The following is a 57,671-nucleotide window of genomic DNA, read 5'->3' on the forward strand; positions in this document are numbered from 1 at the left end:
GAAGAGATGCGCGTGCTGGACGTGGTCATGATGGGCCATGGTGAGTTGTGGGCCGCCATCGCCGAGCGCGATGCCATCTACGCCAATCTGGAAGCCACCGACGACGACTACATGAAGGCCGCCGAGCTGGAAGGTCTGGTCGCCGAGTATGACGGTTACACCGCCGAGGCCCGTGCGGGCGAGCTGCTGCTGGGTGCCGGCATCCCCATCGAGCTGCACAACGGCCCCATGAGCGAAGTGGCGCCGGGCTGGAAACTGCGGGTGCTGCTGGCACAGGCGCTGTTCTCCAACCCCGACATCCTGTTGCTGGACGAACCGACCAACAACCTGGACATCAACACCATTCGCTGGCTGGAGCAGGTGCTCAACGATCGTGAAAGTACCATGATCATCATCTCTCACGACCGTCACTTCCTGAACTCCGTCTGCACCCACATGGCGGATCTGGACTACGGCGAGCTGCGGGTCTACCCGGGCAACTACGACGAGTACATGACGGCGGCCACCCAGGCCCGCGAGCGTCTGATCTCCGACAACGCCAAGAAGAAGGCCCAGATTGCCGACCTGCAATCCTTCGTCTCCCGATTCAGTGCCAACGCCTCCAAATCCAGCCAGGCGACCTCCCGCCTCAAGCAGATCGACAAGATCAAGATTGAGGAAGTGAAGGTCTCCAGCCGTCAGAACCCCTTCATCCGCTTCGAGCAGGAGAAGAAGCTGTACCGCAACATTCTGGAAGTGGAAGGGGTTGCCAAAGGCTATGGTGAGGCGCCGCTGTTCAAGGATCTCAGCATGATGCTGGAAGTGGGCGAAAAGGTCGCCATCCTGGGTACCAACGGCATCGGTAAATCCACCCTGATCAAGACCCTGATGGGCGAGCTGGCGCCGGACAGCGGCACCATCAAGTGGTCCGAGAACGCCCAGATCGGCTACTACGCCCAGGATCACGCAGACGATTTCGACACCGATCTCAACGTGTTCGACTGGATGGCACAGTGGAAACAGGCCAACGAAGACGAGCAGGCGGTACGCTCCATTCTGGGTCGTCTGCTGTTCACCCAGGACGACATCAAGAAGCCAGTCAAGGTGCTCTCCGGTGGCGAACAGGGCCGCATGCTGTTCGGCAAGCTGATGATGCAGCGTCCCAACATCCTCATCATGGATGAGCCGACCAACCACCTGGACATGGAATCTATCGAATCCTTGAACCTGGCGTTGGAAATGTATCAAGGGACCCTCATCTTCGTCTCCCATGACCGTGAGTTCGTCTCGTCGCTCGCGACCCGCATCATGGAACTGACTGAAAACGGCATTCGCGACTTCGGCGGCACCTACGAAGATTACCTGCGTACCCAAGGCGTGGTGTAACCTCACCCCGCTTTGCGATACACAAAATCCGGCGCCCAGTGCGCCGGATTTTTTTATGGCCTTTTGTCGCGGTGCGGCAACTGCGCAGCTCGAAACCGCCCCCCTCCCTCTCGCGGCTCATCGGCCCCACAGACCCGCCATCTGCGAGACTTTAGAATCGTGCCTCTCCCTGTCTGTCGCTGTCGTCTTCACCTCGACGCGCTCCCGCCCCATTAAACCTGGGACTTGATCAGCTCCATCAGAATGCTGTCGTCATGAGATCTTGTCCGGATCCGTGAGGAGAGCAACCCGCGCCCTGTGGGCGCTATGTAGCACCGAACAGGATAGTTGTCATATGTAACCGGTCTACTCTCGGCTATACTGGGTTTTCGCGCAGGATCCCATGATAAAAACCAACAGAAATCACCTCTTTAGGGGGATCCTGAAGGCCGTACTGAAAATGGGGACAGAGGCAAACGGCATAGCCAGGCTCATCCGAATTGTAATTTTATAACCTGACTAAAATCATTTAGTTATAAAAACATAATTTATATATCAGTTGAAACTACCAACCACCAGTGAAGGCCAGAGTAGCCATTAAAACTGTAGTAAAATTACATTCACAATCAGCCAATCTTGATCGGCATCAATTTTGGGGATCAACCCCTTTGTTATGATTTCCACAGGCAAAATTTGCAGGACAATGACAATTGAAAGCAGAATCCCCCTTTGACTGTCTCAAGCCCGAAGCTATAGCCGCACTGGCTGAAGACATCACCTATGCCAAGGCCACCAAGCCCGCATATAAAGTCATTCCCCTCGCCATCACCGCTGGCGCCTTCATCGCTCTCGCCTTCATCTTCTATATCACCGTCACCACAGGGGCAGGTGACATGGCCTGGGGCATGAGCAAGCTGATTGGCGGCCTCTGCTTCTCCATGGGGCTCATTCTCTGCGTCTTGCTTGGCGCCGAATTGTTCACCTCCACCACCCTGACCCTGGTGGCCAAGGCGGCCGGACGCATCAGCTGGGCGCAGCTGTTCAAGAACTGGGGCCTGGTGTACTTTGGCAACCTCATCGGCGGTCTGCTCATGGTGGCGCTCATCGTCATCTCGGCACAGTACACGGCCGACAATGGCCAGTGGGGGCTCAATGCCCTGAATGTGGCACAGCACAAGCTTCATCACAGCTTCTTCGAGGCAGTGGCGCTGGGCATCCTCTGCAACTTGATGGTCTGTCTGGCGGTGTGGATGTCGTTCGGTGCCCGCAGTGCCACCGACAAAGTCATGGTGATGTTGCTCCCGGTGGCCATGTTCGTCGCCTCAGGGTTTGAGCACAGTATCGCAAACATGTTTATGATCCCGGTTGGCATCGCTATCCACGCCATCGCCAGCCCGGAGTTTTGGCAGGCCATCGGCCAGAACCCGGCGCAATATGCCGACCTGACCGTTTCGAACTTCGTCTTTCACAATCTGATCCCCGTGACCATTGGCAACATCATTGGTGGCGGCGTCATGGTTGGTCTGACTTACTGGTTTATCTTCCGTCGCCATCATTAAGGACGGCGACAGACACATAAATACCTTGTGAGGTAATGAAAATGGCAGAACGTAACGAGCAGTTCCAAGCAGCATGGGAAGGCTTCGCTCCTGGTGAGTGGCAGAACAGTGTCAACACCCGCGACTTCATCCAGAAGAACTACACCCCCTATGAAGGTGACGAGTCCTTCCTGGCTGGCGCGACTGAGGCGACCTCCAAGCTGTGGGACAAGGTCATGGAAGGCATCAAGATCGAGAACCGCACCCATGCGCCGGTCGATTTTGATACTGACCTGCCCTCCACCATTACCGCTCACGATGCCGGTTACATCGACCAGGGCCTGGAGCAGATCGTTGGTCTGCAGACCGACAAGCCGCTCAAGCGCGCCATCATCGCCAATGGCGGTATCAAGATGGTTGAAACTTCTTGCAAGGTGTATGGCCGCGAGCTGGACCCCATGGTCAAGAAGATCTTCACCGAATACCGCAAGACTCACAACCAGGGCGTGTTCGATGTCTACACCAAGGACATCCTGAACTGCCGTAAATCCGGCGTCATCACCGGTCTGCCCGATGCCTACGGCCGTGGCCGCATCATCGGTGACTACCGTCGTGTCGCCCTGTACGGCATCGACTTCCTGATGGCCGACAAACTGGCTCAGTTCAAGTCTCTGCAAGACGACCTGGAAAATGGCGTCAACCTGGAAGCCACCATCCGCCTGCGCGAAGAGATCTCCGATCAATACCGCGCCCTGGATCAGATGAAAGAGATGGCTGCCAAATATGGCTGCGACATCTCTGTACCGGCCAAAAACGCCAAAGAAGCGGTGCAGTGGACCTACTTCGCCTACCTGGCGGCAGTCAAGTCCCAGAACGGTGCCGCCATGTCCTTCGGTCGTACCTCCAGCTTCCTGGATGTCTACATCGAGCGTGACCTGAAGAAAGGCCTGATCACCGAGCAAGAAGCCCAGGAGCTGATGGACCACATGGTCATGAAGCTGCGCATGGTTCGCTTCCTGCGTACCCCTGAATACGATTCACTCTTCTCCGGCGACCCGATGTGGGCCACCGAGACCCTGGCGGGCATGGGCGTGGATGGCCGCACCCTGGTCACCAAAAACAGCTTCCGTATGCTGAACACCCTGTACACCATGGGCCCCTCCCCCGAGCCGAACCTGACCATACTCTGGTCCGAGAAGCTGCCGGTGGCGTTCAAGAAGTACTGTGCCAAGGTCTCCATCGAGACGTCTTCCGTCCAGTACGAGAACGACGACCTGATGCGTGCCGACTTTGACAACGATGACTATGCCATCGCCTGCTGCGTCTCCCCGATGATCGTCGGCAAGCAGATGCAGTTCTTCGGTGCCCGTGCCAACCTGGCCAAGACCATGCTCTATGCAATCAACGGCGGCATGGACGAGAAACTCAAGATCCAGATCGGCCCCAAAACCGAGATGGTGACCTCCGAGTACCTCGACTACAACGACGTGATGGACAGACTGGATCACTTCATGGACTGGCTGGCCAAGCAGTATGTCGCCGCCCTGAACATCATCCATTACATGCACGACAAGTACAGCTACGAAGCCTCCCTGATGGCGCTGCACGACCGTGACGTCTATCGCACCATGGCGTGCGGCATCGCCGGTCTGTCCGTAGCCGCCGACTCCCTGTCTGCCATCAAGTACGCCAAGGTCAAGCCGGTGCGTGACGAAGATGGCGTGGCCATCGACTTCGAGATCGACGGTGAGTACCCGCAGTTCGGTAACAACGACGCCCGCGTCGATGACATCGCCTGTGACCTGGTCGAGCGCTTCATGAAGAAGATTCAGAAGCTCAACACCTACCGCAACGCCGTGGCGACCCAGTCCGTGCTGACCATCACCTCCAACGTGGTGTACGGCAAGAAGACAGGTAACACCCCGGATGGCCGTCGCTCCGGTGCGCCGTTTGGCCCAGGTGCCAACCCGATGCACGGTCGTGACCAGAAGGGTGCCGTTGCCTCGCTGACTTCCGTGGCCAAACTGCCGTTCGCCTACGCCAAAGATGGTATCTCCTACACCTTCTCCATCGTGCCGAACGCACTGGGCAAGGACATGGAGTCCCAGAAAGCCAACCTGGCGGGCCTGATGGATGGTTACTTCCACCATGAAGCCAACCTGGAAGGCGGTCAGCACCTGAACGTCAACGTAATGAACCGCGAGATGCTGCTCGATGCCATGGAAAACCCGGAGAAATATCCGCAGTTGACCATCCGCGTCTCCGGTTATGCCGTGCGCTTCAACTCTTTGACCAAAGAGCAGCAGCAAGACGTCATCACCCGTACCTTCACCGCCTCTCTGTAACAGAGTCGATGTGAACAAAAACCGGCGCCCAGGCGCCGGTTTTTTTATCTGTCGCTATCCAGCCGTCTCCCCTTCCATCTTTGACGCCCCAGTGCCTGTGCCCTGTTCACCCATCCAGCCCCCATCCTTGCCATGGCGTGACTCGGTCGTTGCCGGGCCAGTCAGCGAGTCCAAGACCCTGGTTGATCCCGCTAGCATGGCCCCGTCACACACTGAAAACAGAATGAACAAAATAGCCACAAGAGCCTAAATAGCCATTTCGGTCACAATCTTTTCCAATGCACCACCCACCGTTAACCTTCCTGCAACAATCACAAGGAGAGCACCATGTTGCAAGGAACCTTCAAACGCACCCTGATCGGTAGCCTGCTCGCACTGAGCTTCGGCGCCCATGCCCAGATTGATGAACTTCACATCCTGATCCCGGGTGGTGCAGGTGGTGGCTGGGATACCACGGCCCGCGGCACCGGTGAGGCACTCACCAAGTCCGGCCTGGTGGAGACAGTCTCTTACCAGAATATGTCTGCCGGTGGCGGTGCCAAGGCGATCGCCCACCTCATCGAGACCTCGGCCCAGTCAGACAAGACCCTGATGGTCAACTCCACCCCCATCATCGTCAAATCCCTCTCCAAGGAGCTGCCGCAATCTTTCCGGGATCTGACCCCGGTTGCCGCCATCATCGCCGACTACCAGGCCCTGGCCGTCAAGGCGGACTCCCCCTACCAAAACTGGCCGCAGCTGCTGGCTGCCTATAACGAAAATCCCGCCAAGGTAAAAATTGCCGGTGGCTCGGCCCGTGGCAGCCTGGACCATCTGGTGGCGGCCCTGACCTTCAAGAATGCTGGCGCCGATGCCAGCCAGCTGCGCTACGTGGCCTATGATGCGGGCGGCAGCGCCATGGCCGCCGTGTTGGCCGGGGAAACTCAAGCCATCTCCACCGGATTTGGCGAGGCGATGGAGGCAGTCAAATCTGGCCAGATGCGTATCCTGGGAGTCACCTCGGACAAGCGTCTGCCAGGGGCTGATCAGGTGCCGACCTTCAGCGAGCAGGGCAACCCCACCGTCTTTGCCAACTGGCGTGGCTTCTTTGCCTCCCCCAGCATCAAGCCGGAGAAGTCGGCCGAATACGCCACCCTGCTCAAGCAGATGTATGACAAACCGGAGTGGGAAGCCGTCAGGACCCGTAACAGCTGGACCAACCTCTACAAGGCTGGCCCCGAGTTCACCGCCTTCCTCAATGCGCAGGAGCAGCAGATTGGTGGTTTGATGACAGAACTCGGTTTCATCAAGCAGTAAGTGCTGGTCAAGGTGGCGAATCATCATGGTCGCCACCTTTGTAGGAGAAGAAGAAGATGAATATCACCAAGGAGCGGTTCGGGGGATTGCTGTTTTTGCTGATCTCCCTGATCTATGGATTTTATGCCACCCAGATCCCAAGTTCCCCGGGAGATGAGTTCGAACCCTTTACCGCCAGCACCCTGCCCTATGCACTCGCGGCTATCGGCGTAGTGCTGTCCATCGTGTTGCTTGCCTTTCCCGGTGGCGAACGCCTGGGTAAAGAGGAGGGTAACTGGCGGCTGGTCTTTTCCCTGTTGCTGCTGATGGTGGCCTATGGGTTTGCACTGACCTGGCTGGGCTTCCTCATCTCCACCATCTTGTTCGTGATGGTCGGGATCCGTTTGATGGGCGAGCCACGCTGGAGTTATGCCATAAAAATCAGTCTGCCGTTCACCCTGTGCTTCTGGGCCTTGCTGACCAAGGGTCTGCATGTCTATCTCGAGCCGGGCCGGCTGTTTACCCAATTGATGGGTTAAAGGAAACATTATGTTAGACGGAATCTTACAAGGTTTTGGCACCGCCATGATGCCCATCAACCTCTTCATGGTGGTATTGGGTTGCTTCGTCGGCACCTTTATCGGCATGTTGCCGGGCCTGGGCCCGGTCACCGCTATCGCCCTGATGATCCCCCTCACCTATGGGCTGGATCCCTCCTCCGGCATCATCCTGATGGCGGGGGTCTATTACGGCTCCATGTTTGGTGGTTCGACAGCCTCCATCCTGATCAACACCCCCGGCTGTGCGGCCAGCATGATCACCGCCATCGATGGCTATCCCCTGGCTCGCAAGGGTCATGCGGGCAAGGCACTGGCCATTGCCGCCTACGCCTCCTTCGTCGGCGGTACCCTGTCTGCCATCATATTGATGGTGGCGGCCCCCTTGTTGGCACAGGTCTCACTCTCCTTCCAATCGGCGGACTACTTCGCGCTCATGGTATTGGGCCTCTCCGCCGTGGCGGCCTTTGCCGGCAAGGGCCAGGTGCTCAAGGGGCTGATCATGGCGCTGTTTGGCATCATGATCTCCACCATCGGCATAGACCGCAGCGTCGGCGTGGACAGATTCACCTTCGGGCTGCCAGATTTGCGCGATGGTTTCTCCTTCCTGCTGCTGGCCATGGCCACCTTCGCCCTGGCCGAAATCCTGATGGCGGTACTGCGTCCTGGCAAGGACAGCAGCGCTGAAGAAGCCAAACAGATGCAGCAACTTGGCTCCCTCAAACTCAGCAAGAGTGAAGTCAAAGAGATAGCCACTCCGACCATTCGCTCCTCAGTGCTTGGCTTCTTCATTGGTGTGCTGCCGGGCGCCGGTGCCACCATTGCCTCCTTCATGGCCTATGGTGCTGAACGTAACTTTGCCAGCAAGAAAAAGCGGGCCGAATTTGGCCATGGCAGTCTTACCGGTATTGCGGCCCCGGAAGCGGCCAACAATGCCGCCTCCAGTGGCGCCTTCGTGCCCTTGTTGACCCTCGGCATCCCGGGTTCTGGCACCACGGCCCTGATCCTCGGCGCCCTGATAGCCTATGGCATACAGCCGGGTCCGCGTCTGTTCATGGAGCATCCGGAAGTGTTCTGGTCGGTGATCATCTCCATGTATCTGGGTAACGTGGTGCTCTTGATCCTCAACCTGCCGCTGATCCCTTACCTGGCCAAGATCCTGCAAGTGCCACGCCCCGTGCTGATCCCCATGGTGCTGCTCTTCTCCCTGATCGGGGTCTATCTGGTGTCATTCAACACCATAGATATCTATGTCATGGTCATCGTGGCCCTGGCGGCCATCGGCCTGCGCCTGCTCAACTTCCCGATGGCACCCATGCTGCTCGGTTTCATCCTGGGCGGCATGCTGGAGGACAACCTGCGCCGCGCCCTGCTGATCAATGACGGCTCCATGAGCTTTATGTGGGAGCGCCCCATCACCCTCGGCTTCACGGTCATCACTGTCGCCATGCTGATGATCCCGCTCTGGCAATGGTGGCAAGGCCGCAAGGAGCCCAAAGGTGAGCCGGTGACTCATTCCTGAATCGATGGCACTCTGCCGCCTCAGTACCCTACCCATAACGAGCAGAGACCTTGATAAACCAGAGTGATAACAGGCAGTAATAAAAAGAGCGCCATGATGGCGCTCTTTTTTTCTGCTAGCGATGAGTATGAGATTAGCGGCGACGATAACGGCGCTCGGGTCGCCCGACGGTGCCATATTCGAGCTCGGGGAACGCCAGCTGCTGACCCACCAGAAACTCCAGGTAGCGGCGGGCCGTGGTACGGCTCACCCCCACTCTCGCCCCTATCTCTTCGGCATTGGCCCCCTCGCCGGCCAGGGCGCTCAGGATCCGCTCAAGGGTCAGGGCATCGATGCCCTTGGGCAGGGTCAGCGGGTTGGCACTGCCTGCGCTGCTGCCAAACAGGGCATCCACATCCTGCTGGCTGATATCGGCCAGACTGGCCAGGGCCTGGCTGCTCTGCCGGTATTTCTCCAGAGTGCCCTTGAGCCGCTCGAACACCACGGGTTTCAAGATGAAATCCACCACCCCCAGCCGCATCGCCTCCTGCAAGGTAGCCGCTTCCCGCGCGGCAGTGAGCAGGATGACATCCACTTCGGCCCCCTCCTGGCGCAACTGCTTGAGCAGACCCAGCCCCTCGCCATCGGGCAGCCAGACATCGAGCAGCACCAGATCGGGTTTGAGCACGGCTATCTGTTCGCGGGCATCCGTGAGGGTGAGCGCCAGACCGCACAGGACGAAGCCGGGCAGCCGTTCGACGAAGCGGCGGTGGATCTCGGCGATGGCCGGGTCATCCTCCACTATCAATACCTTGATCATTCACACATCCTTGGGAATGTAACAGACAAAACAACTGCCCTGTTCGGTCGCCTCGATGACGATATCGCCCTTGAGCGCATCCAGGGTCTTGCGCACCAGGGCCAGACCTATGCCATGACCCTGTTCGGCCTTGCTGCTGACGCCGGGTTCAAATAGCCGATCCTGCAGCTCGGGGGCCACACCGCCAGCGCCATCCTCGACCTCCAGAATAAGGTCCTGACCGAGATCCGTCATCGACACCCGAATAGGGGCATAGGGCGCACCATGGCGACGGGTCGCCTCGAAGGCGTTGTCGATGAGGTTGCCAAGCAGGGTCACCAGCTGGGAGCCCGACACCCTGGCGGGAATATCGTGCAGGCGAGAATCCGGCTCGACGATGAGCTCCAGTCCCAGCTCGTGGGCCCGGTGATACTTGCCGAGCAGCAGCCCTGCCACCTTGGGTTTGGCGATCGCCGCCATCAGGAAGCTGAGCAGAGTCTGCTCTGTGCCCGCCTCACGGCCGATGAAGGCGAGCGCCTCCTCATGGGCACCGAGTTCGATAAGCCCGGCGATGGTGCCCAGCTGATTGTTGTGTTCGTGGGTCTGCACCCGCAGCAGGTCGCTGTAAGCCTGCACCTGGCTGAGCTGGGCACTCAGTTCGGCCAGCTCATCCTTGCGCCTGAAACTCGACACGGCCCCGATGAGTTCGCCATCGCGCACCAGCGGCAGACGGTTGACGATCAGATGCTGGCCGTTGAGCCAGATCTCCTCATCATATTGCGGCTTGGGATCATGGATGAGCGACAGCATGCGAGTCTCTGGCAGCAGATCGTTGATGGGGCGGCCTATGGCTCCCCTGGCCTGCTGTTCATCGAGGTGCAACAGCTTGATGCCATTGGGGTTGATGGAGGTGAGTCGCCCCTCGCCATCGATGGTGAGTATCCCCTCGCGCACGGTGCGCAGGGTACAGTCGAGTTCGGCATAGAGGCGCCCTATCTGTTCGGGCTCAAAGCCAAAGATGGCTTTCTTGTAGCGCCGCGCCAGCCAGCCAGCGGCCAGGCTGTTGAGCAACACGATAAGCAGGGTGATAAGGAGGCCAAAGCGCAGGAAACCACGCAAGTCCGCGTCTATGTCACGCACCAGATAACCGACCGAGACCACGCCGATGATCTGGCCCAGCTCATCCCGGATTGGCGTCTTGCCGCGCACCGATACCCCGAGGGATCCCTTGGCATGGGAGACATAGGACTCCCCGTTGACCAGGGCCCGGGTCGGATCGTCCCCCACCATCGGTTTGCCGATCCGATCGCGCTGCGGATGCACCAGCCGCAGGGCATTGCGGTCGCCGATCACGATGAAACTGGCGCCAACATCGACCCGGGTCTTTTCAACCAGCTGATTGAGGCGCGCCGTGTCGGCCCGGCGCACCCCGGTGATCACGGCGGGATCCCGCGCCACCAATTGAGCCACGTCCAGAGCCTGATCGCCGACCTCACGATAACGCTGCTCCGAGACATAGTAATAGCTGGCGGTGCTGAGCAAGATCAGCTGCAACAGACTGATACAACACAGAATAAGAAGGAAGCGTCCCTGCAGTCCCAGTTTCATGAGGGGCGCCCTGCGCCGCGCCCTCTGACCAGCATCCCCGCCATCATGACTCGTTGCCACCGCCCCGCAGCAGATCCAGCAGCAGGCTGCCGTCGCGCAGCGCCTTGTGTACCTGCACCGAGGTCGGCTTGGTGGGATCTTCGTAGAAGTGGGTCGACTCTATCTGCAAGCGCACCAGGTATTCTGAGGGCAACTGACTCGCCAGCGCCTGATGCAGCATGGGGAACAGCAGACGGTCGGCGCGGGTGATCTCGCCACCGAGCAGCAATTTACCCGGGTTGAGCAGGCAGATGAGATTGGAGAGCACCCGGGCGAGGCGGCCTGCGGCCTGATGCAAGATGTCCTGACACAGGCCATTGCCCGCCAGGGCCAGCTCGCACAGCTCACGAATGGTGACACTCTCGGGCAAGTCGGAGTTCGACCCGCCTATCCGCTCGCGCAGCTCACGGTATTGAGCCTCCAGCGCCTGATTGGTGACCAGGGTGCAGGCACAGCCAAAACCACCGCAATAGCAGCGCTGGCCATAGGGTTCGAGTTGCAGGTGGCTGAGATCCCCCAGCATGGCGGATTCGCTCTCCATCAGCTGACCATTGACCACCATGCCCACCCCGATGTCGTTATGGACGAACACCAGCACGGCATCGGCGCAATTTTTGGCCGCCCCCCACTCGCGCTCGGCCTGGATCCAGGTGCGCACATCGCCGCTGACCAGCACGGGCACCGCGAATGCCTGCTGCAGGGTCGGCCCCAGGGGCCAGTTGCGCAGATCATAGAAGGGGAAGTGACGTACCATGCCGGAATGGCGCTCCACCTGACCCGGCAGGCAGAGGGCGATGCAGGCCAGACGCAGGGCCCGCTTGGGCAGGAAGCTCTCTATCGCCTTGATGAGGCTGGCCAGCAGATCCCCCCGCTCGGTTTCGCTGAATTGGTGACGATGGCGCGCCAAAGAGCGGCCCGCCAGATCGAACAGCGCCATGTCCACATAGCCACGGCCCAGACGCATGGAGAGAAACTGGAAGCGACGCTCATTGATGCGCAGCAGGATCTGGCGCCGACCCCGACCGACGGAACTTTCGCCACAGGTCACCACCAGGCCGCCATCGAGCAGCTCCCGGGTGATCTTGGTGATGCTGGCGGGGGAGAGTCCGGTCAGGCGGGAGAGATCGGTGCGTGACAGCTCCTTGTGCTCCTCCAGACTGGCGTAGACCAGCCCATAGTTGAGCTGCCGGATCAAATCGATACTGCCTTTCACGATCTCATTCATAGGGTCTTTTAACGAAACGGCGAACAATGGTTAATTGTTCCATATTCTCGGCCAATCCCCAAACTGCACTGTCAGATCCCCGGCCCCGATCACTGATTATGCTGCGGTACTGGTCTGTGGCCCCCTCGCTTGGCTACAATCCCCGCACATTTGACTCAAAGACGGCCTATGCCATGACCCCTTGCCCTTGCGGTTCCCCCCTCTCCTACCAGACCTGCTGCGCGCCCCTGCATCAGGGCCAATCCGCCGCGAGCTGCGAACAGCTGATGCGCTCGCGCTACAGCGCCTTCGTATTGGGACTGGGTGACTATCTGGTACAGAGCTGGCACCCGGACTTTCTGGGGGGGCTGACTGCCCACGAGCTGAGTCGTATGGATACCCGCTGGGCGGGGCTTGAAATAGTGACCACCCAAGCTGGCACCCCGGATGATGAGGAGGGCCAGGTCGAGTTCAAGGCCTGGTTTATTCAAGGGGGGCAGCGTCACTGTCTCCATGAGCGCTCCCGCTTCACGCGCCTGGCAGGGCGCTGGGTCTATACCGAGGGTGTCCAGTTTCCCCATGACGCGTGCCCTCTGCCCGGACGCAACGATCCCTGCCCCTGTGGCAGTGGCAAGAAACACAAGAAATGCTGTGGCTGATGGGTCTGCCCAATCCCGATAAAGAACAAGGCCGCCCGAGGGCGGCCTTGTTGCATCATGACTGGGCCAGGATGAGGTGCTGGTTATCGATGAGCGAGGTGAGGATCTCGCTCTGACTGCCGCCCCCCATGTCGAGGCTGGAGAGATCCACGCTCTTGACATCGATGGACTGGGTTACCTGACCATCCCCGGCAGGAGAGATATCCAGATGCAAATCACTCACCCCGTTGGCACCCGCCGTCACCGATACCTGGATATGGGAGAGCAGGCTGTTGATGTCATCCCCGCTCACCCCACCCAGCATGTCGCTGAGATCCAGCTTGTCCCCTTGCTGCAGGTTGAAATCGGTGATGGTATCGACCGCTGGCTGACTGGCTGATCCCGCATCCGGCAAGGTCCAGGCGAAGGTATCGCTGCCCAGCCCCCCGGTGAGAATGTCACTGCCTGCGCCGCCATAGAGGATGTCATCCCCCAGGCCACCGATCAGATGGTCATCACTGCCGCTGCCATGGAGCTCATTGCCCGCCACCGTATGGACTTCCAGAATATCCGGGGTTGAGCTGATGATGCTCCCCCCGGCGCTGGACTCGGCCTGCACGGCGATACTGTGGTCACCCACACCAAAGCCATCCAGGAACAGCGGCAAGCTGTTATCCCCGGGCAGCAGCCAGTCGCCATTGCCCAGATCCTGCCCCACCTGCTGGCCATGCTGATCCAGGACCTGGGCGCCATCCAGACCACTCAACCGGATGCTCAGCTCACCCGGCTCGGGGTTGGCGACCCAGGCACTCAGGCTGAGCGGAACCCAACCCCCCACCAGGGCCGTCACCCCATGCGTGTCGAGCTGCAAATTGGGCATATCGGCCTGGGCGGCCACGTTGATACCGAGCTGGCCGCTCTCTTCCAGGGCGCCACCGGAGCCCGTGTTACCGAGATCCGAGATAACCAGACTCAGGTTGTCGTCCCCCCAGTAGTCAGGACTCGGTTGATAGTGGACGGCGCCAGCCAGGAAGGCGTTGAGGGCATCCTGAGCCCCGGTCAGGATCAGGGTATTGCTGTTGCTACCCAGCACAGTGACCCCGGCCCCGGCCGCCGCGACCAGCAGGCCATGCTCGACCTTGAGGGTCAGCTGCATGGGCGCGGTGCCCGCATCGACATCCTTGACGCTGATGCCGCCGAGGATGATGTCGCCATCTTCATCCACGCTAACACCGCTGCCAGGCAGGGTCAGCTCGGGTGCGTCATTGGCCGGCTGCACGGCGATGTCCAGGGTGCTGCTGACATCCTGCCCGCCACCGCTGCCGGTGTTGCCCAGATCGTTGGTCACCATCATCAGCTGATCGGTGCCAGTGAAGTTGGCGTCCCCCAGATAGTTGATGCCACTGCTTAGCAGGGCATTGATCGCATCCTGGGAGCCCAGCAGCGTCAGGTTGCCGCTGCCATCCCCCGTCACGGTGACCCCTGTGCCATCAACCACGGTCAGGCTGCCGTTGCCCACGCTCAGGCTAACCCGGATATCAGCGCCAGCGGCGTCCAGGTCCTGCACCTGCAAGCCCTGGATCAGGTGGACGCTATCCTCCTCTGCCACCTGGGCCGGTGGCAGGATATTGACAGGATCATCGTTGATCGGCTGTATCTCGATGGGCAGTACATCGGTATCACTCAGGGCGCCGCCACTGCCGGTATTGCCAAGGTCATTGGTGACCATGGTCAAGGCGTCACTGCCATTGAAGTTGCTATTGCCCAGGTAGTCGATGCCGCCACTGAGCAAGGCATTGATCTGCGCCAGGGTGCCGCTGAGCAACAGGGAACCGCTGCCGTCGCCGGTCACCGTCACTCCAGCGGCATTGAGCACAGTCAGGGAGCCGTGAGTCACCGACAGACGCACCTCTATGTTGCCACTGCCTGCGTCCACATCCTTGACCTGTAAACCCTGGATGGTGAAGGGCTTGTCCTCTTGGGCCACCTGAGGATCCACGGGCAGCACGTTGATGGGGGCATCGTTGACCGCATCCACCACCACCTGAATGGTGCCGTTGACCTCGGGGCCGAGGGCGCCGTTGTCCAGGCTCTGGGCCGTCACCTTGAGATCCAGGGTGCCATTGGCATCGTTGGTCACCAGCTCCACGGCAGCCAGCTTGCCGCCCGTCGTGGTCACTTGCCAGACGCCTCCGCCCAGATCCACGACGCTACCATTCACACCATTTGGCAGACGGATCTCGGCGCCATCGGGTACCCCTGCTATGGTGACCCGCACCTGCTCCGGGCCGTTCTCGTGAACGTTGCTGGCGCTGCCGCCGGTGGCCTGGGTGTCCTTGGTCTCCAGTCCCAGGTTGAGGGTGACCACGTCCCCCTCGGTGCCGCTCGCCTTGTCCTGAATGTCGGCGATGATGACATCCCCCACCGGCTTGACGGTGACGGTGAAGCTGTCGCTGGTCTCGAGGGGGATGGTGATCCCCTTGTCAAGGGTGAAGGCGCTCAGGGTGAGCTCCAGGTTGCCGCTGAAGTTGGCGGGCGGGATCAGGGTCAGCTTGGAGAAGTCTGTGCCCACAGGCACCTGCCATACGCCACCGCCGTTGTTGACCGCCGGTGCCGACAGGGTGAAGCCATCCGGCACCCCCTTGATCTGCAGCGCCACTATCTGTTCGGAGCCATCATTGTCGACCAGGGTCGCGCCTAGCCCGCCGAGGCTGACGCTGCCATCCTCGTTGCCACTCACATCCTTCACCGTGAGCTGGGCCGGATCATTGACCGGCAGCACCTCGAAGCTCGCATTGCCGCTCCAGCTGGCCCTGTCCGTCCCCGTGGTGGCACTGTCCAGAATGTCGACCTTGATGCCCAGGGGTACCTGACCGCTGAAGTGCTCCTTGGGTACGAACACCAGATCCTTGAGATCATCGGGATCCGTCACCACCAGGGTATTGACCGGCTGGCCGTTGCCATCGAGGAAGTGGCCGTACTTGGCATCGACGGTCAGGGTTACCCGCTCCACCGTCTCCAGGCCGCCGTTGGCCACTGTGGGGTTGATGTCCGCGAGTTTGACCGAGAGATCGAGGTGGATCTGGGTGTCTTCCAGGTTGCTCGGCTGACCGTTCACCTCCTTCACCTGCAGGTGCAGCTCGGGCTGGCCATCCGCGCCGCCCTTGATGTCCACCTCGGGGGTGATGGAGAGGGAAACGACCTTCTCCACCGTCTTGGTGTCGCCGCTCACGGTGTCGGTATTGACCAGACGCACGTTGAAGCTCAGGTCGCTGCCAGCGTAATCCTCCGGCAGGGTCAGGGTCAGCTTGTCGAGGTCACTGAGGCCACCCGGCAGCTTGATAAGGTACTCGCCGTTGACGAAGTCGAAGGTGAGCCCCTGCACGCTCACGCCGGGAGGCAGGCCGGTGAGGACTATGCTGAGCTCGTCATCACCGATGTTTGCCGTCCCCAGGGTCACCATGCTCTTGAGCTGGGTGCCAAAATTGACGCCGTGATCCTCCACCCCTGTGATGGGCTGGCTGTTGTCGAGATCGACGCCGGCCGCAAGCTGGCCAGAGTGGGTTGCACCTTTGAACTCGGCGCTGGCGGTGATCTCCCGATAAGCCGGTGCGCTGACATCCCCTTCGTTGTTATCGCCAAGATCGATCACCTTGGCGCTGACCTTGAAGGTGGCAGTGCCGGTGAAACCATCCGGTGAACGCAGGGAGAAGCTCCCGAGGGCGCTGTTAGGCACTGTCCAGTTGCCCTTGCCGTCGTTGATCCCGCCCACCACCACGAAGCCCGGCGGCAGATCGCTGATCACCAGATAATCGATGGTTTCGACGCTGCTCGGATCCAGATCCTCGAATACAAAGACATCTTTGAGCGGAATGTCATGACCATCCGGGCTGACCAGATCCCCACCCTGCTGCACCAGGTTGCCATCGGGTTCGACCACCGCCTGGATATCCACGTGCAGATTGCCGTCTATCACCTTCTGGGCTGTGACGCTGGAGTCCACATCGACCTGCGTCACCGTGACATGACTCTGGATGGTGGTGTCCCTGTCGCTGTCTTGTGGCGCCTTCACCAGCAGCTGACCGCCGCCGAGCAGGCTCTTCAGATCCGCGTCACTCAACTCCACCTTGCCGCCCGTCACGTTAAGCTGGGTCTCGACCCCGCCCACCCGGATCCAGATCTCGTAACCCGGCTCTATGCCGGATAGGCTGAGGTGAGTCACCTTTTCGGCGCTGTCGGTCAGGTCCGGCTGCCAGTCGAGCACGGCGAACTGATCCTCCAGACCATGGCTGGTCTTGGCATAGTCACCGGCATCGATCGCAGGCTCTACCTTGATGGTGAGCGGTACGTCGAAACGCTGGTGATCCCCGTCGTTCTCGGTCACCACCACGTGGGCGATGAGGTGGATGTCGGCGGTGCTGTTGGGGGGCGGCTGGATCTGCAGGTTGCCCAGACTAGAAACGTCGACCTGATAGGTCGGCTTGCCCTGAGCGTCGAGCCCGGCAAAGGTCAGGGTGAGCTCCTTGCCATTGCCATCGAACACCTTGGCCCCTTCCGGCAAGCCTTCCAGCACCAGGTTGAGGGATTCGGAGCCATCGCCCGTCGTCTCCCCCGACGCCAGTTTGAAGTCCAGCGGCGCCTTGCCATCTTCCCCTATGGTGATGGTGTAACCGTCATTGCTGTCCTGGGTCCAGCCGGTGCTGTCCAGATTAAAATGAGGCTCATCCACCACCCCCACCAGATCCACATGCAGGCCCTGGCTGCCGGTCACCTTCTCGTTGACCACTGTCTGGGTCTGACCATTGGCATCGGTCAGGGTGGCGGTGTCTTTTACCACACCCTGGATGTTGAGATCGAAGTCGAGGTTGCTGTCCTTCGGCGGCTCGAGCTTGAGCTCGCCGATGCGGTCATAGGGCACTTCGTAATAACCGTTCGCATCCAGGGTGACCGCCACGCCGCCGAGCCAGAGGGTGGCACCGGCGGGCAGGCCGCTGATGCGCACGAACATACTCTCGGAGCCATCTGCGCTATCCCCCAGATGGGCGAGCACTATCTTGCTGCCCAGATCCAGCAGGCTGTCTTCCTTGCCCTGGATGTCACGAATGGTCAGTTTAGCGTCATCCGCCTGCGGGTTGACGTTGATAACCAGTTCGATGGGATCCCCAAGGGCAGTCTCCTGCCCGGTGACTACGGGGGTTTTCTCGGTGCTGACCGGGGTCACGACCAGCTTGATGTCACCGCTGTAGTCCTTGCCGGGCACCACGATGATCTTGTTGATCTCCCCCGCAGAGACGGTCACCAGGCCGTTTGCGTCGGGTGTGAGCACTTTGCCGTTCAGGGTCAGGCTGCCTTCGCCTGACGCCCACTTGATCTGGTAGCTCAGGGTCTCGGAGCCATCGGTGTCGGTGAGGCTGGCCTGCACGTTGAGGGCGATGCCGGTGCTGTCCTCATTGGTGCTGTAGTGCTTATTCGTGCTGCCGTCATCCCAGAGCGGCTTGTCGGCAATGCCCTGCACAGTGATGGCCAGGTTGCCGGTCAGCACGGGGGGCTTGCTGCCTTCTGTGACGCCGACCTGCAACTGCACCGGGAAGGACAACGGCTTGCCGCCATCGCTCTGGCTCGAGTAGTCGTGATCGGGCACAAAGGTCACGCCCTTGAGTTCGAACTTGTCGTTGGTACCGACAACGGCTTGCATCGCCGCGGGTGGCACCTGATACCAGGTCTTGCCACCTTGGGTGAGGGTGGTCAGCGCCACACCGTTGAAATAGAAGGTGCCATGGGCATTGGCCGGGGCCTGGATCAGCAACTGCTCCACATGCTCGCCCCGATCGAAGTCGCCTATGTCCAGGTTCATGGTGATGGGGATGCCCTGACTTGGATCTGTCGCGCCAGCATCCTCTTGCCCCGGCACGGCTTCGACCACGAGTTTGCCCGCCTCATCCCTGATGGTCAGGGTCAGCACCCCATCATCGGTATCCCCATCCCCGTCCACCAGGTGGAAGTCGACCTTCTGCACCAGGGTGTTGTTGCTGTGATCGATATCCGCCCGGGCGGTGAAGCTGTAATTCCCCTCGGCGTTGATCACCAGGGTGCCTATGGTCTGCCCAGTGCTGTCTGTGACCGCAATGGTGGTGTTGCCGCTGGCGGAAATGGAGTGTTCGACCCCGTTGATGGTGACCGATTTTATCACCGCATCGTCGGCTCCCTCGCTGGCGGTAGCCAGCAGATCGCCGCTCACTTTCTCCCCCTGGTTCTGGGGCTTGTCGGCATCCACCGCGACGGGCACATCGTCCCGCACGCTGACGTGACCTATCACCTCGCCGCTGAGATCCCCATCGCTGTCCAGGGCCTGCAACGGCAGCTGAATATCGAGCAGATCATCGCCCTGAGCACTGTGATCCAGATTGCCGGTCAGCTCGAAGGTATAACTGCCGGAGACATCCAGGGTCAGCTTGAAGATGAGCTTGCCGCCGCTGTCCTTGCCCAGATAGACACCCGGCTGGCTGTCGGCGCTGATGCTGACGGCCTTGCCCCCGGAGCCGAGCTGGTTGAGGGCGTTGAAGCGGGCCACATCCAGTTGCAGGGCGGCCACCCGATCGCTCCCGGCGGCGATCACCACCTGACCGACAGCCATCTCCCCTGTACCCGCAGGGCTGGTGCCCCCGTGCTGGCCAGTGCCGCCATTGAGATCCGACTCATTGACGGTGACACTCCCGATAGAGCTGATCACGGGGTCGGCCGCATCGGTGATCACTGCTGTTGTATTGCCGTTGATCACAGAGCCATCGCTGTCGGTCACCTGGACCGGCAGGGTCAGGTTCAGCTTGTCGTCGGCGCCGTGATCCAGGTTGCTGTGCACAGTGACCTGGTAATCCAGGGTCGCCGAGCTGTGGGCCGCTATGCTGCCCGGCACGCTCGGCAGGGTCACGCTCAGCACCAGGGTGCCGCTCGCAGTCATCCCCTGGAAGCTGTGGCCGTTGCTGCCCGGCACCTCCTGCCAGGTCAGGGTCTCACCGTTGTGGGTGATGGCCTTGCCGCTGGCGTCCACGACCTGACCGGAGAGGGTCAGGCGCACGTCCACCACGGGATCAGAATCCGCCTTGATGGTCAGGGTGCCACTGGCCTGCTGGTCGTCACCGGTCTGATTGTTCGCAGCCCCATCGAAACGCCCTTCGGTCAGGGTCACCCCGGTCAGGGTCAGCACTGGCTTGTCCCCTTCCGCAATGCTGATGTTGAGGGTGCCCGAGGTGGTGTCGTTGTTGCCTGATCCCTTGTCGCTGTCGACGACGTTGACCTTGAACGGCAGCTCGGTGCTGCCGCCATTGGTCTGGTGTACCCCCTCAAACAGGGTCACCTTGTAGTCAAAACCGTTGCTGGCGGCGTTGTCGAGCTTGCCGCTGATTTCGACCTGCAGCACCTCGACCCGCACCCCGTTCACTTCCACATAGCCCTTGAGGATCTGGTTGCCCGGGATGCCGGCATCGCCGTCCACCAGTTCGTATTTCACGCTCTGGCCCAGGGCGGTCAGGGCCGGCTGCTCGGCGATGTCGGCGAACGACACCTCGTTCACCCGATCCGAGCCTGCATCGATCTGGAACTGGCCCGTGCCGGTCAGGGGGTTGCTGCCATCGAGGTTGCCCTCGTCCAGGCTCACCCCGCTGCCCGCCACGAAGCCAGGCGCATTGCCGTCCTTGATGGTCAGCGGCAACTGGGTGGAGACCCTGTCCCCATCCTTGTCCGTGAGGGTGATGGCAAGAGGCAGGTCGAGGGACTCGCTGCCCTGGTGATCCAGCTCACCACTCAGGGTCACCTTGGTGGTGACGCTCCAGTTGCCGTTGTTGTCCACGAGATCCAGCTCGGCGCGCAGCACCTCGCGGCCGTCCGCGCTGGTGCCTACCAGATCCCCATTGGCATCCAGGATGAAGGTAACCGGGCTGCCGTGGCTGCTGAACTTGCCATCCAGGCTGCCTTGAATGGCCGCAATATCGAACTTGAGACTGTCGGGCGCCAAGGCATCAGCACCGTGGCTCACGGTGAAGCTCATATTGCCCACCACGGCGGCGTCGCCCTGGTTGGCCTCGGTCAGGCTGGTGCCGGTCACGGCGCTGATCACCGGGTTGGCCCCATCGCCGATAGCGACGCTTAAAGAAGAGGAGACGGTGTCCCCATCACTGTCTGTGAGGGTGAAGCCCGCCTTGAGCAGGCTATCCGCACTGCCCTGATCCAGCGGCTGGTTCAGGGTGAAGACGTAGTGTCCTTTCTGATCAAGCGTGAGGGTAAAGACGTTCTGGCCGTTGACGGCGCCGCTGATGCTGTTGCCGCTGATGGTGATGGCAACGGGCGAACCGCCGCTGGTGAGCCCCTGCAGGCCCGGCTGGCTGGCATCGAAACTGATGTTGGCAAGGGGATCGCTGCCGGCGGTGATGTTCAGATCCCCGGAGAGGGTCTGGGCCGCGCTCCAGTTGCTGTCCTCCACCAGAGTCAGGGAGACGGGGTCGACCTGGGGCAAGGCGCCGTCGGTGATCTGGATATTGAGGGTGCCGAGATTGCTCTGGTCGCCGTCAAAGTCGGTGCCTTGCACCTGCAGCCCCAGATTGACACTGTTGGTACCCACAGGTTGATCCAGCACGCCATCGAGCGTCACATGGTACTTGCCGTCCAGATCCAGGGTCACGGTCAAGACGGTCTTGCCCCCCGCATCCAGCAGGGTGATGACATTGCCGTTGACCTGATAGCTGGTCGGCTTGCCGCCGCTGGTGAGACCATCCAGGGCCGGCTGATTGGCCTCGAAGTTCAGGGACACCAGGCGATCGCTGCCCACATTGACCGGCAGCTGACCATCCAGGATCTGACCGGCGGCCCCTTCCTGCAGGCTGATGCCGGTGTCGATGCCAAGGCTGGGGTCGGCCGCATCGGTGATCACTGCTGTTGTATTACCGGTGCTCACAGAGCCATCGCTGTCGGTCACCTGCACCGGCAGGGTCAGGTTCAGCTTGTCGTCGGCGCCGTGATCCAGGTTGGTGTGCACAGTGACCTGGTAATCCAGGGTCGCCGAGCTGTGGGCCGCTATGCTGCCCGGCACGCTCGGCAGGGTCACGCTCAGCACCAGGGTGCCGCTCGCGGTCACCCCCTGGAAGCTGTGACCGTTGCTGCCTGGCACCTCCTGCCAGGTCAGGGTCTCGCCGTTGTGGGTGATGGCTTTGCCGCTGGCATCCACGACCTGACCGGAGAGGGTCAGGCGCACATCCACCACGGGATCCGAGTCCGCCTTGATGGTCAAGGTGCCGGTGGCCTGCTGGTCGTCACCGGTCTGGTTGCTCGCGGCCCCATCGAAGCGCCCCTCGGCCAGGGTCACCCCGGTGAGGCTGAGGGTCGGCTTGTCCCCTTCCGCAACACTGATGTTGAGGGTGCCCGAGGTGGTGTCGTTGTTGCCTGATCCCTTGTCGCTGTCGACGACGTTGACCTTGAACGGCAGCTCGGTGCTGCCGCCATTGCTCTGATGTACCCCCTCGAACAGGGTCACCTTGTAGTCAAAACCGTTGCTGGCGGCGTTGTCGAGCTTGCCGCCGATTTCCACCTGCAGCACCTCGACCCGCACCCCGTTCACTTCCACATAGCCCTTGAGGATCTGGTTGCCCGGGATGCCGGCATCGCCGTCCACCAGTTCGTATTTCACGCTCTGGCCCAGAGCGGTCAGGGCCGGTTGCTCCGCGATATCGGCGAACGACACCTCGCTCACCCGATCCGAGCCCGCATCAATCTGGAACTGGCCCGTGCCGGTCAGGGGTGTACTGCCATCGAGGTTGCCCTCGTCCAGGCTCACCCCGCTGCCCGCCACGAAACCGGGGGCATTGCCGTCCTTGATGGTCAGCGGCAACTGGGTGGAGACCCTGTCCCCATCCTTGTCCGTGAGAGTGATGGCAAGAGGCAGGTCGAGGGACTCGCTGCCCTGGTGATCCAGCTCACCGCTTAAGACAACCTTGCTGGTGACGCTCCAGTTGCCGTTGTTGTCCACCAAGTCCAGCTCGGCGCGCAGCACCTCGCGGCCGTCCGCGCTGGTGCCCACCAGATCCCCATTGGCATCCAGGGTGAAGGTAACCGGGCTGCCGTGGCTGCTGTATTTGCCATCCAGACTGCTCTGGATCGCCGCGATATCGAACCTGAGGCTGCTCTGATCGAGGGCATCCGAGCCGTGGCTCACGGTGAAGCTCATATTGCCCACCACGGCGGCGTCGCCCTGGTTGGCCTCGGTCAGGCTGGTGCCGGTCACGGCGCTGATCACCGGATTTGCCCCATCGCCGATGGCGACGCTTAAAGAAGAGGAGACTTTGTCCCCATCACTGTCTGTGAGGGTGAAGCCCGCCTTGATCAGGCTCTCCGCACTGCCCTGATCCAGCGGCTGGTTCAGGGTGAAGACGTAGTGACCTCTCTGATCAAGCGTGAGGGTGAAGACATTCTGGCCGTTGACGGCGCCGCTGATGCTGTTGCCGCTGATGGTGATGACAACGGGCTGGCCGCCGCTGGTGAGCCCCTGCAGGCCCGGCTGGCTGGCATCGAAACTGATGTTGGCAAGGGGATCGCTGCCGGTGGTGATGTTGAGATCCCCGGAGAGGGTCTGGGCCGCGCTCCAGTTGCTGTCCTCCACCAGAGTCAGGGAGATGGGGTCGACCTGGGGCAAGACGCCGTCGGTGATCTGGATATTGAGGGTGCCGAGGTTGCTCTGGTCGCCGTCAAAGTCGCTGCCCACTACCTGCAGCCCCAGATTGACGCTGTTGGTGCCCACAGGTTGATCCAGCACGCCGTCGAGCGTCACATGGTACTTGCCATCCAGATCCAGGGTCACTGTCAAGACTGTCTTGCCGCCCGCATCCAGCAGGGTGATGACATTGCCGTTGACCTGATAGCTGGTCGGCTTGCCGCCGCTGGTGAGACCATCCAGGGCCGGCTGGTTCCCCTCGAAGTTGAGGGACACCAGGCGGTCACTGCCGACATTGACCGGCAGTTGGCCATCCAGGGTCTGGCCAGAGGCCCCTTCCTGCAGGCTGATGCCAGTGTCGATGCCAAGGCTGGGATCCATGCCGTCATTGATGGCGATCTGCAAGTCGGCCGCTGACGTCCCATCGCCATCAATCTCGACGGCACCGACCTTCAGCCCCAGGATCAGGGCATCCGAGCCCTGGTGATCGAGTGGCCCCGTCAGACTGACGTTGACCTCTCCTTTGACGTCATCGCCGTTCTGGGTGGCGCTGAGCTTGGCCTGAAGCACCTCGACCCGCTGGCCATTGCCATCCAGGTAATAGCCACTCAGGGTCAAATCATCAACGAATTCAAAGGTCAGCGGATGACCGTCGCTGCTGTACTGGCCTTGCAGCGCCGCCAGGATGCTGCTCTGTTCCACGAAGCCCAGGGTGTCGGCGATGATGGGATCCGCGCTGTGCTTGACCTCAAACTGAGCCACTCCCACCACGGCGCTGGCATCCTGGAAGGCATCTTCGGTCAGGGTAATGCCGGGTATCTGGAAATCGGGGGGGGTGCTATCGAGCAGTTCAATGCGCAGCGGCGCCTCGACCAGATCCCCATCGCTATCGCGATACTCCAGCCCAAAGGGCAGCACCAGCTTGTCTTGGCCATGATCCAGACTCTGCTGCCAGGTCAGGGTATAGGTACCGTTGTTGTTGACCGTCAGGGTGAATACCGGCTGGCCGTTGGCACTGGCCACCAGCTGCTGGCCACTCTGGCTATAGGTCAGGGGAGCACCATGGCTGGTGAGGCCCAGACTTCCGAGGGCAGACTGATCCGCCGCCAGTGTCACCTTGAGGTCGCCATCGCTCCCCGAGCCTGTGTTGAGCTGGCCGGTTTGGCTGATGGGTCCATTGGCGAGATCGGCTTCCGATAGCACCAGGGTTTCACTCTGACCGATCAGAGGCACCCCATCGCTCACCTGATTGCCTGCCAAGTCCGTCACATTGGCCTTGATGGTGATGGGTCCCTTGAAGCCGGACAGATCCAGACCATCAATCTGCCAGCGGCCATCGGCCCCGACCGTCCCCTGCACATTGAGCACCGGCTGACCGGCGCCGCTCAGGCTGATAAACACGGTCTGACCCGGTTCAACCTGCGTCACTGTGCCGCTCAGGGTTGCGTTATTGCTACCCCAGAGCCGACCGGCATCCAGATCGTCGATGTCGATGCCGGCCTGGGTGTCGACGGTGACCGTCAGGGTATCGCTCGCCTTGTTGCCGGCGATATCGACCGAATCAACCTTGAAGTCATAACGGCCATCGGCCAGGGTCTGGGGAATGGGGAACTGCCAGTTGCCGGCACCATCGACGGTGAGCACCGCCAGCACCTGACCGCCCAAGGTCAGCGTGACGGTGGCACCGGGCTCCCCCTTGCCTTGCAGGAGCGGCGTGGTGTCACGGGTCAAGTCGTCCATCTGGCTGGCCCCCGAGTCGCTCTCATCGGCCAAGTCGAGGGTGATGGTGGTAATGGTATCGAGCAGGGTCAGGCCATCATCGACCGCCTCGTTACCGAACAGATCGACGGTGTGGGCATGAATGGTGAGCGGGCCATCGACCAGCTTGCCGGTCACGTCGCCAAAATCGGCCTCCCACAGATTGCCGGGCAGCACCACTGTGGTCACCGTCAGGCTGTTGCCTGCGCTGTCGGTCAGGGTAACGGTGACGGGTTGCCCCACCTCCACGTCTTCAACCTGGCCGCGAATGATGAGCCCTGTCACCTCCTCGGCATTGATGATGTTGTCGCGGGTCTGGGGTTCAAAGACGGTGATGGCGGCAAAGGTATCGATATAGTCGCCAGCCAGGGGGCCCCGGGGCTGATCGAGGGCAGCCCGGTGATCGGTATCAAACCCGGCATCGGCCAGGGTGGCATCATTGGTACGGTCTACCACGATAAAACCAGCGGCGCTCGAACCGGCGCCCGCCACGCCGCCCCCAGCCGTTGCGGCAGGGCCTGCGGCGGTTTCGGCAAAGACGGCGGTCGGGTCGGCACCGGCGCGGATGGCTTGTTGCAGCGCCTCGAGATCCACATTGGTCGGCTCTTTTTCAGGCTGACCATTGAGGGTCAGGGTATGCTGGCTCGATACCCAGTTGCCCTGCTCATCGCTGCAGGTGGCGCAATCTGGACCAATATCGACAGCTTGGCCATCAACGCCTATTACGGCCTGGCCATTGCGGCCGGTGAGCATGACCTGACCCGCGGCGATTTGCCCCTCGGGCGGCATCTGGGAGACAGTGCCATCCTGGTCGATAATGAACACCTCTCCTTGAACCTGTTTGACCTGCGTCGGAGTATCCACTCGATTACCTTCCATACTGTCCCCTTGCTGCTCATCACTTCTGTAAAGTTTCATATGGAAACTCATGCCGATATACTAGCCAACCCGGCAGGGCTTCTCATCAATACGCACATAATAAAGCAATCGTTCAACCCTGGGTAGCATGTGTGATTTCACCCACAAAACCACAAAAACCCCCCTCATAGCTTTCGATATCGAACATTAACTTGGTCTAAATCAAACATTCCCACTCTGCTTCCCACCACACTGCCCCATCAGGCAGGGAATGAGGATCAGAAAGATGAACAGGATCACGACCAGGGTAGTCATCATCGGAGGGGGGGCAACCGGTGCCGGCATCATGCGCGATTGTGCCCTGCGCGGCATAGATTGCATCCTGCTCGAGCGCGACGACATTGCCGCTGGCACCACGGGGCGCAACCATGGCTTGCTCCATTCCGGCGCCCGTTATGCCCTGACGGATCCCGAATCTGCCCGGGAGTGTATCCAGGAGAATCGCATCCTCAAGCGCATCGCCAACCACTGCGTCGATGATACCGGCGGCCTCTTTGTGACGCTGCCCGAGGATGACATCGGTTTCCAGGATCCCTTCATGCAAGCCTGTGCCCAGGCCGGGATCCCGGCCCGCCAGCTCGAACCCAGAGAGGCGCTGCGCCTCGAACCCAATGTCAATCCCGCCTTGATTGGCGCCATACAAGTACCGGATGGCACCGTCGATCCCTTCCGGCTCGCCACCGCCAACGTGCTCGATGCCAAGGAGCATGGCGCGCGCATCTTGACCCACTGCAGCGTCGTGGGGCTGTTGCGCCAGCAAGAGAGGGTACATGGGGTCAGGGCCATCAACCTGCGCACCGGTGAAGGGTTCGAGATAGAAGCCGAGCAGGTGATCAACGCCGCCGGCATCTGGGGCCAGCAGATCTGCGAGTATGCCGAGCTGGGCATCCGCATGTTTCCGGCCAAGGGTTCCCTGCTGATCATGGATTACCGCCTCAACCAGCTGGTGCTCAATCGCGCACGCAAACCAGCGGACGCCGACATTCTGGTGCCCGGGGACACCATCTCCCTCATTGGCACCACCTCCAGTCGCATCGACTATGACAAGATTGACCAGCTTCGCGTCGAACCCGAGGAGGTCGAGGTGCTGCTGCGCGAGGGCATCAAGCTGGCCCCCGCCATGGCCCAGACCCGCTTGCTGCGTGCCTATGCGGGGGTACGCCCCCTGGTCGCGGTGGATGGCGATGAGTCGGGCCGCAACATCAGCCGCGGCATAGTGCTGCTCGATCATGCCAGCCGGGATGGTCTGGAAGGCTTCATCACCATCACCGGCGGCAAGCTGATGACCTACCGGCTGATGGCAGAGATGGCCACGGATCTGGTCGCCAGCAAGCTTGGCAACAGCAAGCCCTGTCGTACCGCCCTGCAGGCCCTGCCAGGCTCCCGGGATCCCGTGCCCACTCAGACCTTTGGTCTGTCGGCGCCGGCGCAAGGATCGGCTGAGTCACGCCACGGGGAACGGGTCATCGCCTTCTTTCGAGACAACACCAAGGCCAACGCCCTCATCTGCGAGTGCGAGATGGTGACCGCCGGTGAGATTGAATATGCCCTGCGCGAGCTGGACGTGGACAACCTGGTGGATCTGCGCCGCCGCACCCGGCTCGGCATGGGCCCCTGCCAGGGTGAGCTGTGTGCCTATCGCGCCGCCGGTCTGATGCACGAATATGGCAAGGCCGATGGCCGCGAGGCCTGCGCCATGCTGCGCGACTTCCTGGAGGAGCGCTACAAGGGGGTACGCCCCGTGCTGTGGGGGGATGCCCTGCGCGAAACCGAATTCACCCACTGGATCTATGAGGGGTTGTTCGGTCTTGGCAATTTGACTGGCCCCACCGACATCACAGCGCCGCAGGATCCAGAGGATTCCCCCACCCCCCTGCGCCATGAAGGAGTATCCCCATGAGATTCGATACCATCATCATTGGCGGCGGCATGGCCGGTCTGTGCGCCGGGCTGCGCCTCGCCGAGGCGGGCCAGAAAACGCTGATCATGGCCTCGGGTCAGAGCGCCCTGCACTTCTCCTCCGGTTCGGTGGACGTGCTCGATTGCCAGGGGGATCCCTTCGCCGCCCTGCCCGCCTTCCTGGCGACCCATCCGCTCCACCCTTATCAAAAGGTCGGGCTCACTCATATTGCGGCCAGCCTGGCCGATCTGCAGCGCCACTGCGCCGAGCAGGGATTGCCGCTGTTCCATGAGTCGCACAATCACCTGCGGCTCACCCCCATCGGCACCCTCAAGCCGACCTGGCTCTCGCCGACCAGCAGCGCCTGCCTGGGCGAGGCGCCCGCCCCGGCCGTCCTGCTGCTGGCGACTCTCGAGGGATTTCGCGACTTTCAACCGGCGCTGGCGGCGGCCAACCTGGCCCTGCATCCGCGTCTGGCCCAGAGCCGCATCCTGACCGGCGAGATATGTCTGCCCCAGCTCGCGACCTTTAACCGCAATCCTCATGAGTTTCGCTCGGCGGACATCGCCCGCCTGTTCGACAAGCAGGGTAAGGAGGGGCAGGCTCTGCTGGGCGCGCTGGCCGAGGAGATCCGCCGCCTGCTGCGCGAGAGCGACGCCCCCGACTGCCGTCATCTGGTGCTGCCCGCCTGCCTCTCCCTGGGGTTGGCGGGGCCACGGCTCGCGGAACTGGAGCGGCTCACCCAGTGCACCCTTCGCGAAGTCGCCACCATGCCCCCCTCCCTCATCGGCATGCGGATGCAAGATGCGCTCAGGCGCCGCTTCCAGGCCCTGGGCGGCACCTTCCTCATCAGTGAGCGGGTATTGGGCGCCACCCTGGATAACGACAGGGTCACGGGGGTGCATAGCCAGAACGGCGCCGATCAGCTCTTTGAGGCCGAGAATTTCGTGCTCGCCAGTGGCAGCTTCTTCAGCCGTGGCCTGATCTCGCGTCTGGGAGGGATCAGTGAGCCCATCTTCGATGCCGACGTGATCAGCCTGGCCGAGCGCGATGCCTGGGCCGGTCGCCGCCTGTTCGACCAGCACCCCTTCATGGGTTTCGGAGTCAAGACGGATGACAGGTTGCGGGTCATGCGCGGCGGCAAGCTCCTCGCCAACCTCTATGGTGCCGGCAGCGTGCTGGCACACTATGACCCTGTGGCGGAAGGCTCAGGCTCCGGGGTGGCGGTCGCCACCGGCTGGCACGCCGCCGATCAGATACTCGCCAAGGTTGTCGCCCGAGACTCAAAGACCGGTTCCCCCCTCACTTCATCACTCGCCCGGGAGGCTTAACCATGCCCTTGGATCATGCCAACCAGACCTTCGATCAGTGCATCAAATGCACCGTCTGTACCGCCTATTGCCCGGTGGCCAAGGCCAATCCCGCCTATCCGGGCCCCAAACAGGCCGGGCCCGACGGCGAGCGGCTGCGCATCAAGAGCCCGGCCCTCTATGACGAGGCGCTCAAACATTGCACCAACTGCAAACGCTGCGAAGTGGCCTGCCCGAGCGGCGTGCGCATCGGCGACATCATTGCCAAGGCCAAGCACCAGTACAGTGGTTTCAAGCCGGGGGTGCGTGAGTTCGTGCTCTCCCACACGGACTTGATGGGCAGCATGTCGACCCTGATGGCCCCCATCGTCAACTTCACCACTGGACTCAAACCGGTGAAGCAAGTGCTGGACAAGGCGCTCGGGGTCTCCTCCCACCGGGATCTGCCCAAATATTCTCAAGGCACCTTTCGCGGCTGGTTCAAGAAGCAGCAAGCCGTGCAGGCCAGCTATCGCCGGCAAATCGCCTATTTCCACGGCTGCTACGTCAACTACAACCATCCCCAGCTCGGCAAGGAGCTGGTGCAGGTGCTCAATGCCATGCACATAGGGGTGCAGTTGCTGGCGCGGGAGAAGTGCTGCGGCGTACCGCTCATTGCTAACGGCTTCATGGCCAAGGCCAAGCAGCAGGCCGCCTTCAACATCCAGCAGCTCGAAAACAGCCTGCTCGGCAACGAGATGCCCCTGCTGGCCACCTCCTCCACCTGCGGTTTCACCCTGAGGGACGAATACCCGCACCTGCTCGGCCAGGATAATCGCAAGGTGCGAGATCGCATCTCGCTAGTGACCCGCTTCCTGTGGAACGAGTTTTACCAGGGCAACAAACCGGCCATGAAGCCCCTCAACCTGCACATTGCCTATCACACCCCCTGTCACCTGGAGAAGATGGGGGGCGTCATCTACACCCTGGAACTGCTGCGCGCCATTCCCGGGGTCAGGGTGACGGTGCTCGACTCCCTGTGCTGCGGCATCGCCGGTACCTACGGCTTCAAGTCGGAGCACTACCAGACCAGCCAGACCATAGGTGAGGGGCTGTTTGAGCAGATCAATCAGCTCGAGCCGGACCTGGTCATCACCGACTGCGAGACCTGCAAGTGGCAGATTGAGATGAGCACCCCCTTTCGCTGCGAGCACCCCGTGCATCTGCTGGCTCTGGCGCTGGCCTGAGATCGGCGCAGCCCAATAGGCGCAGCCCGATAGAAGCGGGGCGAGCCTGCAGGCTCGCCCCTCCCCACCATGGTCCAGGCTGCCCTGAGAAAGGCTGCGTCAACTCCCCCAGCACCCGGTGCTCGCCTTGCCCTCAACACTGTCTCCGTTCGGGCATAATCGGCGACTTGGCCGTCAAGATGGGTCCCCCATCAGCAGCCGTCGCAGCCACCAGGCACCTAGCCAGACAGGGCCTCAAAAAAGCCCCATTCATGAGGTTATCAACCGAAGGGGTACCAATAGACACTCATCCATCCCCCGACAAGCATAAAATCTTATCAGTTCAAGGTGATGGGGATTGCGGCGCGTCAGAACCCGACATATAACTGAGAGGTTGTTTTCGGTTTTTTCACGCGGTAGAGACCACCACCATGATACGTCCCCTTGCCAGCTTGCTGTTCGGTGCCTTGCTCCTTCCCGTCAGCCTGGGAGCTTTGGCCGCTCCGTTTCTCAATGCTCCCTCCCCCAGCATGCTCGAGCGACGCAGTGACCCCACCTTGAGTTCGGCCGCCTTCGTGGTCGCCAATCCGCGCACCGGCGAGATCCTTTCGGAGCGCAATGCCAATCGCGTCATGCCCATCGCCTCCATCACCAAGCTGATGACAGCCCTGGTGGTACTCGATGCCAATCCGCGCCTGAACGAGATGATCACGGTGAGCAAGGCCGACATAGATCGCATCAAGGGCACGGGATCCCGTCTGGCCATCGGCTCCCGTCTGAGCCGGGTCGAGATGCTGCACATCGCCCTGATGGCCTCCGAGAACCGCGCAGCCTCTTCCCTCGCCCGCTACTACCCGGGCGGCCAGCGCGCGTTCATCTCCGCCATGAATGCCAAGGCCCGCATGCTCGGCATGTGGAACACCCAGTTTTCGGACAGTACCGGGCTCAACCCCCGCAACGTCTCCACCGCCCATGACCTGGCCAAGCTGGTCGCGGCTGCGTCTGCCTATCCACTCATTCGGCAGTTCACCTCGGCCCAGCAGCACTATGTGCGCACCGGCAAGCGTCAACTGCACTACCGCAACTCCAACCGCCTGGTCCACGATGCCGATTGGCAGGTGCTCATCTCCAAGACCGGCTATATACGCGAGGCGGGCCGCTGCCTGGTGATGGAGGCCAACATCAACCGCGAGCCCATGATAGTGGTGCTGCTCAACGCCGATACCACCGGGGCCAGGGTCGCCGATGCCAAGCGGATCAAGACCTGGCTTGAGAGCGGCAATCGCAGTGCCCTGGCCCGCACCACGGCCTTCAACGGTCAGTGATGAGTCCGTCATGAGAGAGCCCCTCCCGGGGCTTTTTTATTTTCTGTCACTGCGAAATAGATAGCGTCCTCTGCCCCACATACCTCATGGACCCATAGCCCGGCCTGGCTGACACAGACCAGTCGCACAGGGCAGAGCGTTTCATGTCCGCAGGATCCCTCGCGCCCCTCTCATCGGATAGACTTATTCGCTGGTAATAAACAGAAAAGCAGCGGTATATCATATTTTTGTGATGGCTCATTTGCCGATTTCGCTGCCGATGATAACGTGATGCCTGCCGGTGCCCATCAAGACGGTGTCGGCTGATTTTGCCAGAGGGGCCAATCTGGGGCGTCTCGGTTATTGCATGAACAAGTGCAGTTAAAACAAGGATGTAGAAATGAATATTGTGGTTCTGGGTGGGGGAGTTATCGGGGTGACCAGCGCCTGGTATCTGGCCAAAGCCGGTCACAAGGTGACCCTGCTGGAGCGGCGCGACGGGGTGGCTCTTGAAACCAGCCATGCCAATGCGGGTCAGATCTCCCCGGGTTATGCCTCCCCCTGGGCTGCCCCCGGCATTCCCCTCAAGGCGGCCAAATGGCTGCTGCAAAAACACGCCCCCTTCACGGTGCGCCCCACCTCGGATCCCTTCCAGCTGCGCTGGATGTTGAAGATGTTCGCCAACTGCACCCCGGCGGCCTATGCGGTCAACAAGGGGCGTATGGTGCGCCTGGCCGAATACAGCCGCGACTGCATGAAGCTGTTGCGCGACGAGCTGGCGCTGGACTACGAGGGGCGCCAGCTCGGCACCCTGCAACTGTTCCGAAGCCAGGCCCAGCGCGATGCCAGCCAGCGCGACATCGAAGTGCTCGAAGAGTACGGCGTCCCCTACCAGTCCCTCGATGCCAGCGGCTGTGAAGAGGTTGAGCCCGCCCTGGCGCGGGTGCGCGGCAAGATAGTGGGGGGCCTGCGCCTGCCGGGAGACGAGACGGGGGACTGCTTCCGCTTCACCCAGGCCCTGGCTGACGAGGCACGGCGGCTCGGGGTGGAGTTCGTCTTCAACTGCGCCATCGACGAGGTTGAACTCGCCCAGGGGCGCGCCGTGGCGGTCCGTGCCGGCGAGCAGCGCTTCAAGGCCGACGCCATCGTCTGCGCCCTGGGCAGCTATGGCACTGGCTTCTTGCGCCCCCTCGGGATAGAGCTCCCCGTCTACCCGGTCAAGGGCTACTCCCTCACCCTGCCGATGACGGACGCCGCCGGGGCGCCGCGCAGCACTGTGCTGGATGAAACCTACAAGGTCGCCATCACCCGCTTCGATGAGCGGATCCGGGTCGGCGGCATGGCAGAGCTCAGCGGCTTCAATCTGGCGCTCAACCCCAGACGCCACGACACCCTGGCCATGGTGGTGAGGGACCTCTTCCCCCAGGGGGGGGATCTGGAACAGGCCAGCTTCTGGACCGGGCTGCGCCCCATGACCCCGGACGGCACGCCCCTGGTGGGCCCCAGCCCCATCCCGGGGCTCTGGCTCAACACAGGCCACGGCACCCTGGGCTGGACCATGGCGGCAGGGTCGGGCCAACTACTCAGCGACCTCATCTCGGGCAGCGCTCCGGCCATCAGCGACGAGGGGCTGACCCTGGCCCGCTACGGCTAGCCCGCGGGGCGCAATGCCAGATGCAAGAGAGGGAGTGCCTGGCACTCCCTCTCTTTATTCGCCTCTCTTCTATTCGCCCCCCTTCGCGGCGGCTTGGCAACCCGGCGCCAGTCCCGGCATCGACTGCCAGACCCGGGCGGGATCCGGCTCCTCGATGGCCGCCATCATCAGCTGCTCGCTCCAGCGTCTATGCAGTTGCCACAGGTGCGCCCCCGCCTCCCCCTGCCCCTTGGTGCACTGCTTGGCCACGTCCGCGGTGCGGTAGAAGTAGCGCACCAGGGTGGTGAGCTCTGGCTCGGGCCAGCGGCAGCCAAAGTGGCGCAGCCGCTCGGACCAGAAGGCTACCTGTCGCCCCTCGTGCTCCTGCTCGACCCCGTGCAGGGCGGGAATGAGATCCATCGCCTGCCACAGCGCTCCATAGCCGACGAAGCGCTCATCCAGCGCCTCCAGCGCCTCGTCCAGCATCAGCAGGGTCTGCGGCAAGCTGTCGGCCTGCTCGCGGATGCTCTCCTGCGCCTCGCACACCGCCGCCAGCCAGTCCAGGGCCAACCGGCAGATGATGGCCTCCTTGTTGGGAAACAGGTGGTAGAGCGACTTGATGCCCACCCCGGCGCGGGCGGCGATGGCGTTGGTGTTGAGGGCCGCAAACCCCTGCTCCTGCAACAGGGCCAGGGTGGCCTGCTCGATGCGGCTCGCCACCTCCTGGCTGCGCAGTTGCCTGGGTTGGCGCCGCATGCACAGTTCGGCCGGCAGCACATGTTGTGACATTCTCTTCCCCCGATGCGGTCTGCGCCCCCAAGGGGCAACTGGTTGTCATAACTACATGATGAGACAAGGTAAACACAAGTCAAAAAAAGTGCAGCAATCACTGGCATTTTTCAGAATAGCTGCAATAACCATAAGTGCTCATATCTGCAGTAAAAACTGCAATTAACCCAAGGAGAGCGCGCTATGGATAGCAAACACCCCCGTCTCAGGCTGGGCGCCATCGCCCTGCTGGTGAGTGGCCTGCTCGGCTGCCAACAAGACAGCAGTGAGCCGCCCCCCGGCAACACCCTCTATCTCAACGGCAAGATCCACACCCAGGATGGGCAACGCAGCCAGGCCGAGGCCATGGTGGTGCAAGGGGGCAAATTCACTTACGTGGGCTCCCGCGCGGGAGCCGAGGCCCTGAAGAACAGTGCGACCCAGGTGGTGGATCTGCAAGGGAGGATGGTGCTGCCCGGCCTGCACGACAACCACATCCACCTGCTCGGCACTGTGGCGCTCGACATGTGCGATCTGGACGGCCAGAGCGTCAACCTAGATCAGCTCGCGGCCAAGATCAGCGAGTGCCTGCCCCGCTACGCCCCGGCACCCGGGGAGTGGCTGGTGGTCAACCAGTGGTCGCCCTATGACGGCAACACCCCCACCGCCACCCATGCCACCCTGCTGGCGGCCCTGGATGCGGCGGCGCCGAACAACCCCGTGATGCTGGCCGGGGTCGACGGCCATGCCGGCGGCTACAACTCTCAGGCGCTGGCGCTGGCACAGGACGAGGACGGCAATGTGGTCGGCTTCAATGCCACCACTCTGGCCCCGGACGGCGTGTTCGAGGCCCTCATTCCCTATGTGGATCTGGCAACCGGCGTGATCCGGGACGCGGCCCGCAGCGCCATTGCGGTCCCCGACACCGGGGTGCTGAGCGCAGAGGGGGAACAGGCGGCGGCCCAGTATGACAAGATACTCCCCGCCATCTCCGAGCTGATGGCGTCCCGCGGCATCACGGGGGTGCAGGATGCCTGCGCCAACGACTTCATCCGGGAGCGGCTGCGCAAGATGCAGGACCAGGATCTGCTGCACATGCGCGTCACCGCTGCCACCTGCTTCAACCAGGATGACTACAGCGGCAAGCTGGACATTGACGGGCACCTGGCCAAGGCGAACCAGGTGCGGGACGCCTTCGCAGGCAACCCCCTCATCAAGGCCGATGCGGTCAAGATCTTCCTCGACGGCGTGCTGGAGGGGGATCCCTTCACCAGCCCCCCCTTCCTGCCCAATGCCGGCATGCTGGGGAATTACCTGCATCCCCATCTGGCCCTGGATCCCGACAGCGGCGAGGTGAGCATCACAGCGGACAGCGAGGATGCGGGCAGCAACGGCATCGTCAACTACAAGGAGGCGGATCTGACCCGCTACGTCACTGCGCTGGATGGGGCCGGGTTTGGCATCCACATGCACAGCATCGGCGATCGCAGCACCCGGGTGGCCCTCGATGCCCTGGAGGCGGCCCGCGCCAGCAACGGGGAGAGCGGCATCCCCCACACCCTGGCCCACCTGCAGGTGGTGCACCCGGACGATCAGAAACGCCTCGGCGAGCTTGGCCTCTACCTCACCTTCACCTATGCCTGGACCACGCCCCAGCTTGCCTACGACATGCTGGTCAGCCCCTTCATCCAGCCAACCAGGGTGGGACAGTCCCTGAGCGAAGCCATCTACGACCCCATGGGCTATCTCCATGACGCCCTCTACCCGGTCGAGAGTTCGCGCCAGGCTGGCGCCGTGCTGGTGGCGGGCAGTGACGCCCCGGTGGACAGCCGGGATCCACGCCCGTTCGAGAACATGGCCGCCGGCATAGTGAAGGCGGCCGGCAGCGGCGACGACTTCAGGGCCAGTCAGCGCACCTCCCTTGCCGAGATGCTGGCCGCCTACACCATCAACGGCGCCAGGGCAGTACGCCAGGGGGACATCACCGGCTCCATCGAGGCGGGCAAGTCGGCGGACTTCATCGTGCTGGACCGGGACCTGTTCGCCCTGGTCAAGGCCGGCACGCCGGAGCAGATTGCACAAACCCGGGTCGAGCAGACGGTGTTCATGGGGGAGACCGTCTACTCGCAATAACCGATAGCAGGCCCGGCGAGGGAAGCCTCCTTCACCCGATGGCTCCACCACATCATCACCAGCAATACTGGCTGTCATGGGGGCCAAACACAGAAACGTTCATGACATAACAGGAGGAGCGGCCCAGGTTGCTCCTCCTTGCATTGATCTCCTGCGTCATGGTCACGCATGGGAGCAATGAGATTGCGGCGCGGTACGGAACACCATAGGCTGGGATGTTCCCAGAGGAAAAGGAGTGCCTATGCCGTTCATCCCCTCCCGCGATCGTTGCCGCTTCCTGGTCAATCGCCTTCGCGAGCGACTCTGGGTAAAGCCCCTCGCTATCTGCCTGATCTCCATCCTCTGTGCCCTTGCCGCCCGTCTCGCCGATCACAGCGGCCTTGGCCACTATCTGCCCGTCATCACCAATGAGGCACTGCTCTCCTTGCTCTCCATCATGTCCGCCAGCATGTTGGGGATCGCCACTTTTGCCGTCGCCTCCATGGTGGCGGCCTATGCCTCGGCCAGCAGCGCAGCCACCCCGCGTAGCGTTACCCTGGTGATTGCCGATGATGTGTCACAAAATGCCCTGTCTACCTTCATCGGGGCCTTCATCTTCAGCGTGGTGGCGCTGATCGGGGTCAAGAACGACTATTTCGCCCTGGCCGGTCGCTTCACCTTGTTTCTGCTCACCCTGATAGTGCTGGCTATCGTGATCCTGATGTTTGTCCACTGGGTGGATCGCATTGCCCGGCTGGGGCGGCTGGGCACCACGGTCAAACGGGTCGAACAGGCGACCCATGCCGCCCTGCAACGCCGCCGCCAGGCCCCCACACTGAGAGCCCGCCCTGCCGATGAGGCACTCATCGGTGGCCTGTTGATCAGCAGTCCCGAGATTGGTTATGTGCAGCAGATTGATGTGGCGTACCTCAATGCTCTGGCGGCTGAGATGGACACCCATATACAGATCCTGGCGCTACCCGGCACCTTTGTGGCACCGGGTCAGGGAGTCGCCCTGGCATATGGTTGCCCGGATCCCGCCAGACTCGATTTGAGTCGTCTCGCCACGGCGTTCAAGGTCGGTGCTGAGCGATTGTTCGATGAAGATCCCCGCTTTGGCCTGATCGTGCTTGCCGAGATAGCCGGACGCGCCCTCTCCCCCGCGGTCAACGATCCTGGCACCGCCATCGGCATACTGGCTACCCTGGTGCGCTTGTTCGTGAACTGGGATGCGCCCCTCTCCAGCGACGAGCAAGCCAACAACGAGGCTTCACTCTGCGATCGCGTCACTGCCCCGCCACTGGCAGTGATTGATATGTTCGATGATGCCTTTACCGCCATCGCACGGGATGGTGCCGGTACGCTAGAGGTGGCCCTGCGGCTGCAAAAAGCCCTGCAGGCGCTCACCCATGGCAGCCAGGCCATGAGTGATGCGGCGCACCATCACGGGCGCCTTGCCCTGGCACGCTGTGAGCTGACCATGACGCTGGAAGAAGATAAGGTGCAAGTGCGAGCGCTGGCCCGCGCCTTGCTCGGTAACGATGAGAGGGGAACAAGCCCAGGCTCGACGCTCGGCACGCACTCCCCCTAAGATGTCACTGCCCTGAACATAGAGTCCGGCTACTCTCCCTCGTCCGTGCTGGCCGCAACCGGACGCAGTGCCAGGTTAAACAGCGCCGCCACCATATCGGACTGGGTGATGATGCCCACCAGCTGCTCCCCCTCCACCACGGGCATATGGTGCAGGCCCCCGTCGGAGAAGGCATCGACCAGCTCGTAGAGCGACTGATAGCGGCGCGCCGTGCGCACCTCCCGGGTCATCAGGTTCTCCACCCGCAACTGTTCGAGACTGGCCGCCTCCCTCGGCAACTGCCGCTGCCTGTCGATCATGAGATCGTGCAGGGTGAGGATGCCGACCAGCCGCTGCGCCTCATCGACCACGGGCAGCGCCTTGACCTGATGCCGGGAGAGTCGTTGCCAGGCCACCATGGCCGACGCCTTGGGCGAGACAACGATGAGATCCCGTGACATCACATCCTGGCAGAGCACTGTCCCGACCCGCTCGCGCAGGGCATGCAACTGCGCCTCTTGCAGCAGCGCCTGCAGATCCTGGCGGCTGATGTCGAGCAGCTCGCCGTGTTTCTCCAGGGCAAAATCGATATCCGTCGCCTGGGTCGCCAGCCGCTCGCTGGGTTGGGGATCCGCCGTCTGATGGCGATTGGGCTGCGCCCGACCACCGTTGGGATAACGGCGACCCAGCGCCCGGTTGTAGATAAGCCCCATGGCCAGGAGGAGCAAGGAGTTGATGAACACCGGGATCAACACATACCAGAGACCCAGCTGGCTGATGGCCTCACCCCCGATGACGGCGGTCAGGGCAACTGCCCCCCCTGGCGGGTGCAGGCTGCGGGTGAGGAACATGGCGGCGATGGCCAGCATCACGGCCACGGCGGAGGCCAGCGCCAGATCCGGGATCCAGCTTGCCGCGATCACTCCCATCAAGGCCGAGACGCTGTTGCCCACCAGAATGGACCAGGGCTGGGCCAGGGGGCTGGCCGGGGCGGCAAACAGCAGCACGGCTGACGCTCCCATGGGGGCAATGAGCCAGTGGGGACTGACGCCGAGCCACCATTGGCAGAGCCATTCGGTCATCAACAGACCGATGAGGGCCCCCAAGGCGCCATAACAGCTCTCCTTGAGGCTGGTGTTGGTCGATACCGGATAAAAGTCGCTGATCTGCATCCTGTTCCCGTGGCTGATAAGGTTCATTTAAAATGCGCAATTCTACCGGCATCCCTTCCCTCAATGCCAGCGCCCCTTGCCAGGCTCATGACCAACGGGAGGCTGACCCCGGCATGAGCTATCTGCCAACGAAAAAGGGAAGGCTTGCGCCCTCCCCTTGTTCATCAGTGATACCTATCAGCTAGTCGCGAGCTTGCAACCCCTGATCAGTCAAGCCAGCTCGGCACGCAGTGCCTTGGTGGCATCGACCATCACCTTGAGCGCCGCTTCCGTCTCTTCCCAGCCGCGAGTCTTGAGGCCGCAATCCGGGTTGACCCAGAGCCGCTCGGCCGGGATCTGCTGGGCCGCCTTACGGATGAGGTCTTCGATCCAGCCCTGGCTCGGCACGTTCGGGGAGTGGATGTCGTAGACGCCCGGGCCGATTTCGTTGGGGTAGTTGAAGCGCTCGAACGCCTCGAGCAACTGCATCTGGCTGCGGCTGGTCTCTATGGTGATCACGTCCGCATCCAGCGCCGCCACCGCCTCGATGATGAGGTTGAAGTCGCTGTAACACATGTGGGTGTGGATCTGGGTGCTGTCCACCACCGGGCTTGCGCTCAGGCGGAAGGCGCGCACCGCCCAGTCCAGATAGGCCTGATGATCCTGCTTGCGCAGGGGCAAGCCTTCGCGGATCGCCGGTTCGTCAATCTGGATGATCTTGATGCCGGCGGCTTCGAGATCTGCCACCTCGTCGCGAATGGCCAGGCCGATTTGCAGGGCGGATTGCTCGCGGCTGACATCTTCCCGGGGGAAGGACCAGCAGAGGATGGTCACGGGCCCGGTCAGCATCCCCTTGACCGGCTTGTCGGTCAGGCTCTGGGCGAACTGGGTCCACGCCAGCGTCATGGGGGTCGGGCGGTCGATATCCCGGGTGATCACCGGCGGCTTGACGCAGCGGGAGCCATAGCTCTGTACCCAGCCGAAGCGGGTGATGGCAAAGCCGTCTAGCAGCTCGCCAAAATACTCCACCATGTCGTTGCGCTCGGCCTCACCGTGCACCAGCACGTCCAGCCCGATGGCTTCCTGGCGCGCGATGGCATCCTTGATCTGGGCCTGAATGCCCGCCTCGTAGGCAGCGTCGTCGATGCGACCGGCCCGCCAATCCTGGCGCAGCACCCGGATGTCGGAAGTCTGCGGGAAGGAGCCTATGGTAGTGGTGGGCAAGAGCGGCAGCTTGAGATCCGTGCGCTGGGCCTCGGCGCGCACCGGATAGGCGCTCTGGCGATCGAAATCGCTGTTGGTGAGGCTGGCGAGCCGGGACTGCACCGCCCGCTTGTGAACCCGGCTGTCGGACTCCCGATCGACGATGGGCTGGCTGTACGCCTCGATCTTGTCGAGCTCGCCACCGTTCAAGTAGTCGGCCAGCAGCCCCAGCTCGTAGCACTTTTGCAGGGCGAAGGCGAACCAGCTGCGGGTCTGGCCGTCCAGCTCGTGCTCCAGGGTCAAGTCCACCGGGCTGTGCAGCAATGAGCAGGAGGAGGCGACCCAGAGCCGCTCGCCGAGCTTGGCTTTCAATGCTTTCAGGGTCGGCGCCAGCTTGGCCAGGTTGGCACGCCAGACGTTGCGGCCGTTGATGACGCCAGCGGAAAGCACCCACTGGGCTGGCAGATGCGGCACCAGGGTCTCCAGCTGCTCGGGGGCGGCCACCAGATCCAGGTGCAGGCCGTCTACCTTGAGGCTGGTGATGATGTCGCGCTGATGGGCCACAGAACCGAAATAGGTGGTGAGCAGCAGCTTGCAGGGGCCGCTCAAGCGCTCATAGGCGTTCAGGTAGGCCAGACGCCACTCATCCGGCAAGTCCAGGGCCAGGGCCGGCTCGTCTATCTGCACCCACTCCACCCCTTGCGCGGCCAACCTGGACAGGATCTCCTGATAGACGATCAGCAGGCGATCGAGCAGTTCGAGGCGGGAGAAGCCGCTCTCTTTCTCCTTGCCGAGCCACAGATAGGAGACCGGGCCCAGCAGCACCGCCTTGACCGGCAGCCCCAGCGCCTTGGCCTCTTCGACCTCTTCAAAGAGTTGGCTCCAGCCCAGCTTGAAGCGCTGGTCGCGGCTGAACTCGGGCACCAGGTAGTGATAGTTGGTGTTGAACCACTTGGTCATCTCGGCGGCGGCAGCAGCCGGGCCGGTGGGCGCACGGCCACGGGCCACCCGGAACAGGGTATCGAGATCGGTGTCGCCGTGGCGGTGACGGGCAGGCACGGCGTCCACCAGCAGGCTGGTGCCGAGCACTTGATCATACCAGGCGAAATCGCCCACCGGCAGCAGGCTGACCCCGGCTTGCTGCTGCGCCTGCCAGTGGCGCTGACGCAGGCTCTTGCCCACCGCGACCAGTTCATCGCGGGTGGTTTCACCACGCCAGTAGGATTCGAGGGCAAATTTCAACTCGCGCTTGGCGCCGATGCGGGGGAAGCCCAGGGTGTGTGCTTGTGTCATGGCCGTTTTCCTTGATCTCATCTCTGTCCTATGGGGAACTGGATGATTTAGCCATCCAGATGTTTACACATCTAGAATGTCGAGATAAGGTGGCCTTGGCTATTGAATCCTCTTCAACTGGCTCTCAAATAATCCTCAACTGTCCTTCAAGGGAGATGTGCCATGGCGGTGCCAAATAATTCAGGCTTGGAGATCAAGCACTTGAAGACGATAGCGGCCCTGGCCGAGCAGGGCTCACTGGCCGGGGCGGCGCTCACGCTCAACCTCACCCAGTCTGCCCTCTCCCATCAACTCAAGGAGCTGGAGACCCGCCTCAATCTGGAGCTTTTTCTTCGCAAGAGCCGCCCCCTGGTGTTGACGGCGGCGGGCCAGCATCTGCTGACCCTGGCCCGCCAGGTGCTGCCCGCTCTGACCCAGGCCGAGAAGCAGTTGCAGGCCCTGCACAGCGGTGACGCGGGCCGATTGCACCTGGCGCTCGATTGCCACAGCTGCATCCAGTGGCTGCTGCCGCTGTTGCCGGACTTTCGCCGCCAATGGCCCGGGGTAGATCTGGAGGTGGAGTCGGTGCCCGGCTTCGATGCCATCAGCGCCCTGCTCGGCGGCCAGCTCGACTTGCTGCTCACCTCGGACGTGCAGGCCCGCGGGGATCTCCACTTCGAGCCCCTGTTCGCCTTCGATCTCACCCTGGTGATGGCGCCGGACCATCCCCTCTGTCAGCAGACCAGGATAGCCCCGGAGGATCTCAAGCAGGAGGTGCTGCTGGTCTACCCGGTGGAGCGGGCCCGCATGGACGTGTTCAGCCGCTTCTTGCAACCGGCTGGCGTCGAACCCAAGCGCTGCAAGCCGGTGGACAACACCTCGGTCATGTTGCAGATGGCCGCCGCCGGGCTTGGGCTGGCCGCCCTGCCGCGCTGGGCCAGCGAGGAGTTCGTGCGCCAGGGCTTGCTCGAGGCGCGCCCCCTGGGCAGCGGGGTGCGCCGCCACATGTATGGCGCGGTGCGGGCCGCGGATCGGGATCAGCCCTGCCTGCAGAGCCTGTTCGAGCGCATTCGTGTCAAGATGGGGGCCTGACTCGGGACATGAAAAAGCCGCCCCATGGGCGGCCTTGACCAACACTCAACACACTTATTCCAACCCTTGCCCCGTCTCATCATCGCAACGAGCCGCTGCATCTTGCCGCCGGGGGCAATTCTCACACAGCGAGCCATCACGGCGCTTGTAGTGCAGGCAGCAACGCTGGCGGACATAACCGGGCGAGGCGCTCGCCACCTCCGCCACGCCTGACGCCTGGCGCCACCCGGCCAGATGCTCGGCGGGCAAGCCACAGGCGGCCAGCCAGAGCGGCGCATGGGCCGCGACCACCTCGGGGCTTATCTCCCCGAAGAAATCCGGCACTCGTATCAGGGCAGCCAGCAGATCGTCCGCCAGGAGCGGGCGCACGAAGCCGGGCCGCAGCCGCATCTCACTGGCAAGCATCTCGAACAATTCCTGCCAGTGACGACGCAGTCGCCTGCCCGCCGCCTCGATCAACAGCTCCTGCTGGCCCCCGATCAGTGGGTCAAGGGGCAAGCTGAATCCCGATACCAGACCGGCGCTATAGCCCAGCCCCAACTTGTCCAGCGCAGGCACGGTTCCCACCCGATAGACGGCCACCATGGCGAGGTAGATGGACTGCCAGCTGAGCATGCCCCAACTGCGGGTCAGCCAGTAGGCGGGGCCCGCCTCCGGGTGTGCCAGCCGCCAGTGATCATGCAGGGCCAATGCCACCGCCGCGGGGGCCATGGTGCCGTCGGCCGTGACCAGCAACGGCCTCTCCCCCTCCATCAGCTGCCCCTTGAGGGAGGGAATGAGCTCCCCGGCGGCAAGGAACAGCCGCTCATAAGCCGCCAGGCCAAGTGCCCGCTCCTGTGCGGCCACGCCGCCAAGCCCCGGCTCACCCAGCGGGCCGGCAGAGGGGTTGTCATGGGGTGGGCTGCCCTGATAAGAGGGCCCCGGCATCCGGCCGGGGCGCAGGCTTAGAATACGTATTTGAGTCTGGCCTCCACGTTGCGCTCAGCCCCGAACCAGCAGTTGCTCTGGTCGTAGCAGGAGTAGTAGGTGGTATCGAACAGGTTGCTGGCACTGACGGAGGCTTCCACCCCTTTCAGGCTATGGCTCAGCCGGGCCAAGTCGTAGGAGGCGGCCATGTCCATCAGCACATAGTCGGGCACCTTGTCGCTGTTGGCGGCATCGAGCTCGGCCTCCCCCACGTAACGCAAACCGGTTCCCAGGCGCAGACCGGCCGCAGGGCCCTGTTCGAGGCGGTAGTCAGCCCACAGGGAGGCCGTCTGATCCGGTACCCAGACCGGGGTCTTGCCTTGCAAACTGGTGGTATCCTTGCTGATCACCATGTCGAGCAGGGTATAGGTGGCACTCAACTCCAGGTTGCTGGTGACGTCGATGCGCCCCTCCAGCTCCAACCCCTTGGAGACCATCTCGCCGGTCTGCAGCTTGGGTCCGTAGACGTTGTCCGGATCCGTCACCAGGGCATTTTTCTTGGTGATGCGGAATGCCGACAGGGTCAGGGTCTTGCTCATCTCCTCAGACAGGTACTTGACACCCCCCTCCCACTGCTCACCGGTGGCGGGATCAAACGCCTTGCCATGCTTGTCCGCCCCCGGCACCGGCTCGAAGCTCTCGGCATAACTCACATAGGGCGAGATACCGTAGTCGAGCTCATAGAGGGCGCCCAGACGGAAGGAGAGATTATCCTGGTCGATCTTGGCCAGGGTGTGGCTGCCACTTCCGCTGTAGAGCGTGTCGCTGTCGGTGTCCATCCGGTAGCTGTCATAGCGCAGGCCACCGATGGCCACCAGTCTGTCGAGGCGCAGCTGATCCTGCAGATAGACCCCTGTCTGGTACTGCTTGATCTGCTTGCGATCCTGATAGATGAAGTTGAGGCTATCGGGGTCAATCTGGCTATGATCAGGATTGAAAATGTCGATACTGGGGGCCGAATAGTCGAGGGTATCCCGATAGAGCACCTGGGCATCCAGATACTGGTAGTCGACGCCGAGCAAGAGGTTGTGTTCCATCGATCCGGTCTGCAGCTTGCCAGAGAGCTGGTTGTCGATGACGAACCCCTTGGACTCCTCGTCGGTCAGATAGGCGTTACGGGCCAGGGTACGATCGTCTGCCGCCAACGCCGCGTTATAGGTGTTGTGCTGCCTGGCTGACGCATCCATGTAGCGGGCATTTTGCAGGAACTGCCAGTTGGCATTGAAATCGTGGCTCAGCTTGTAACCAAACAGCGCCACTTCCCGGTTGTACTGGTTCCAGTTCTCGTCACCGAGGAAGGTGTCACTGTCGAGCTTGCCGAGGGGGTTGTCATTGACCGAGCCCTTGGCCGGGACAGTGGTATAGATGCCCGCGGCCGGATCCTTCTGATAATAGACATTGAGGTTGAGCAGGGTGCGTTCGCCGAGCTGCCAGTCCAGGGAGGGGGCCAGCACATAGCGCTCCTCTTCCGAAGTCACCGCCTGGCCATCCTTGTGACGGGCCAGGCCCACCATCCGGTAGGCAAAGGTGTCATTGATGGGGCCTGTCGTATCCAGGGTCACCTCACGCAGATCCCCCGTTCCCCCCGCCACGCTGACGCTGTGCCTGGCCTCGCGCTGTGGCCGCTTGGCGATCAGATTGACCATGCCGCCCGGCGGCATGCTGCCATAAAGCACGGAAGTCGGCCCCTTGAACACCTCCAGCTGCTCGATGGCAACAGGGTCTATCTGGGGCTGCAGGTTCCAATCGTTATATTGCAACAGCAAGCCGTCATAGAAGTTCTGGTAGTTGTCAAAGCCGCGAATGTTGAACAGATCCAGGCGATTGACCGAGCCCCCCCGCAGTTCGGTATTGACCCCGGGCACATAGCGCAACGCCTCGCTCACCGAACTGGCCCCCCGCTGCTCCAAGGTCTGGCTATCGACCACGGAGATGGCCTGCGGCGTTTCGATAGGGTCTAGCTTGGTCTTGGTCGCCGTGTTGCGATAGGTCTGACCCAGTACCGTCATGGTGTCAGCACCGGGAGCCAGTGCTTCCGTCTGGGCTGCCAGTGTCTGTCCCGCAAACAGGGTGGAGAGGGTCGCCGCGACCAGGGTCAATGGGGGGTGAAGTGGGTACATCTGATCCTCGAATGCCAATGATTGAATAGTAACAAATATCATTTGCATTTTAATCAGCTATTTTGCGCCAGACTTAACATTTTGGGGCATCTTGCCCAGGAAGCTCCCCATAATCAGTCTCTTACGAGGCTTTATTATGTTGTTCAGGGTCAATGTCGGGCAGCCTCAATGGCAGAGAGGGCGTTCCCCCTTGCGGCTGGGCAATAGAAAACAGAGGGAGAGAGGATGCCTGGGAGCGAGGGGACAGGCTGACCCCATAGGTTGGACAAGGGGCAAGGTGCTGCCAGCCATGGCGGCACCGGATCGAGATCCCGGCGGCCAGTGCCAGGTTTGCAGGATCAGGGCCGCTCCTCTGGGCTATGAGCTATGGGCTATGGGCTATGACAAGGGGACAATGGGCAGCCAGTAGCTCATAGAGGCCTCTGGTGCCTTGCCCTGATAGTTGGCGGGATAGACCTCCAGCTCCAGGCCATCCAGACCCCGATAACCGGACTGGGGTAACCACTGCTCGATAAACCAGCTCAAGGTGTGTGGCAACAGGGCGATGGGCCCGCGATGGGTGACCACCCCATAGGTCTGGCTCGGCACCCGCAGCAACTCGGCACCCGCCAATATGAGGGGCTCATCCGGTTGCGATTCAGGCAGCTCAATCCCGGCCCAGTAAGGGAAACGGTGCGCCTCATCCTGATGGACACGCAGATCGCTCACCCCAAGCAGGGGCTCGCCGTGCAACTGCTCTCCCCCAGGCAGGGCCTGTACCCTTTGCCAGATGGCGGGTACTTGTTGTTGAAAATCGGGCTGCTCGGCAAAGAGGCCACGGATCTCGCCACGCAGTCCCAGCAACCTGAAGGCAGGCCGCGTCTCGACTCGCACTTGCAGCCACTTGCCCTCCCCCAGACCCCGCGGCCCCAGCTGACTGATGGGCTGGCGCAGCCCGACCCTGACCCCCCGCTTGCGATAGGCGAGTGGCGAGCAACCAAACTGCTGCTTGAAGGCGCGACTGAAACTCACCTCCGAGTCATAACCGTGGCGCAGGGCCAGATCCAGTATCCGATCCCGACCGCCAAGCAAGGCGACAGCGGCCTGACTCAACTTGAGTTCGCGCACATAAGCCGCCACCGTCAGGCCTGTCTCACTCTGGAAAACCCGTTGCAACTGCCAGCGTGACCAGCAGCTGAGCGCCGCCAGCTCGGTCACCGAAAGCGGCTCATCCAGGTGCTGATGAATATGACTCAGCACCCGTTCTATGCGGGTGAAATGCGCAGGCTCACTGGGAGTCTGGCCGCAGGGGGCTGTGGGATGAGCGAGATCTGGCATGGCGTCTGCCCTGACAACAAGGGGGGGTCAGTGTGGCATATTCCCCAAGGGCGGGTACAGGATCATCAAGGCGTGGCGGCCCTGGCAATCGAGGCAATCGAGGCAATCGAGGCAATCGAGGCAATCGAGGCAATCGAGGCAATCGAGGCAATCGAGGCAATCGAGGCAATCGAGGCAATCGAGGCAATCGAGGCAAGGAGCCAAACATCTGCAGGAACCAGAAAGCAAAAAGCCCGACCTGAGTCGGGCTTTTCAATATGGCGGTGAGGGAGGGATTCGAACCCTCGATACGTTGCCGTATACACACTTTCCAGGCGTGCTCCTTCAGCCACTCGGACACCTCACCAAATTTTTTACTGCTTTGAAGTGGCTTGCGGAGCACGGGTTGCGTGCTTCTCTTCCGACTTCGTCGGTGGGCAGCCACTCGGACATCCCACCAAATTTTCGACTGCTGCTTTACCTGTTCAATCACCAGGGTTGCTCACGGCCATGGCGGCGACAACGGGGCGTAATGTAAGGGATGGGCCTGCATGGGTCAACGCAATTTATTGCTTTTTATGTCGCTTGCTCAAGATTCACACCAATTGGTGAAAATCTTGGCAACTCTCCCATTAAACCCCGTTTATCTGGCTTATCCGGGAGCCTGCTCTTCCGCCAACGCCTCTTCCAAGGAGCCGTAAAATGCCAGTTGGCCTGGGACGGGTACCACCTTGGCCCGCGCCAGGGTCTTGAGGGGCTGAAATTGCAACTCGGCAATGCGCAGCTCCACCCCGGTATTGGCCATCTGCTGCTTGAAATGGAGAAATGCCGACAGACCTCCCGCATCCAGGATGGAGACGGCATCCATCTGCAACACCAGCACGCGGTGGCCCTGTACCTGCTCGACCAGTTCGCCAAATACCCGATCGGCGGCGGCGAAGAAGAGTGGGCCGTTGATGCGGTAGAGCAGGCCCTGCTCTGGCAGCTGATGCTGATGACGCTTGTGCTGCCCCAAGTCCTGCAACAGGGTCATTCTGGCAATGTCGCGCATGAAGAGCAGTGAGGCCAGGATCACCCCGAAGGTGATGGCAATCACCATGTCGAAGATGACGGTGAGCGACAAGCAGACCAGCAGCACCAACACATCCGCACCGGGCGCACGACGAATGAGCTCTACCGCCTTGTGCGCCTCGCTCATGTTCCAGGCGACCAGCAGCAGCAGGGCCGCCATGGCGGACAGCGGCAGCCAGGAGAGCCAGGGGGCCAGCACCAGCACGGCGGCCAGTACCACCAGGGCATGGATCACCGCCGAGATGGGCGAGGTAGCCCCGGCTCGCACGTTGGCGGCTGAGCGCGCAATGGCGGCGGTGGCCGTGATGCCCCCAAAGAAGGGCGCCACTATGTTACCCAGCCCCTGCCCCACCAGCTCGGTGTTGGAGCTGTGTTTGCGCCCCGTCATGCCATCGAGCACCACGGCGCAGAGCAGGGATTCGATGGCCCCCAGCATCGCCATGGAGAAGGCCGCAGGCAGCAGTTGCTGGATGGCGGCCAGATCCCAATTCACCGGCTGGCCATCGGGTCCTGGCAGGGACCATGGCATCAGCAGACTGGGCGCCAGAGGGGGGATCCCTGCCCCCTGACTGCCATCAGGCAACAGATAGTGGAACTGGCTGCCGATGGTCGCTACCTCGACATCGCAGCCATGCAGGGCAACCCCAAGCCCGGCCCCCACCAGCACGGCGGGCAGATGGCCCGGCACCGGCAACTTGAGCCTGGGCCAGAGCAGCAAAACCGCCAGCGTGGTCACACCGATGAGGGTATCCCCCCACTGCCAGCCAGGCAGAGCGTGGGCCAGCGCTTCCACCTTGCCCAGATAGGTTTCCGGCATCTCGGGGACATCCAGGCCGAAGAAGTCCTTTATTTGCAGGGTGGCGATGACGATGGCGATGCCGCCGGTAAAACCGAGGGTGACCGAGGGGGGGATGTACTCGATGAGGCGGCCCAGGCGCGCCAACCCCATGGCGACCAGGAAGAGACCCGAGATCAGGGTCGCCACCAGCAGGCCGCCGACCCCGAATTGCTGGGCGACCGGATAGAGGATCACCACAAACGCAGCGGTAGGGCCGGAGACGGAGTAGCGCGAGCCACCGGTCAGGGCGATGACAATACCGGCGATGATGGCGGTGTAGAGCCCATGCTGGGGCGGCACGCCGCTGGCGATGGCCAGGGCCATGGCCAGCGGAATGGCGATGATGCCGACCGTGATCCCGGCCACCAAATCGCGCCCCAGGCGGGTCATGGTATAGGGTTCATCCAGGCAGGATTGGCGTAACGCCACGGCGAGCCTCACGGGGAGTGGTGCTTTTTTAGTATGCATTGGTGTCGTAATACCAGAACAGAGAGACAAAGGCCGACGGAGCCGGCACCCGATCATCATCAAGGGCCGGCAAGAGCGTCGACGCGGCGATGGTATCTCATGCAACCTTAACCGATAGCCAATTCGATTTCGATGGGCGGGATCAATGAAAGGGTACACTCTTCGGTGAATGACCAAGATAGCCGCCATATTGCCGATTTTTGCCTCATTGGACGGATTTTCGGTTGACTCAGCACCCAATGAGCCTTAGTTTCTGCGCCGATGTTTTTGGCCGGAGTCGGTGGCTGCGCGGTGGGATCCTCTCCCCTCCCCTGTCACCCCGATAAGAAGCAGTACTGCCCCTCGACATCACCTTGCCGGGCACTCTCTTTTAGTATGCCGGCCAAGGCCGGTTCCGATAAAAGGACCCTATGCGCATGTCCGAACCGACTGCCCTGAGTCTCATCCCTCCCATCGTCGTACTGGTACTGGCAATCTGGCTGCGCCGCCCCATTCTCTCCCTCATCATAGGGACGGTTGCGGGTCTGCTGCTGCTCAGCGCCAACCCCTTCGATGCCCTCGATACCTTCGCCGAGGTCTCCCTGCGTACCATGCAGGATGAGACGATCGGCTGGCTGATCCTGGTGTGCGGCAGCTTTGGCTCCCTCATCGCCCTGCTGGTGCGCACCGGCGGCGCCATGGCGTTCGGTCAACAGGCGCTCAAGTTGGCCAAGGGGCCGAAATCCTCCCTCTTCATGACCTTCATGCTGGGGCTGGTCATCTTCATCGATGACTACCTCAACGCCCTGACCGTGGGCGAGACCATGAAGAGAGTCACCGACCGCTTCAAGGTCTCCCGAGAGATGCTGGCCTATGTGGTGGACTCCACTGCGGCCCCGGTCTGCGTGCTGGTCCCTCTCTCCACCTGGGCCGTCTTCTTCGGTGGTCTGCTGGAAAATAACGGCGTGGCCGCAACGGGCGAGGGGATCAACGTCTACTTCCAGGCGATTCCTTACATGCTCTATGCCTGGCTGGCCGTGCTCATGGTGCTGCTGGTGATCCTGGGGATCGTGCCGGCCATAGGCCCCATGAAGCGGGCAGAGTTGCGGGCACAGCATGGCAGCGTCGGCGCCATGCGAGTCAGCGATAGTGAACTCATGCAAGATGCGGGTCTCACCCCGGACAGCTATGCGGTCAAGTCCATCGAGGAGGAGTTTGCCCAGGCCGATCGCGCCGGCAAGTTGCACAACTTCCTGGTGCCCATGGCCATGCTGGTCGGTTTCACCGTCTATTTCGACATCGACATCTGGAAGGGGCTGCTGGTCACCCTGCTGCTGACCATCCCCTACTACATGGCCCAGCGGCTGATGCCCCTGGCCGAGATGATGGAGCAGATGATTGACGGCTTCAAAACCATGTTGCCCGCCATCGGCACAGTGATAGCCGCCTTCGTGTTCAAGGACATCTGTGATCAGCTGCACCTGCCGCAATACGTGATCAACAGCTTGACCCCTTACATGACGCCGCAGATGCTGCCTGCCGTGGTCTTCGTCTCCATGGCGGTGCTGGCCTTTGCCACCGGCTCCTCCTGGGGGATTTTCGCGGTCACCATCCCCATCGTCATGCCCCTGGCTCACTCGGTCGGCGCCGATATTCCACTGGTGATAGGCGCCCTGCTGTCAGCCTCCTCGTTTGGTAGCCAGGCCTGCTTCTATAGCGACTCCACCGTACTGGCCGCCCAAGGTTCAGGTTGCGATCTGGTCAGTCATGCGGTGACCCAGTTGCCCTATGCCCTGCTGACCGCAGCCATTGCCTTCGTCGGCTTCATCATCATCGCCTGATTGCAGGCGGGCCAGTTGCCCGCCTGTCCAGGTAGTTGATAGTTGAGGGGTATTCGCTGGCAAATTGCTGATTGTGCTGAAAATACCCCATAACGGCCAAGTTTTCGGCAAACAGCATCAAAAGTGATATTTGTAGCCGAGCGCCAGCTTGACACCCGGCGCCCGGCTCTTTAATATGCGCGCTGTCTCAACGAGACAGGCAATTCCTCCTTAGTTCAGTCGGTAGAACGGCGGACTGTTAATCCGTATGTCGCTGGTTCAAGTCCAGCAGGAGGAGCCAATTCCCTCGTAGTTCAGTCGGTAGAACGGCGGACTGTTAATCCGTATGTCACAGGTTCAAGTCCTGTCGAGGGAGCCACATTCGAAAGCCCGCTTAGGAAACTAAGCGGGCTTTTTCATGTCTATCCCTTCATTGTTTCACGCTGAGCCAACCCTCTCTCACTGCATGCTCTCCCACATGCCTCGCGCGGTGAACAATCAGCACGCCCCGTTTCGCTCGGCTCAACTTCGACAAGCAATGACTTCGGTCCCGTTCTCGCTCGGCTCAGCCGGGTGAATTGTTCAGGCTCTCGCTCAGCAGACTAGATCGTTAACCGGCATGTTTTATGGCCGCCATCTGAGTCATAATCCCCACACCTGCCCCCGCCAAGGAGTCACCATGGGCCGCTTCAATCTCTTGCTCACCGGCAGCCGTCTCATGATGCTGCCTTTTTATGTCTGCATGCTGCTCAGCGTGTTGCTGCTGATGGTCAAGTTTGCCCTCAAGCTCTACGAACTGTGCCGCGACATCCTCACCATCCACTATCTGGACTTGGTGACCGGGGTGCTGACCCTGGTGGATTTTGTACTGGTGGCCCAGATGCTGATCCTGGTTGCCCTGTGCGGCTATGTGCAGTTCATCAAGACCCCGGAGCAACGGGAGACCCTCGGCGACAACTGGCTATACAAGATCAACTTCGCCTCCCTGAAGCTCATTGTCATCAACTCCCTGGTGACCATTGCCGGGATAGAAGTGCTCAAGGCCTTCCTCGAAGATGGGGTCGGCAACGAGACCGAGATGAAGTGGTCTGTCATCGTGTTTCTCGCCTTCTCCACCGCCGCACTCATCTACGCCATCACCGAACGACTGGCGGATCACCATCCCGAAAAGCCCTGAACAGCAGGGCCGTAATGGGGATGGTGTATCCTGGCTGGACGAGACGGCGGGCATCGACGGCGGGGTCACAGACGGCAAGCAGAGAGGCTGAACTGGCCCAGGGGTTTTATTCAGCTTCTATTCATTGATTAACGAATTGATAATTCTTTTCATTGCTCTTACCCCATTGTAGACTTGCTCCGCCTGGGGTCATTCCCCGGCAGTGGAGCCGTTATGACCCGTCTTTCCCTCTCACCACGATACCTCTGGCAGTGGTTGGCCTATCACCATCAGGCCGCCGAGGGCAGCCTCTATCTGATGTTCTTCTCCGGCCTGCTGTTGTGGGAGCCGCTGACCCCGATCTGGTCCCTGGCGCGCTGGAATCTGTTTCTCCACGTCATGCTTTCGCTCTCCCTGTTCCCCCTGCTGTTTGGTGCCTTCTGGCTCTCTCATCGCCGGCTGCTGCGCCATAGCCGCAAGCCGTTCTTGCGCGCCACGGGCCGCATCATCGAAGGCCTGCTCCTGACTTGCCTCGGCAGCGGCCTGCTGCTGCTATTGCATGGCACCCCGGGGGACAGCCTGGGCTCCCTGGCAAGCTGGGCCCACTGGCTCAGTGCACTCTCGCTCACTCCTCTGGTCTTGCGCCACGCCTGGCGCTGGACCCTGCTCAGATGGCGTTCCTGATCCCATGTTGAAGTTGCTGCTCATCGGCCTGTTCACCTGCCTCTTGCTGCTCGGCGCCCCCCAGGCCCAGGCCCAGCAGATGGGCTCGGCCCTGGCCGCTTATGAGGAGGGGAATGCCCCCCGCCTCGTCACGGCCAATCAGAGTGGCGGCTCCATCACCCTGCTCGCGCGGGGCAGCGGTGAACGGCTCAAAGAGGTGCGCTTTGGCGGGGATCTTCGTCAGCTCGCAAGAGCCGATAACGGCAACCTGCTGGTCACCGACTACAGCGGCGATCGCCTGCTGCTGCTGGGCGAAGATCTCGACTTGGAGAGGGCGATCCCCACCGGCCATAGACCCTATGGCGTCATCTTCGACCCCAAGCGGCGCTGGTTCTGGGTCACCCTGTTTGAGGCGGCGCGCCTGCAAGCCTACGATCTCGACGGCGCCCTGATGCTGGATGTGGCAACTGCCGAGACCCCGCGCGGGCTGGCGCTCACCGATGACGATCGCCTGCTGCTGACCCATGCCATGACCGGCCAGCTGGCCATCTACGACCTGGCCACGCTCAAGAGGGATCCCGCAGCCCCCTCTCTGGCAGAGCCCCGTATCATTACCCTGGCCGAAACCCACAGCGATACCCCAAGCGACTCCCAGGGCCTGCCGCGCCTGCTCGATGGCATCGCCCTCTCCCCCGATGGCAGCGAGGCCTGGCTGCCCCATGTGCTGTGGAACTTCGACCACCCCTTCCAGTTTCAGAGCACCGTCTTCCCGGCGGTTTCCATCATCGATCTCGATACTGAGCGTGAACGGGTCGATGAGCGCAAGCAGCTCTTCTTGCAGATCAATCTGCCCAGCGTCGGCAACCGCAGCCAGATCGTCTCCAACCCCTTCGCCGCGCGCTTCGCCGCCGATGGCAAGCGGGTCTACCTGACCCTGGCGGGCTCGGAAGATCTGCTGGTGTTTGACCTGTCGCGCAGCGGCAAATCCAACAGCAACCGTCACAGACGCAAGAAGTTCCAGGGGGGCGCCAAGGCGACCCAGCTCTTGCGCCACCTGCCGGGCCAGAACCCGCGCGACCTGCTCATCGACGGCGACCATATTCTGGTGCAAAACGCCATGAGTCAGGATCTCACCCGCCTTAATAGTGGTGGCCCCGGCCCCTTCGCCCGGGTCACCGTCGACAAGCCCCGTTTCGCCAGGCTGGTCGACAGCGACCCTCGCCCCGAGCCCCTCAAGCGCGGCGAGCGGCTGTTCAATCTGGGTAATACCCTCGGTCAAAACGGTGCCAACCGCCGTTTCCCCATGGCGGGGGACAACTGGATGAGCTGCAACTCCTGCCATCTGGATGGTTTCAACTTCACCAACCGCTTCCTGATGCAGGCCCACCGTCAATCGAGCAAAGATAACGCCATCAACGGCCACGCCAATCTCACCAACATGGTGGCGGGAGATTTTATCGGTGAATACCTGCGCATGACTCAGCAGACCCAGGGCGGCATGGGCCACGACCCCCGTGACGGCGCAGAGGCGGTGGATCCCGCCAATCCCCCGCCCGAGGTGAAGGCGATGATGAAAGATCTGCACGCCTTCGTGACCAGCGATGGCAACCTCCCCTACCTCGCCAGCTGGTTGCGGCTCGATGCCCCCCGCACGGATCCCGCCAGGGCGCCCACCACCCATCCCAAGGAGTGGCTCAACTCCGCCTCCTGTCAGAACTGCCACCAAGAGGCTTTCGCCGACTGGAGCGACAGCAATCACCGGCTGATGGGCAACTCTCACCCCTACTACAAGGTGGTGCAGGCCCTGGCCCGCGAGACCGAGGGGGAAGCCTTCGGTCAGTGGTGCCAGAGCTGCCACATGCCCCAGCAGGTGCTGAACGGCCAGACGGAGCTGCCCAAGGGCTCCCACATGTTCGAGCGAGGGGGCGCCTCCCTTGTCAAGGCGCATCAACAGGGAGAGCCCGTGGTGGAAGAGGGCACCAGCTGTCTGTTCTGCCATCGCATCACCCGATTGGAAGACGCGGGGGGCAATGCCGCCGTCACCGTCAATCTCAAGGACAGGGAGAGCTACGTCTTCGAAGATGCCCCCGGCGGCAGCGTCCGTCACTGGCTAGGGTCGCGGCAGATCAACGCCCGCCCGGCCATGCACAAGGCCTCCTACCAGAAGGATTTCTACCAGGATGCGGCCCTGTGCAAGTCCTGCCACAACGAGTTTGCCCCGGGCAGCGGCGCCAACATCGTCAATACCTGGGATGAGTGGGAAAAATCCAGCTTCGCCAAGGCCAAGGATCCCGCCAGGCGGCGCAGCTGCATCGACTGCCACATGAACCCGGAGCCCGGCAACGGCGGCGCCCCGGTGGCGGGCCGCTCCACCGAGAATGGCACCTATAAAGAACGCCTCTATCGCCACAACTTCACCGGCGCCCAGCACCAGCTGGTGGGGCTGCGCAATCCCGCGCTTGAGCAGGAGAGTCTGGCGCTGCTGCGCTCCAGTGCCACCCTCAGCGCCCGTATCGAACAGGCTGCCGATGGGCAGCAACTGGTGGTGCGGGTGACCAACGTCGGCGCAGGCCACGCCCTGCCCACCGGGGTCGCCGATTTTCGGGAGCTCTGGCTGGAGCTGACCGTCACCGATGCCAGTGGCAAGACGGTGCTGCGCAGCGGCCAGCCGGTGGATGGCGCCGTGCCTGAGGATGCGCGGCTGTTCAGAAAAGTGTTTGGCGATGCCGAGGGCAAGCCGGTGGGGCTCAAGTTCTGGCGCTACGCCAAGCTCTTGGAAGATACCCGCATCCCGGCCGATGGTTGGCGCGATGAAGCCTGGCCTCTGCCTTCGGACGCACAAGGCCCCTTCAGCGCCGACATCAGGCTCAACTTCCGCACCTATCCCAAGTGGGTCAACGACATAGTGCGCGCCGCCGAGCCGCAATTGCCCGAACCACCCATAGTGCTACTCAACCGGCTGCAGCTGTCTCAGTTAACGCCGACTCCCCCCTCCCCTGACACGGAGCATGAACACTGATGTTTGCAAGTTTTCTCATTACCCTGCGCGAGGGGCTGGAAGCCTTCCTGCTGGTGGGCATCTGTCTCTCCTACCTCGCCAAGCTTGGCGCCAGTCGCCACAACAAGTTCATCTATCTGGGGGTGGGCCTTGGCCTGATTGCCTCGCTGGTGGTGGCCTTCCTGTTCCAGGTGGTAGTGAGTCAATTTGAGAGCGAACGCTACAACCACCTCTTGATGGCGGGGATCCTGATCTTCGCCACCCTGGTGCTCACCTATATGGCGATATGGATGCAGAAGCAGGCCAAGTCCCAGGTGGGGGCCATGACGGCGCGCATCGACGCCGCCATCGACGGCGGCAACCTGTTCGGTCTGGTGCTGCTCGCCTTCCTGGCGGTGATGCGGGAAGGCTTTGAAACCGTGCTCTTCTTCTCGGCCCTGGTCTATTCCGGGCAAGGGGTGGATCTGCATGAGGGACTGATGGGGGCGCTGGCGGGGCTGCTGGTCTCTGTGGTGCTGGTGTGGGGGCTGCTGCGCTCCACCCGCAAGGTGGCGCTGGCCCCCTTCTTCCGCTGGACCGGGCTGCTGATCATCATCATAGCCGCGGGGCTGCTGTCGTCCGCCATCAACATGTTGCAGGCGGCGGACGTCATCACCTTCTGGACCACGCCAGTGTTCAACATCAGCCACATCCTCGACGATCAGGGGGTGTTCGGCACCTTCCTGCGCGCCCTGTTTGGCTACAATGCCTCACCGGCCGGCTTGCAGTTGCTGACCTGGGCCAGCTATCTGGCCATCTTCGTCACCCTCTGGCATCGCAGTTACAGGCCGGTCGACGCAGGCAAGGCCTGAGTCAGGCGATGGATGTCGCGGGGCCTGCGGGCCCCCTTTTCTCCTCTTCGGACAGGTATTGATGGGCGATAACATGAAGAAAATTGCAGTGCTGGGAGCCGGTCCCGCCGGTCTGATGGCCGCCTGGCGCCTGCGTCAGGCCGGTTTTGCGGTCACCTTGTTCGAGCAGGAGAGCGTGGTGGGCGGCATGTGCGCCACCCAGACCTTCAAGGGGCGCGATGGTGACTATCGCTTCGACTACGGCGGCCACCGCTTCATCACCAAGAACCCCGAGCTGCTCGCCTTTATCGACGAGCTGATGGGAGAGGATCTGCTCCACGCCGAGCGCAAGAGCGTCATTCGCTTCAATGGGCGCACCTACGACTACCCGCTCAACCTCGGCAATCTGCTCAAGACCGCGCCGCTCCCCCTGATGGCGGGGGCGCTCAAGGACTTGCTGCTGTTGCCCTTCGCCAGGAAACCGGACGATTTCGCCAAGGCGAGCTTTGCCGAATGGATCCAGAGCCACTTCGGCCGCACCCTCTACCGCCAGTTTTTCGAGGGTTACACCGCCAAGCTGTGGGGCATCAACCCGGACAAACTCTCCGCCGACTGGGCCGGTCAGCGCATCAGTCTCATCGATCTCAAAGACGTGGCACGCCGCCTGCTGCCAAGGCGCAAGGACAACCTCTCGGTGCGCACCTATGCCCGCAAGTATCGTTATCC

At 61.9% G+C, this 57,671-nt stretch carries 33 protein-coding genes and 3 tRNA genes (2 of these 36 only partly in view); 24 read left to right on the forward strand and 12 right to left on the reverse strand.

All coding sequences use genetic code 11. The features are described 5' to 3' along the window. From KYK33_RS11520 to KYK33_RS11545, 6 genes are all read left to right on the forward strand, one after another. Positions 1–1,365, forward strand: partial view of an ABC-F family ATPase gene (locus KYK33_RS11520; protein WP_224430591.1) — the 3' portion only. Its footprint begins 228 nt before the window's first position; the window shows 1,365 of its 1,593 coding nt (coding positions 229–1,593); the start codon falls outside the window, past its left edge; the stop codon is at positions 1,363–1,365. A gap of 689 nt (positions 1,366–2,054) precedes the next feature. Next, entirely contained in the window at positions 2,055–2,903 is an 849-nt protein-coding gene (focA, locus tag KYK33_RS11525; RefSeq protein WP_224430592.1) for a formate transporter FocA, read from the forward strand. Between the two features lie 41 nt (positions 2,904–2,944). Continuing rightward, positions 2,945–5,227, forward strand: coding sequence for a formate C-acetyltransferase (pflB, locus tag KYK33_RS11530; RefSeq protein ID WP_042042129.1), 2,283 nt, complete (start codon positions 2,945–2,947; stop codon positions 5,225–5,227). Between the two features lie 327 nt (positions 5,228–5,554). After that, complete coding sequence (locus KYK33_RS11535) at positions 5,555–6,523, forward strand: tripartite tricarboxylate transporter substrate binding protein (RefSeq protein WP_224430593.1); 969 nt, start codon at positions 5,555–5,557, stop codon at positions 6,521–6,523. Positions 6,524–6,579: 56 nt separating this feature from the next. Beyond that, complete coding sequence (locus KYK33_RS11540; protein WP_224430594.1) at positions 6,580–7,041, forward strand: tripartite tricarboxylate transporter TctB family protein; 462 nt, start codon at positions 6,580–6,582, stop codon at positions 7,039–7,041. 10 nt (positions 7,042–7,051) lie between these two features. Next, positions 7,052–8,581, forward strand: coding sequence for a tripartite tricarboxylate transporter permease (locus KYK33_RS11545; RefSeq protein WP_224430595.1), 1,530 nt, complete (start codon positions 7,052–7,054; stop codon positions 8,579–8,581). 133 nt (positions 8,582–8,714) lie between these two features. Here KYK33_RS11545 and KYK33_RS11550 read toward each other — a convergent pair whose 3' ends face one another. The 3 genes from KYK33_RS11550 to KYK33_RS11560 are packed head-to-tail and all read right to left on the reverse strand — an operon-like array spanning position 8,715 to position 12,231. Then, entirely contained in the window at positions 8,715–9,380 is a 666-nt protein-coding gene (locus KYK33_RS11550; protein WP_042042134.1) for a response regulator, read from the reverse strand. Next, positions 9,381–10,967 (reverse strand): ATP-binding protein, encoded by a 1,587-nt coding sequence (locus KYK33_RS11555; RefSeq protein ID WP_224430596.1) that lies wholly within the window; start codon positions 10,965–10,967, stop codon positions 9,381–9,383. It lies immediately after the preceding gene. Between the two features lie 43 nt (positions 10,968–11,010). Next, positions 11,011–12,231, reverse strand: coding sequence for an ROK family transcriptional regulator (locus tag KYK33_RS11560; RefSeq protein WP_224430597.1), 1,221 nt, complete (start codon positions 12,229–12,231; stop codon positions 11,011–11,013). 173 nt (positions 12,232–12,404) lie between these two features. On the opposite strand from KYK33_RS11560, the gene KYK33_RS11565 reads away from it, so the two are divergent. Next, on the forward strand, positions 12,405–12,869 hold the full coding sequence (locus KYK33_RS11565; RefSeq protein ID WP_224430598.1) for a YchJ family protein: 465 nt from the start codon (positions 12,405–12,407) through the stop codon (positions 12,867–12,869). 55 nt (positions 12,870–12,924) lie between these two features. On the opposite strand, the gene KYK33_RS11570 is transcribed toward KYK33_RS11565, so the two are convergent. Beyond that, positions 12,925–26,220: a retention module-containing protein gene (locus KYK33_RS11570; RefSeq protein WP_224430599.1), complete on the reverse strand. Its 13,296-nt coding sequence runs from the start codon at positions 26,218–26,220 to the stop codon at positions 12,925–12,927. A 226-nt stretch (positions 26,221–26,446) separates the two neighbouring features. Between KYK33_RS11570 and glpA the strand changes: the two genes are divergently transcribed. The 5 genes from glpA (at position 26,447) to KYK33_RS11595 (ending at position 33,593) form a co-directional block, all read left to right on the forward strand. Beyond that, positions 26,447–28,120 (forward strand): anaerobic glycerol-3-phosphate dehydrogenase subunit A, encoded by a 1,674-nt coding sequence (gene glpA / locus KYK33_RS11575; protein WP_224430600.1) that lies wholly within the window; start codon positions 26,447–26,449, stop codon positions 28,118–28,120. Next, a complete protein-coding gene (gene glpB, locus KYK33_RS11580; protein WP_224430601.1) occupies positions 28,117–29,451 on the forward strand; it encodes a glycerol-3-phosphate dehydrogenase subunit GlpB in 1,335 nt (444 codons plus the stop codon). Before glpA ends, glpB begins: the two co-directional genes overlap by 4 nt. Before the next feature lie 2 nt (positions 29,452–29,453). Further along, positions 29,454–30,656, forward strand: a complete 1,203-nt coding sequence (glpC, locus tag KYK33_RS11585) for an anaerobic glycerol-3-phosphate dehydrogenase subunit GlpC (RefSeq protein ID WP_224430602.1) — start codon at positions 29,454–29,456, stop codon at positions 30,654–30,656. Positions 30,657–31,066: 410 nt separating this feature from the next. Beyond that, complete coding sequence (locus tag KYK33_RS11590; RefSeq protein WP_224430603.1) at positions 31,067–31,960, forward strand: serine hydrolase; 894 nt, start codon at positions 31,067–31,069, stop codon at positions 31,958–31,960. A 379-nt stretch (positions 31,961–32,339) separates the two neighbouring features. Beyond that, entirely contained in the window at positions 32,340–33,593 is a 1,254-nt protein-coding gene (locus KYK33_RS11595) for a D-amino acid dehydrogenase (protein ID WP_224430604.1), read from the forward strand. A gap of 69 nt (positions 33,594–33,662) precedes the next feature. Here the strand turns inward: KYK33_RS11595 and KYK33_RS11600 are convergent, their stop codons facing one another. Beyond that, complete coding sequence (locus KYK33_RS11600; RefSeq protein ID WP_224430605.1) at positions 33,663–34,361, reverse strand: TetR/AcrR family transcriptional regulator; 699 nt, start codon at positions 34,359–34,361, stop codon at positions 33,663–33,665. A gap of 183 nt (positions 34,362–34,544) precedes the next feature. Between KYK33_RS11600 and KYK33_RS11605 the strand changes: the two genes are divergently transcribed. Continuing rightward, positions 34,545–36,473 (forward strand): amidohydrolase, encoded by a 1,929-nt coding sequence (locus KYK33_RS11605; protein WP_224430606.1) that lies wholly within the window; start codon positions 34,545–34,547, stop codon positions 36,471–36,473. A 241-nt stretch (positions 36,474–36,714) separates the two neighbouring features. After that, positions 36,715–38,043: a DUF2254 domain-containing protein gene (locus KYK33_RS11610; protein ID WP_224430607.1), complete on the forward strand. Its 1,329-nt coding sequence runs from the start codon at positions 36,715–36,717 to the stop codon at positions 38,041–38,043. Positions 38,044–38,072: 29 nt separating this feature from the next. On the opposite strand, the gene KYK33_RS11615 is transcribed toward KYK33_RS11610, so the two are convergent. Next, positions 38,073–39,194, reverse strand: coding sequence for an HPP family protein (locus KYK33_RS11615; protein WP_224430608.1), 1,122 nt, complete (start codon positions 39,192–39,194; stop codon positions 38,073–38,075). A 210-nt stretch (positions 39,195–39,404) separates the two neighbouring features. Then, positions 39,405–41,669, reverse strand: coding sequence for a 5-methyltetrahydropteroyltriglutamate--homocysteine S-methyltransferase (gene metE / locus KYK33_RS11620; RefSeq protein WP_224430609.1), 2,265 nt, complete (start codon positions 41,667–41,669; stop codon positions 39,405–39,407). A gap of 162 nt (positions 41,670–41,831) precedes the next feature. On the opposite strand from metE, the gene KYK33_RS11625 reads away from it, so the two are divergent. Further along, positions 41,832–42,740, forward strand: a complete 909-nt coding sequence (locus KYK33_RS11625; RefSeq protein WP_224430610.1) for a LysR substrate-binding domain-containing protein — start codon at positions 41,832–41,834, stop codon at positions 42,738–42,740. Between the two features lie 54 nt (positions 42,741–42,794). On the opposite strand, the gene KYK33_RS11630 is transcribed toward KYK33_RS11625, so the two are convergent. The 3 genes from KYK33_RS11630 to KYK33_RS11640 all read right to left on the reverse strand — a co-directional run bounded on the left by KYK33_RS11630 (position 42,795) and on the right by KYK33_RS11640 (position 47,143). Then, complete coding sequence (locus tag KYK33_RS11630; RefSeq protein WP_224430611.1) at positions 42,795–43,667, reverse strand: siderophore ferric iron reductase; 873 nt, start codon at positions 43,665–43,667, stop codon at positions 42,795–42,797. 17 nt (positions 43,668–43,684) lie between these two features. Then, the gene (locus KYK33_RS11635) at positions 43,685–45,826 is read right to left on the reverse strand and encodes a TonB-dependent siderophore receptor (RefSeq protein WP_224430612.1); all 2,142 of its coding nucleotides are present in this window, start codon (positions 45,824–45,826) and stop codon (positions 43,685–43,687) included. A 378-nt stretch (positions 45,827–46,204) separates the two neighbouring features. Further along, a complete protein-coding gene (locus KYK33_RS11640) occupies positions 46,205–47,143 on the reverse strand; it encodes an AraC family transcriptional regulator (RefSeq protein WP_396021338.1) in 939 nt (312 codons plus the stop codon). Between KYK33_RS11640 and KYK33_RS11645 the strand changes: the two genes are divergently transcribed. Continuing rightward, positions 47,126–47,410: a hypothetical protein gene (locus tag KYK33_RS11645; RefSeq protein ID WP_224430613.1), complete on the forward strand. Its 285-nt coding sequence runs from the start codon at positions 47,126–47,128 to the stop codon at positions 47,408–47,410. The two genes, KYK33_RS11640 and KYK33_RS11645, sit on opposite strands and share 18 nt — an antisense overlap. Here the strand turns inward: KYK33_RS11645 and KYK33_RS11650 are convergent. Beyond that, a tRNA-Ser gene (locus KYK33_RS11650) sits at positions 47,402–47,489 on the reverse strand. The two genes, KYK33_RS11645 and KYK33_RS11650, sit on opposite strands and share 9 nt — an antisense overlap. A gap of 285 nt (positions 47,490–47,774) precedes the next feature. Continuing rightward, the gene (gene dauA / locus KYK33_RS11655; RefSeq protein WP_224430614.1) at positions 47,775–49,499 is read right to left on the reverse strand and encodes a C4-dicarboxylic acid transporter DauA; all 1,725 of its coding nucleotides are present in this window, start codon (positions 49,497–49,499) and stop codon (positions 47,775–47,777) included. Between the two features lie 416 nt (positions 49,500–49,915). On the opposite strand from dauA, the gene KYK33_RS11660 reads away from it, so the two are divergent. The 8 genes from KYK33_RS11660 to KYK33_RS11695 all read left to right on the forward strand — a co-directional run. Then, on the forward strand, positions 49,916–51,319 hold the full coding sequence (locus tag KYK33_RS11660) for a Na+/H+ antiporter NhaC family protein (RefSeq protein WP_224430615.1): 1,404 nt from the start codon (positions 49,916–49,918) through the stop codon (positions 51,317–51,319). Positions 51,320–51,523: 204 nt separating this feature from the next. Next, a tRNA-Asn gene (locus KYK33_RS11665) sits at positions 51,524–51,599 on the forward strand. 2 nt (positions 51,600–51,601) lie between these two features. After that, positions 51,602–51,677 (forward strand) — tRNA-Asn (locus tag KYK33_RS11670). 300 nt (positions 51,678–51,977) lie between these two features. Further along, entirely contained in the window at positions 51,978–52,475 is a 498-nt protein-coding gene (locus tag KYK33_RS11675) for a YqhA family protein (protein WP_042042154.1), read from the forward strand. Between the two features lie 213 nt (positions 52,476–52,688). After that, positions 52,689–53,138 carry a hypothetical protein gene (locus tag KYK33_RS11680; protein ID WP_224430616.1) on the forward strand — a complete coding sequence of 150 codons (450 nt, stop codon included), beginning with the start codon at positions 52,689–52,691 and terminating at the stop codon, positions 53,136–53,138. Between the two features lie 4 nt (positions 53,139–53,142). Continuing rightward, complete coding sequence (locus tag KYK33_RS11685) at positions 53,143–56,136, forward strand: YncE family protein (protein WP_224430617.1); 2,994 nt, start codon at positions 53,143–53,145, stop codon at positions 56,134–56,136. Beyond that, positions 56,136–56,966 (forward strand): FTR1 family iron permease, encoded by an 831-nt coding sequence (locus KYK33_RS11690; protein WP_224430618.1) that lies wholly within the window; start codon positions 56,136–56,138, stop codon positions 56,964–56,966. The genes KYK33_RS11685 and KYK33_RS11690 overlap by 1 nt, the downstream gene beginning before the upstream one ends. Positions 56,967–57,027: 61 nt before the next feature. Beyond that, positions 57,028–57,671, forward strand: the 5' portion of a protein-coding gene (locus KYK33_RS11695; RefSeq protein ID WP_224430619.1) for an FAD-dependent oxidoreductase. Its footprint extends 778 nt past the window's final position; 644 of the gene's 1,422 nt are visible here — the first part of the coding sequence; the start codon lies at positions 57,028–57,030; the stop codon falls past the right edge of the window.

The sequence above is a fragment of the Aeromonas rivuli genome (assembly GCF_020149575.1).
Classification (GTDB): domain Bacteria; phylum Pseudomonadota; class Gammaproteobacteria; order Enterobacterales; family Aeromonadaceae; genus Aeromonas; species Aeromonas rivuli.

Bases quoted from the DNA above. Each gene is read 5' to 3' on its own strand.
- pflB (WP_042042129.1), top strand. From the start codon at position 2,945: ATGGCAGAACGTAACGAGCAGTTCCAAGCAGCATGGGAAGGCTTCGCT.
- KYK33_RS11535 (WP_224430593.1), top strand. From the start codon at position 5,555: ATGTTGCAAGGAACCTTCAAACGCACCCTGATCGGTAGCCTGCTCGCA.
- KYK33_RS11540 (WP_224430594.1), top strand. From the start codon at position 6,580: ATGAATATCACCAAGGAGCGGTTCGGGGGATTGCTGTTTTTGCTGATC.
- KYK33_RS11545 (WP_224430595.1), top strand. From the start codon at position 7,052: ATGTTAGACGGAATCTTACAAGGTTTTGGCACCGCCATGATGCCCATC.
- KYK33_RS11550 (WP_042042134.1), bottom strand. From the start codon at position 9,380: ATGATCAAGGTATTGATAGTGGAGGATGACCCGGCCATCGCCGAGATC.
- KYK33_RS11555 (WP_224430596.1), bottom strand. From the start codon at position 10,967: ATGAAACTGGGACTGCAGGGACGCTTCCTTCTTATTCTGTGTTGTATC.
- KYK33_RS11560 (WP_224430597.1), bottom strand. From the start codon at position 12,231: ATGAATGAGATCGTGAAAGGCAGTATCGATTTGATCCGGCAGCTCAAC.
- KYK33_RS11565 (WP_224430598.1), top strand. From the start codon at position 12,405: ATGACCCCTTGCCCTTGCGGTTCCCCCCTCTCCTACCAGACCTGCTGC.
- KYK33_RS11570 (WP_224430599.1), bottom strand. From the start codon at position 26,220: ATGAAACTTTACAGAAGTGATGAGCAGCAAGGGGACAGTATGGAAGGT.
- glpA (WP_224430600.1), top strand. From the start codon at position 26,447: ATGAACAGGATCACGACCAGGGTAGTCATCATCGGAGGGGGGGCAACC.
- glpB (WP_224430601.1), top strand. From the start codon at position 28,117: ATGAGATTCGATACCATCATCATTGGCGGCGGCATGGCCGGTCTGTGC.
- glpC (WP_224430602.1), top strand. From the start codon at position 29,454: ATGCCCTTGGATCATGCCAACCAGACCTTCGATCAGTGCATCAAATGC.
- KYK33_RS11590 (WP_224430603.1), top strand. From the start codon at position 31,067: ATGATACGTCCCCTTGCCAGCTTGCTGTTCGGTGCCTTGCTCCTTCCC.
- KYK33_RS11595 (WP_224430604.1), top strand. From the start codon at position 32,340: ATGAATATTGTGGTTCTGGGTGGGGGAGTTATCGGGGTGACCAGCGCC.
- KYK33_RS11600 (WP_224430605.1), bottom strand. From the start codon at position 34,361: ATGTCACAACATGTGCTGCCGGCCGAACTGTGCATGCGGCGCCAACCC.
- KYK33_RS11605 (WP_224430606.1), top strand. From the start codon at position 34,545: ATGGATAGCAAACACCCCCGTCTCAGGCTGGGCGCCATCGCCCTGCTG.
- KYK33_RS11610 (WP_224430607.1), top strand. From the start codon at position 36,715: ATGCCGTTCATCCCCTCCCGCGATCGTTGCCGCTTCCTGGTCAATCGC.
- KYK33_RS11615 (WP_224430608.1), bottom strand. From the start codon at position 39,194: ATGCAGATCAGCGACTTTTATCCGGTATCGACCAACACCAGCCTCAAG.
- metE (WP_224430609.1), bottom strand. From the start codon at position 41,669: ATGACACAAGCACACACCCTGGGCTTCCCCCGCATCGGCGCCAAGCGC.
- KYK33_RS11625 (WP_224430610.1), top strand. From the start codon at position 41,832: ATGGCGGTGCCAAATAATTCAGGCTTGGAGATCAAGCACTTGAAGACG.
- KYK33_RS11630 (WP_224430611.1), bottom strand. From the start codon at position 43,667: ATGCCGGGGCCCTCTTATCAGGGCAGCCCACCCCATGACAACCCCTCT.
- KYK33_RS11635 (WP_224430612.1), bottom strand. From the start codon at position 45,826: ATGTACCCACTTCACCCCCCATTGACCCTGGTCGCGGCGACCCTCTCC.
- KYK33_RS11645 (WP_224430613.1), top strand. From the start codon at position 47,126: ATGAGCGAGATCTGGCATGGCGTCTGCCCTGACAACAAGGGGGGGTCA.
- KYK33_RS11640 (WP_396021338.1), bottom strand. From the start codon at position 47,143: ATGCCAGATCTCGCTCATCCCACAGCCCCCTGCGGCCAGACTCCCAGT.
- dauA (WP_224430614.1), bottom strand. From the start codon at position 49,499: ATGCATACTAAAAAAGCACCACTCCCCGTGAGGCTCGCCGTGGCGTTA.
- KYK33_RS11660 (WP_224430615.1), top strand. From the start codon at position 49,916: ATGTCCGAACCGACTGCCCTGAGTCTCATCCCTCCCATCGTCGTACTG.
- KYK33_RS11675 (WP_042042154.1), top strand. From the start codon at position 51,978: ATGGGCCGCTTCAATCTCTTGCTCACCGGCAGCCGTCTCATGATGCTG.
- KYK33_RS11680 (WP_224430616.1), top strand. From the start codon at position 52,689: ATGACCCGTCTTTCCCTCTCACCACGATACCTCTGGCAGTGGTTGGCC.
- KYK33_RS11685 (WP_224430617.1), top strand. From the start codon at position 53,143: ATGTTGAAGTTGCTGCTCATCGGCCTGTTCACCTGCCTCTTGCTGCTC.
- KYK33_RS11690 (WP_224430618.1), top strand. From the start codon at position 56,136: ATGTTTGCAAGTTTTCTCATTACCCTGCGCGAGGGGCTGGAAGCCTTC.